Source organism: Paenibacillus rhizoryzae (genome assembly GCF_059686995.1).
On sequence record NZ_JCAALT010000009.1, the window covers coordinates 115,344 to 172,251 of the forward strand.

Below are 56,908 nucleotides of genomic sequence, written 5' to 3' on the forward strand. Positions count from 1 at the left end.
ATTTGGATAGCCGACTGCGCGATGGTATTGCTTACATTGTCGATATCATTGGACATCCGGCTCATCAGTTCCCCGTGCGTCCGCGTATCGAAGAAGCGGATCGGCAGCTTATGCAGCTTGGCGAATAGCGCGGTTCGCATCCGTCCAACGATACGCTGCGATACGCCGGCCATCAGCCACCCTTGGAGGAAGGTCAGACCTCCATCGGCGATGTAAGAAGAGACAAGCGCAATGAGCGCGATCTGCAGCAGTCCGAAGTCGACCGGGCTGCCGTCACTCTCTACGGACATGGCATCGATCGCCACGCCGATGAGGTAAGGGCCGGCCAGCGTGATGAGCGCATCGATCAGGACGATGACGAAAATAATGGCCAGCAGCTTTCTTTCCTTGCCAAAATACGACCACAGCCGGCTTATCGTCGCCTTCAAATTCTTCGGCTTCACAACCGGTCCGCGGCCCATTAAGCCGCCTCGGCCCGGGACGTTCACGGCAGGCATAGGCGGCGGCGTACTTTGCGCCTGCTGTGCCGGAGGATTACCCTCTGGTCGATTATTCCGTTCAGACATTGGCACGCGCCTCCTTGCCGGTCTGCGACCGATAAATTTCCTGATAAGCCGCGCAGGTTAGCATCAGCTCTTCGTGTCGCCCGGAACCCACGATCTCCCCATTATCGAGCACGATAATGCGATCCGCATCCATGACAGAAGACATACGCTGAGCGATAAGAATACAGGTCAAGCCCTGCGCATATTCCCTGAGCGCTTCCTTAATGCGCGATTCCGTCGAAGTATCCACGGCGCTCGTGCAATCGTCCAGAATCAGGATGGACGGCCGGCGAATGAGCGCCCTTGCTATGGAAACCCGCTGCTTCTGACCCCCTGAGAGATTAACCCCGCCTTGACCGAGCAGCGTATCGTAGCCTTCGGGACAATCCAGAATGAAGTCATGCGCCTGCGCCATCCGCGCTGCCAGCTCCACTTCCTCATGGGTTGCATCTTCCTTGCCCCATAGCAGGTTCTCCCGAATGGAGCCGGTAAACAGCACGGCTTTCTGCGGTACGATGGCTATTTTCTCCCGAAGCGACTTCAGCTCGATGTTTCGCACATCCTGTCCATCCACTTCCACCGTGCCTGAGGTTGCATCATAGAACCGGGGAATAAGGTTAACGAGCGTGCTTTTGCCCGATCCCGTTGAACCGATAATACCAATCGTCTCTCCCGGCCGGCAGTCCAGCGTAATATCGCGAAGCACGGTCTCCGACTTGGCATAGGAGAAGGACACGCCTCTGAACGAAATGCTCCCGCTGCCGGGTTGCCCGGAAGCCTGCTGTGATTGTGGTTGCTGTTGCGGATTGAGAATTCCGCCATCCCGCACTGTCATAGAATCCTTCTCCGCGAATACCTCGCCGATCCGCTCGGCCGACGCCTTCGCTCTTACGAACATGGTGAACACACTCGAAATCATCAGCAGCGAGAACAAAATTTGCGTCATATAGTTGATAAATGCAATAATATGGCCAACCTGCATATGGCCGCCGTCAACCCGAACGCCGCCGATCCAAATGACCGCGGTAATCCCCAGGTTCACGGTTAGCATGATGCTTGGGCTGAAGATCGACATCAACCGCATCGCGCGCGATGATGCTTCCCGATAGGTATCGTTGACCAAGCCGAACTTGTCCGTCTCGTAATCGACACGGTTAAAGGCTTTGACAACCCGAACCCCGGATAAATATTCACGCGACACGCCATTCACGCGATCGAGTGCCCGCTGGACACCCGCAAACAGCGGAAAACCAATGCGCATATTGATCACAATGAGCAGTGCCACGAAAGGAATGACAACAGCCAATACAACCGAAAGAGGCGGATTCAATCGAATCGCCATTATGAGACTGCCGATACATATCAGCGGAGCTTTGACAAAGATACGCATGAGTCCGTTCGTGAAGTTCTGAATTTGGGTCACATCGTTCGTCAGCCTCGTAACGAGGGATGCGCGATCGAATTTATCGATGCTGTCAAACGATAACGTCTGAATTTGGCGGAACAGATCCGACCGCAGACGCGTGCCGAAATTGAGAGAGACATGGCTGGAGATAATGTTGCGCATCGTCGCCCCTGCCGCACCGATAGCTGTTATGAGCAGCATATAGCCGCCGAAACGGAAGACATAATCAAGCTGCTTGTTCGCAACCCCAACGTCAATAATGCGCGACATGAGCGTGGGCTGCATGAGATCGCACAGGGCTTCGAGCATCAGGAACAGAATCGCTGCGGCAAACGGTTTTCCGAATTGACGAAAATAAGGCTTTAGAAAGCTCAACGTTCAGGACTCCCTTACAGTTTGTCTTTCCTTATATTGTAACTACTATTGGCATGCAAATGGAACCCGGCTAACGAAAACTGATCAAGGAGGTACCCGCCATGAAGAAAAAATTAATCATCAGCGCAGCTGTCCTCATACTCCTAATTGCGATTGGATTCGGTACGCTCAAATGGATGAACTCCCGTACCTTTCAAGTGTTCGGGGGCATAACCAATCAAGTTGCGACCAATCAGAACGTCATCGCGCTCACCTTTGATGACGGTCCTACCGGCAATGTCGACCAGCTTTTACCGCTTCTGGACACTTACAAAGCAAAGGCTACCTTCTTCCTCATTGGCGGGGAGCTGGAGCAGAATCCGGAGGAAGGACGCCGAATAGCGGAAGCCGGACATGAAATCGGGAATCACACCTTCTCTCACGACCGGACGGTCTTTAAATCGCCTTCCTATATTCGGGATGAAATTGAAAAGACCAATACGCTCATCCGCCAAACCGGCTACAAGGGGGATATTCTTTTTCGCCCGCCTTACGGCAAGAAACTAATTGGATTGCCCTATTACCTACATAAGCATCATATGAAAACCATTACTTGGAGCCTCGAACCGGACACCTACTATTCAGCGACGGCCGATAAGGTACGCTATGTCAAAGAGCAGGCGAAGCCGGGGGACATTCTGCTCCTTCACCCTATGTATGATCCAAACGAGATCACCGCGATCCATGAAATGCTGCAGGCGTTAACGGAACAAGGGTATTCCTTTGTCACCGTTAGTGAGCTGCTAAAGCTGAAACAGTAAGGGCCCTTACCCCTCGTACCCCGGCTAGCCTCTTACCTCGCCTTTAACAAGCCGCGGAGCAAGAAGCACCTACCTGAATGTTGCATTTTGCGCAGCATTTCGCCGCGCTCGACCGCTGGGAGGAGCGAAATGTTGCTATAAAACTCAGAAAAGGACCGAGCAGCTGCCCGGTCCTTTTCTGAATCACACATAACGAATCGCCGTGCCGTAGGCATTCAACGTTCCCGACGCCAAACCGGGCGTGAGCAGGATGCCGATGACCGCATCACACTCTGCAACCGCACCGCCGGCGCGGCCAAGCTGCTGCAGCAAATTGACGGGCGAGCTGTTGCTTAGCCTGCCGGAGTAGACGGTGCACAGCACTTCATACGGCTGGGGCAGCGAGTGTACCGTGTATACCGGGACGACCCGCGCAGCTTCCGCAGTCGGCTCGGGCGATTTCGTATTCTTATTGCCGAACATGGATCAATCACCCCGCTATCGTTTTGCAACTATCATAGCAGATTAGCGTCTATTAGGTTAGCTTATCCACGTCATGTCAGCCTTCTTCACTTGCCATTGTCCGTCCTTTAACTCCACGACAACGCGCATGCCAATGGATCCGTCGCCGGAGCGATACTTGGAACCCTCAACAATAAACTGCTTGGCAGTGAGCTCTGTCTTATCCACCTTGAGCAGCACGCCGTCCAGTGACAGCGTATTCGGATTAAACAATCCGTTGGCTTCCAATTGCTCATAGGTCGCTTCCATCACATCAACCTTGTAGGTTTTGAAATGGTCCAGAATCTGCTGCTTATCTGCCTCATCAAGATCCTTCAAGTTGCTCATATCAACGGCGATGTACTTCATGCCGGTATTCAGACCTTCATCGACCGGCATAAAGGCGTCCAGCGCCAGGCTGTACAGCTCGCCCTTATCTGCAGCGGTAACTTCAGACTTCCCCCCGCATGCACTCAATAGCAGCATAACCGCACATAAGGACACCCACATCATCTTTTTGACAAGCATACGAGCCCCACATCCATTCCAACCTTATTGCTATAGAAGACGGCATGAATAGTAAAATTGTTGCCAGGGTAAGTTAAACAATCCGTCTTGCAGGCGCTTTGGTCCAATATTGAATATTCCTTGACAGGAATATTCCTGGTAGAGTATATTCAAAGCAAGAAATTTAACGCTGGAGGAATCATAATGACCGATAATCAAGCAATAAACGCCAATGTAACAAGTATGGAGGATGGAAAGTTAGTCATTTCTCGCACCTTCGATGCACCGCGTGAATTAGTATTTAAAGTATTCACGGAAGCTGAGCATCTGAAGCACTGGTGGGGACCGAAGGGGCTGAGTCTTGAAGTGGTGAAGCTTGATCTGCGTCCCGGAGGGATCTTCCACTACACCATGAGCACGCCCGATGGACAAACCATGTGGGGTAAATTCGTTTATCAAGAAATCGTGGCACCGGAGAAGCTCGTCTGGATCAACTCGTTCTCAAACCCCGAGGGCGGAACGGAGCGTCCTCCATTCGCACCGCAGTTCCCGCTGGAAATCTTGAATATCGTGACGTTTACGGAGCAAGATGGCAAAACCACCCTCAAGCTTGAGGGAGGCCCTAACAATGCAAGTCCGGAGGAGCACGCATTCTACAGAGGCATGTTCGAATCCATGAACCAAGGGTTCGGGGGCACTTTCGACCAACTCGACGCGTACTTGGCTAGTTTCTAACCAACGGCTAAGGGCCGTGACAGTCACCATAAGGTGGCTTTCGCGGTCTTTTTTGTTTGAACGGGCTTTTGGGGAATAATACATGGATCAACGGATCGAAAGGTGCGTGTACAATGAAGAATAACAAGCACTACGCGGTGTTCATGCTCCTCTTCCCTTGCATTATCCTGTGGGATTTGGTTATGGATCTCCTTCAAGGCCTCCCCCCGGACCGTATGCTTCGAAATTTAATATTCCCGTTCTCCATGTTCGACTTTATCGAGAAGCTCATGCTTGCGACACTCCTCTTCTTCTATCTGCGCAGGCCGATTATTGCCCTTGTACGCAAGTTCTGGCCCGGGCACTGACCGCTCGTCCCCATCAGGAGGAAGCAGCGGATTTCCCTTTGCGCCGAATTAAGCCGATCAGCATGAGTAGGGTTGGGATCGCGTATTGGAGCGGCAGATGGAGGTAATACGGCACGATCTTAAGTCCCTCCTGCAGATGCTCCGTCAAGCTTCCCGCGACCGTAAGCGATGTGAACATGACGATGAGACCGATCGGCATGATTAACGTCTTGTGATTCGGGATTCGGAATAAATCGCCGGCCGCCAAGATCGCGGCATACATGAAAGTGCCTATTTTGACGAAGCTGGTAATGACAAACAAGAAAAGCACAATGGCATCCATGCGCTGAGCGATTTCAGACAACTTTAAACGGCTCAAGGCCGTAAACAGCGGGAATGTCGCACGCGAAGCGATTTCGGTGCCGAGCACGGAAGTATTCACATAGGTGGCAATGATGAGCAGAACCGTGCTGAACACCATGGCGCCGACGCCGATTTTGACAGCCTTATATTTCTTGTTCAAATAAGGAAGAAACATCGTCATTACGATCATTTCGCCGAATGGAAACGTGATGTTCGTGGGAAACAGCGCTTTCCAGACCGGTTTCCATCCTTCGCCAAGCACGGGGAGCAGCCGATTGCCCTCCGACATTTCCGAGAAAATGACCAAGAAGATGATGAACAGAAACATCATGCAGCAGAGTATGAAGAAAACAAAGGTTGTTCTCGCAAACACCTCCACACCCAGACGAATCGTATAACCAACCGTGATCAGCATAAACATCGCCAGGGCGAACAACGGCGTGACATCATAGGCTGCAGCGGATAGCAAATCGATAAAGTCTCTGACGTCGCGGCCCGAGATATATATAAAATACAGCAGATAGGCAAAGCCCAGCACCCATCCCGGAACAGGCCCGATAATTCGGCGCATGTACCCCGTTAGAGGGAGATCCGGGTACAGGTTATACAGCGTACCGAATACTCCGGCAAACAGGGCAACGCCGCATAGACAGCCGAGTAGAATGACAATCCAGGCATCTTGCTTTGCACCCATCCCGAGCTGAATGACGACGGCTGTCCCCAGCTCGAATAACGTAATCCATGCAAACAAATGCAGCGGACCTATATGTACGACTCGGTTATTCATGCTAGCACTCCTCTCTATTTCAAGACTTCTCCATCAGCGATTTTCCTCGCATGCCCGATCTTAGGATCTGCCCTTGGAAGGTGATTGTCACCTCCGCTTCCGAGAAGGCTTCCGCCCAATTATCTTGTACTTGTCGCCATGCCTTCGGATGACTGCGCTGTAACACTTCGCCAAAGCCAAACACATCAGAGCGGACGGCTTGTGCGCTCTGAATCGCCGCCAGCATACTGGATTTCGCAGCTTCCCCCCAGTCCTGCTCCAGCTTGTTCAGCACGGATAGCTCCGTAAGCGCGATGCCGCATTTGACTTCGGCCACATTTCCTTCAGCTTTCACGACGATATGCACGTTCGGATGACCGTCTTTCATCGAAACCTGGGTCTTGGTTTTGCTTTTAATAATTTCAAGGGCAAGGGCGTCTGCTTTCCCTGCGCATGACAAATTCATAATCGTGCTCTTCATTTGATTGATGATGAACATGTATCCACGCGCTTTCTCATTCTCCAGCCATCCCACTAGCTTCCCTTCACGAAACATGGCAATGCCGGATACTTCAAGGTGATAGGGAAGGCGCGTCTGTCCCAGATTCTGCTTCTGCGTCACATTCTCATCATTGCCCATCATCCGAAGTCCGCTGATCGATGGTTCAGCCCCCGGATTGATGAGCTTCCGGATAACCTCGTCGATACCGATATTCGGCGAGCTGGACCAGATTTTCGATGAGAATTCGCTGGCTCCCAGCACAGCCTGTGCTTGTAAAGGTGCAAGCGGTGTGATCGTACTAATTAATTTCCCCGAGGGACTGCCTCTTGCAACGAGCAGCATTGACGTTAACCGAACCTCATGCGAGCGTTCGAAGAAGTCGAAAATCTCTTCGATGCCTTCTTTTGCAAGCCGCTCGCCGAGCACGACCACTTGGATATGAGAGAAGAACAATTGCCTCGGTACCTGCTTGGATGCTTTGCGAATCCCCTCAAACAACGTCTTCGATTGCACGCTGTAAATGGTAAACGGCGCCCCTCCTCCTCCACCGCCGCCATTTCCCGACTTCGATAACTCGCTAGGAACCACGACTTGGAATGTCAGCTGGTATTGATCGGAATGCTCCGCTTTGTCGATCGCCATTGCCGTCACGATCGCCAGCTTGTTAAGCTCTCTGCTGTTCCAGCAGCCGGTAGCAAACAAGACAGACATCAATGAGATTGCAAGTAGAGCCAGCTTAACCAACCGTTTTCCCGTCTTCATCTGATTGCCCCCTAACTCACTCGCTCTGCGGTTTTTGCCCCGGAGGCATCCGAACAACCTCCTCCGCCGTATCGTCCGGCCTGGCCCGAAGGCTCCAATGCGGGAGACGGACAAATACGTCTTTCATCTGCTTATACTTGAAGGGCACGAGCGGCGATAGGAAGGATACGCCAAACGAGCGTAACGAATTCAAGTGGGCGACCATCATGATCATGCCGAGTATGATGCCATAGAAACCAAGCAGTCCGGCCGCCAGCATGAATAGGAATCGCAGCAATCGTGCCGTAATGGCCAGATTGTAGGCCGGAATCGAGAAGTTCGCGATCGCGGTAATGGCTACTACGATTACCATGATCGGGGATACGATACCCGCTTGAACAGCTGCTTCTCCCAGCACCAGCGCGCCTACGATCGACACGGCTTGTCCAACGGCCCGAGGCATCCGAATGCCCGCCTCCCTAAGAATTTCAAAGCTGATCTCCATGATGAACGCCTCGACGAGCGCCGGGAACGGAACGCCTTCTCTGGCCCCCGTCAAATTAATCAGAAGCGTCGTTGGCAGCATCTCCTGATGAAAGGTCGTCAAAGCAATGTAAGCAGCCGGTCCAAACAACGAAATGATGAATGCCATATACCGCAATAACCGAATGAAGGTGCCGATATCGTATCGCTGGTAGTAATCCTCGGCAGCGGCGAAAAATTGCGAAAGCACCGTGGGCACCACTAAGGCGAAAGGCGTTCCATCCACCAAAATGGCAATGCGTCCCTCCAGCAGATTAGCGGCGATTACGTCCGGTCTCTCCGTGTTGAATACGGTAGGGAAAGGAGAGCTCCAATTGTCTTCGATGAACTCTTCGATATACCCGGATTCCAAAATGGCGTCCGTATTGATTTTATCCAGCCGACTTTTTACTTCTTGCTTGATTTCGTCCTTCACGATCCCATCGATATAAAGCATGGCAACGTTGGTTTGCGTAACGCTGCCAATCTTAATGGCTTCAAAGCCGAATTTCGTGCTCCGGATCCGGCGCCGCACAAGGGCGATATTCGTTGCGAGCGACTCCGAGAAGCTGTCCTTCGGCCCCCGTATGACAACCTGGGTGCTCGCCTCCGATACGGCGCGTTTCTCGCCGCCAATCGTATTGCCGCACACACATTGGCTCCAGCCATTCACAATTAGGATTGTCTTGCCGGTCAACAATTCCAGCAGCATGGAGGTCCAGTTATCGATGACCTCGATCTGCCCGACCGTGAGCGCATTATCGCATATGAACCGGAAAGCAGCCTCCGGAGAATCGGTGCCTTCCGGTATTTGCGGCAGAAACGGCGACATGAGCGACTGCATCACAAATTCGTTCACCACTTCTTTATCTGTAATGGTATCCAAATAGATAGCCGCCACATGGAGCGGCTGTTCTGTTCGTAACGTGAATTTACGCACAATCAGATCAGGGCTGGACGTTAGTTCAGTTCTGATTCGGCTTATATTGGCATCCAGATCCGTTTCAAGCTGTCCGGGCTGAACAGCTCGAGTCCCCTTGCCGCCGCCTGTCTTGCCATGGCCGAATACTACTCTTCGTATCCTCATCTGAGTTGAATCTCCTTCAACCTACAATTTTCCTGCGTGCCATACAGGCTAGTATGCCTTGTTTCTCCTTTTTTTACCTATTGGGGCTCATGAGAAAAGCCGGCAGCTCTCCTGAATGGAGAGTTGCCGGCTAGTACTACTCATGATAGCTGGTAATGCTTATTGATCAATGTCTCGTTTTCCTGTCTGCTGCTCATACTCGCCTTTAATAACATCCAGGATACGTTTAGCTTCTACTGCCGCAGTGGCGTTTCGATCATGCCCATTGTAAGTGATGAGCGCCTTCCATAGCGCCCAGCCGCGTGCCCGATGACGTGTTCCTTCGTCGCAGCCGACTTCCCGCAGGAAGATCTCCCTGCTTTGAGCGTCGAAGAATGTCCATGCCATCACATAATCGCAGGCCGGATCGCCGGTACCCATTGTGCCGAAGTCGATAACGCCGCTGAGTCGCCCGTTCTGCGCCAACAGATTGCCGATTGCGACATCGCCGTGCACCCAGACTGGTGCCTCCGTCCATTGCGACTGTAATGCCAAGTCCCACATTTCGTGATAGATCCGGGTTTCAAAGGCCGACTTCAGATCCTCAAGCGTCGTCATCGTTTCCTCGTGATAAACCGTAAGCGAACCTCCACGGTAGAAATTATGCGCTCCCGAAGGAGGTCCTTCCGCAGCCGGAATAGCCCGAAGCTCCTTTAAGAATGCAGCCAAATCGACTGCAAGTTGATTCAGGTCATCTATCGAAGCAAGGCTTACGGTTTCCCCTTCGATCCAACGATTGATGGACCATGGCCACAGATATCCTTCCGCAGGATTCCCTTTCGCTACCGGAGCCTGTATAGGTAAAGTAAGGTGCGGTCTAAGCTTAGGCAGCCACATGAGTTCTTTCTCGACTTGGGCCGCATACGAATCATGGCTTGGCAGCCTGACGCTCATCTCCGCGCCTAAGTGGAAGGTTCGATTATCATGGCCGCTCTTGGCAACCGGATAGATCGGCAAGTCTGCCCATTGCGGGAACTGCCCTTTGATAAGCCTGCTTACGAGCTCTTTGTTGATTTCCGTCATTCGTTACCTCCTATAGATAGACGATTCGCTTCATTTCCCTTACCCAATCAAGGGAGCGGATTGTCCAAGTGTACCTTCAACCTCGTTCCCTTCCTTCCGCCAATACTCGATGCCACCCAGCATCTCTTTTACCTGGAAGCCAAGGCCGGATAACCGCGCCGCGCCTTTGGTGCCGCCATTGCAAGCCGGCCCCCAGCAGTAGACCACGATAACCTGCTCTTTCGAGAAGGCGGCTGTCGTTTCCGGGCTGATTGTGTTGGACGGCAGACTGATCGCACCCGGAACATGGCATTCTTCATAGGCCTTCGCGCTGCGAACATCGATGAGCAGAAAATCATTCAGCCCATGCTGCATGTCATATCGTACATCCGCAACATCTGTTTCCACGGATAGTTTGTTCATGTAGTGGCGATGAGTATGCTCGGGCGATGCAGCAGGTGTCTCAAGAACGAGGGATTGGCGTGTTTGAATGGTCATATTGATTACCTCCAGTAGGGTTGTGGACTTCCTGATTTCAATGTATCACAGCCCCTAACCATGGAGTTATCGATAGAAATCTATACTATACTTCACTCATTTCGATAATTGAGACCGCCGCCGCTAAGCAGCTCCACGAAGCCGTCGAACGCTTTCGACTTCCATTTCTTCTTGGAGTAAATCAATTGCGTATAGAACCTGCAGTCCGGGTGGACAAAAGGAATCGCGATTAGCTGGCCTTTGCGGATTTCCTCGGCCACCGTAATCTGGGGCACTAGGGCAATCCCCAGTCCATAGATCACACACTGCTTGATGGCTTCCAAATTGCCAAACTCGTACGAGAGACTGAAGCTCACTTGATTGCCCTTCAGCACCTTGAGCAGCATGGCTCTGTACGTGCAGCCATCCTCCGTCATAATAAGGGACTCGTTCTCCAAATCCGGGGCATGGACTTCGTTATGTCCATTAAATTTATGATTGGGGCTCGCGATAATGACCAATGTCTCTTCTCGCAGGATGGTGCTGTGAAGCTCGGGGTCCGTGAACGGGGGATCCAGAATGATCCCGACGTCGAGCTCGCCTTCCTTGACCGCTTCGATGATGAACGGCTCATTCGCCGGTTGAATGACAATGTTCATGTCCGGATATTCGCGGCGATAAGCCTGCAGATGCGGCGGGAGGTAAAAGGCAGCCAACGTCTCAATCGTTCCGATTGACAGTGTCCCCTTGGATTGTTTGGCTACGACTTCTTTGGACTCTTCATGCAGTCTGTAGATATCGTTGGCATATTGAAGGAGCGCCTCACCCGCCATCGTCAGCTTCATGCCTCTGCCGAAACGCTCCAAGAGGACCGCCCCGTACGATTCCTCCAGCTTCTGAATCTGCGACGTAATGCTTGACTGGGCGTAGCCCAGCGATTCCGCGGCTCGCGTATAGCTCCCGCACCTGGCCACCTCGCGGAACGTCTTCAAGTACGTCAGTTCCACGGTCACCGCCTCCATTCGAATAAGAAGTTCCAGCTACTTTAACATGAACTCACCGTTACGGCAATCCATATGGGACGGTTCATGTGCCGCTTAAAGACTGGAATGGAGCTCATGCAGCTTAAGTAAGGCATGTCTCTCTAATGACTGAATCTCTCTCAGGAGCTCCGCACACCGATCACTCTGTTCGAACGGTTGCATGCGTGGTTCCGTGTACGGATACATGTCCTTTAGAACCTTACAATTAGTCGCGATTTCGTTATAGGTACATATGAGTTCATCAACGGCGCCGATATTAAGATTCGTCACCTTCTCTCTGATTTCGCATAGAAACTGGCCCGCATGCTGCCTTGCTTCAGTAATAATTTCGATAAATAAGCTGAAGAAGTACTTGTCCAGCTGCCGGTTTGTCAGCGCTGTTAGCCAACGCCCATAGGCCTGCGAACCGACGAGGTAGGTTTTGCCGGACCATTGGTAGACTCCCCTCTCATTTAACCGAATGACGAACCCGAGTGCCTCTTTCAGCGCAGCCCGAATGTCTTGCTTAGCCGGAATCGGCTTCGCCCAGTGCAGAGAAATCAGCCCGCTTGATAGGTCGGTTTGCGTTGCGGATGACTCGCGATCACGAACACAGTTGATGCAAGGGCATTGACTTAAACCTAACGAGTTCCATGGAATAACATCCTCACTATGCTCGAATCCCGTATGCCACGTGTAGGTGTAGTAACCATGATCATCGATCGCGTAGATGACCGACGACTGGTTGTTGATATCGATATTTTTTGCAAATACCGGTTGTCCGGCATGAATGGCTTGTTTGGCTTTCTCCCAAGCTTCTGCTTGTAATCGTGCGAAGGTCTCACCCTCTGCATGAACATGGTAACCTTCAATGTCCAAGCCGAAATTACGAGCAAGCTGAAACACATCCGGTTCGAGCGGCCCACCGTTAGGTTCGCACATGTTCTCATCAAGGATATGCAGGAAGGCGATCCCCGTCATGCCATACATCCATGAAGTCGTTAGCGGAAGCTGATAATAGTCAGCAACCGACTTTATAGCGCCAACCAGTGAAGCATCAAGCCCACTAAACCTATACTTCTCCAGCTTGACCACAGCATCAGGTTGAGCAATCGTATCCTCTTGCATTCGCCACACACCTCCGCAATTTCTTACAGAGAATCTTCACCATTATTATCCAAATTACCTGCCGCATATAAAAAAAATACAGAGCCCTGACGATACGACCACCATGCTCTGTATAGCTGCTTATTGCTTGAAAGATAACCCATTTGCCTCCAGAGCCGCTCTCAGCTTCGGCATTGAGCCTGGCCCCATACCATGATACTTGAGTATCTCCCCTTCGCTATAATTCGATAGCTGCTCTAGCGTGGTTATCCCGTTGTTCTCCAACGCTCGTCTTGCCGGTGCCGACAGCTGAGACAGAAATCCGTTCTCTGGCTTCCGCTCTTGCTCGCAGGTTGGGCAGGTCGGACAGTCCGTGCTTTTATAATACTTATGTCCTTTCTTGCAGGTTCGTAAGGTTTTCTCGGTCGTTGCCATTGGTGAGCACCATCCTCTCCGGGAAATTTACCGTTTTGTTTATTGTACCGCAAAAGGACCAGGCGCTGCCGCCTGGTCAACGATTCATCTATTGCAGCATGGAAGATCACCTAGAGGTCTACATCTGAGAAAATACTGCTAATGTCACGAATGTAGATCACCTAGAGGTCTACATGCCCGCCAATACTGCTAATTTTGAGCATGTAGATCACACAGAGGTCTACATGCGGGCCAATGCGTTCAACGTGAACTATAGTGCGACGAAAAAAGACGTGGCACACCGTCAATACAGTGCACCACGCCAATTTGCTTAGCCGTTTCCAGCGCCCGCCGCGTCGACGACTTGTCGCAGCAGCTGGGATGCCGCGAACGGATCCTCCACGAGCGAAATCGCAGAGATAAGAGATATGCCGTCGGCCCCGGCACGGATGACGTCAGCCGCGTTCATATCGGTGATTCCGCCGATGCCGACGATCGGAATATGCATGCCCAGCTCCCGCATCTGCGTGAGCACGCTTAGGCCTGAAGCATCCTTGGCATCCTCCTTCGTGCGAGTGGAGAACAGCGGCCCGATGCCTAAATAGTCTGCGCCGCAACGAATGGCAGCTTCAGCCTCCTGCACGTCGTAAGCAGAGACGCCAAGCAGCTTATTGTCGCCGATTAACCGGCGAACGGCCGTTGCCGCCTCATCCTCCTGGCCGACATGGACGCCGTCCGCGTCCACTTCTAAGGCCAGCTCGACATCGTCGTTCACGATGAACGGAATACGGTGCTCGCGGCACAGCTCCCGAAGACGCCAAGCAGCTCGATTCGGGCATCACCTACAAGCGCGCCGCTGCCCTTCTCGCGGAACTGAAACATCGTGACGCCGCCTTTGATCGCTTCCGACAATACCCGAACAGGATCGCGCCCCGGCAAACAGTTGTTGCTCCCCATGATGAAATAAAGTCGCAGCGCCTCGCGTATGACCTTATCCGGCCAAGCCCCCGCGCTCATCGTCCACTCTCCTGATCGCGGTACGCCCAGTGATTGGTCGGTCCGTGCCCTTGTCCAAGGCCAAGCGGAAATTCGATCGCCGCCTGGATGAAAGCTTTGGCGACTTCGACAGCTTCAGGTACGTCGCGGCCTTTGGCAAGCTCAGCTGTGATCGCCGAAGCGAACGTGCAGCCGGTACCATGCGTATGGCGTGTTTCTCTCCGCTGGCTGCGAAACTCGTAGAAGTCCCGGCCATCATAGAGAATATCAATCGCCTGCCCGTCATCGGTCAGATCGTGGCCGCCTTTGAGCACGACATGCTTGGCACCGAAGTCGGCCAACCGTTTGGCCGCTTCTTTCCGCGCAGCAATGCCGGCGATTGTCATCCCCGTCAGCGCCTCCGCTTCCGGCACATTAGGTGTGACAACCCATGCTAGCGGAAGCAGCGTTTCTTTCATGGCGCGAACCGCTTGATCGAGCAGCAGCGAAGCTCCGCCCTTGGCGATCATAACCGGATCGACAACGACCTTGCTCCAGCCGTAACGGCGGATTTCTTCGGCAACCGCAACGATAATCTCATCGTTGAACAGCATGCCCGTCTTCACCGCATCCGTGCCGAGATCGTCCCCGATGGCCTCGATCTGCGATCGAACCGCTTCTGCCGTCAGCGGATAGATTCCCCGCACGCCAAGTGTATTCTGCGATGTAACAGCCGTAATGGCCGACATCCCGTATACCCGAAGCTCTTGAAATGTCTTCAAATCCGCTTGAATACCGGCGCCGCCGCCGCTATCCGAGCCTGCAATCGTTAATGCTCTCGCTATACTCATGGTTCAATCCGCTCCACTCGGCCCAGCTTCTCGATATCCTCAGTAGTGACATTCGACAATTGATCGAGGAACGCGATTTGGAAGCTGCCAGGCCCTTGACCGGCCGCTTTGCCTACTGCAAGCTCAGCAGCTACGCCATATGCCGTCAATGCAGCTAAGGATGCAACAAGCAGATCGCTCTCTACCGCCGCGAATGCGCCGATAACGGACGTTAATAGACAGCCCGTTCCGGTAACGCGCGTCAGAATCGCATCCCCATTGCGCACGGCAAACGTCCGCGTACCGTCAGAGACGATATCGGCCTCGCCGGTAATAACGACGACAGTGCCGAGCTGCAGCGCCGCATGCTTAGCCAATTCGACAACATCGCCGCCGCTTGTGCCGGCATCGACGCCTTTAATCGACCATTCGCGTCCGACCACGTTCGCGATTTCGGCTGCATTTCCGCGAAGGATGCTGATCTTAACTTCTGCCAGTAATCCTCTCGCTGTGTCCGTACGGTAAGCCGAAGCTCCCGCTCCGACCGGATCCAGCACGACCGGGACGCCATGCGCGTTCGCTGAGCTTCCCGCCAGCTTCATCGCCTCGATCTCCGTTTCGTTCAGCGTTCCAATGTTCAGTACGAGCGCTCCGGATATTTTGGCAATATCCGCGACTTCTTGCTTGGCATACGCCATAACCGGGGATGCCCCCAATGCCAACAGGCCGTTCGCGGTGAAATTCGTGACGACAACATTCGTAATATTGTGAATTAACGGGTTCGTTTCCCTTACTTGTTTCAGCTTGCTCGCTACAGTTTGAATGTTCATAGCCTCGGGCCACCTCTTCATTCTTATTTTCCAACCTTATCAAAAAAGCGCCTTACCCGCAGAACGAGGGTAAGGCGCCAACATGCGCACGACAGCCGTGAACTTCCTACGATGGCATTACCCAACAGGTTAAACGGTCTACGACGGATTAGTCGTACTCTCAGCCTGTTTCTACAAGCTCCCGCGCTATTATTTGATTGTGATCAGTGTAATCCATGACATCCGAAATTGCAACGGTAATCACGGGCCATTCATTATAGGAGTCCTCGCAATCTCAAAATACTAGAATAGGATAGAGTATCCCGCTTTGAAAGGAGGGTACACCTCATGGCAGGTTTAAAAACATTTGTAAATACCACCGGAGCCGCTTTGGATATTACGCTGTTTATCCGCGCAGGCTTGGAGCCTTATAACCAATATGGCACGGAATCCTTCACCCTTGGACCATTTGGGACGGAAGAGGTTGCTTACGGCGACGACGACAACGCTTTTCTAAATGGCATCCTGCTTTTCACGATCTTCGAAGGCGACCTCTACAGCAAAATGCAATTCGTTGTTACCCGCGGAAGCGAGTTGGATGGGGTACTAAATACGAACAGCATTATTACGTACACGCTTACAGACACGGATTATGTCCTTTCGGGCAGCAACTAATCCGAAGTTGATCAACCGCGCAGAAAGAATGGACCCCGCTTCACGCAAAGTGATGGCGGGGTCTGTTTCTTTCCATAATCAAGATTGTAATGGGCCGATTCCTAGTGGAAAACGTTCAAATAAGCCCGCTTACAACCGTCACGAGCGCTTCAGCCTGCTGCCCCAGCTTCCGATCCCCGATTGTAACATCGACCGCGATTCGGGCTCGCTTCACCGAGATCCCGGCAGGCACCGAAATCGCGAACTGCACCGTCTCCACGTTGTGCGCATCGATTTCCAACTGCTTCTCATCGGCCTCTATATGCCAGCTCGGAGGGGTAATCAGCCGCACGGACGCCTTTTCCCTGCTTGAGAACGGATTTAACACCTCAACCGCAATTTCGGTCGTTTCCCCGCCGTTCACCTCAATTTGGTAAGGTTTAATCCATGCACAATAACCTTCGGCTCCCAGATCGATCTTCTCCAGAGGCAACAGCTCATCATGCAGCTGCTTCAAGCTTTCCCCGTCGCGCTTCAGCTTGTCGAAGTAACCTTCCTCCACCCATAGCGGATCCCAGTGGCCGGAAATAATGAGATCGGGATTCAACCTCTGGTATAACTCAGCGCTTAAAATATAGTCATGCGAACGGAAACGATTCTGATACACGTAATTATTCAAATTCCCGTCATTCCCCTGCTGATCTCCGATAGCCAACACGCATTTACCATCGACTTCGAACGAGATAGCGACCGCATAGAGGGTATGGCCCGGCTGCTCGTAGAGACGGATGTCATACTCCTCCCAGACTACGGACTGCTCAAGCGGTATTCTACGGTCTACCGGAATTGGATCATACCACATGCAGGGTACGTCGTAGTGGGATGGATTTTCGAACAGATCGGCAAAATTATCGGCTACCCAAGTCTCTGTACCTTCAACATCACGCAGAAGGTTAAACCCCGCCACATGATCGTCATGATAATGCGTCGGTATGACCACATCAATCTTGGATACATTGTATTGCTTCTTCAACTGCTCAATGGGGTAGAGAGATGGCCGGCGCGATGCGCGATCCGTTCCAGCAATGAAGATTGCATGTATATTGGCATATCCATAGTCGATAAGAAGTGCTTTGCCGCTTTCGGACAAGAGCACATAGGAGTTGGCAAAGCTGCGGGCATTCCAAAGCAAATGAGGGGTAATTTCCCGAAACTCCGGTTCCTTGAAAGACTCGAAATCCGCGTATTGGCCACGCAGTCGAAGGAGCTGCTCTAATTTCTCAATCAAAGGTTCTATGGCCGCATAAGGCTGTTCCATAATCTCGCCATGTGACGGAAGCAGCATTTGAAGGCTTTTATCCCGCAGAACCGCCAATGAACAAATCGAATGGCTAACCCCTTCACAGCCGTTGTACGACCACTGCGTCGCCGCCATGGACCAAACCTTTCCCGGACCCGCGATCAAATCTCCTGTGAAGGCAACTTGGCTGCCATCCAGTACGGTAGTCAGCGTTATCGATCCTGTCGTATGCCCGGGGGTAGGAACCACGTTAAAGGAATGCCCGCCAAAGGTATAGCTGGCATAATCCTTCAGTGTTCCGGCAATCGGAATCGGTTCGAGCAAGGAGAATTTATCTTGGCGTACATTGTAGTTGACGAGTATTTCACGGCCCTGCCAGTGTTGATCCACATGGGCAAACAAATCCTGCTCGTGATGAGGCACCCAGACCCGCGCACCTGCAGCAATCGCTTTGTCCAGTCCTTGCCCTTGATCCCGATGATGATGCGTCATCAGTACATCCGTGACCTTATCAACGCCGATTGTCGCCAGCTCTTCAAGCACGTTACCTGATCCGAAATCGATCAAGACCGCTTCGCTTCCGTGCTTAATGACATACACCAGACAAGTATCCTCATATTGATATAGACTCGGTGAAATCGACTTTAGCATGCAAGCTGCTCCCCCTATTCATAGCGATGAATTTGTCTTCTCATCCACTGCGTTGCGACCCATTTCTCCCCGACTGCAATGGGATTGCCCCCATGCAAGGTGAGTTCATTTAAGTGATCGTCCGTGTAAAAGTATTCAAAATAGACAGCGCTTCCTTTTTTGGGCGTTACCGCAAAATGCAGGGAAGGAAAATACGTTTCGCCCCCCTCCTCCACATCATTTAAATACATGATCAGGGTGCTGATGCGATTGTTTACTGCGTTTCCGGATTTAAAATAATCAAAATGGGGCTGATACTGCTCACCGGCTTTATAATGTAAAATTTGCAGCGGTTCCGCATGCGCGATAGGTACGCTCATCAGTTCGGCTACTCTGGTTTCGATGACATGAATGGATTCATTTTCGTTTTCTTCGAAGAACATGCTGCTGCTGGTGCGAATATCGCTTACCTCGTGAGCTTTGCCGATCTTGGCCCGCTGCATTCTGCTTGTAGCCAGCTCAATCAACGTATCGCATTCGGCATGGCTCAACACATTTTCCAATATGAGAATAAGCGGTTCTTCGATTCTGCCGACAATCGTAATTTCCTTATCCGCCGTTCTAATTTTGTTTCGGCTCACGTTCATAATCGTCTGTTCTTTAATCGTCATCGTCATGTCCTCCTCTATCTCGAATACTGAGGAAGTAGTCGAATCAAACGGTGTTCCAGTTGCTTACTAATTCTTCAACAGAGTCGGAAATACCTTCCAGAAGGCGGGTTGGTAAATGATGAGCGCGTAAAAAAGGCACAGGGTTCTCACCCTGCACCATCCCTAAAATTATGCCGCACGCCGCCAAATCCAACGAACCGTAGGGGCCTTATTGGGCCGATTTATGCCTGGCGGCGAACGCTTCGTGCAGCCCTGATCGGCGGAAGCTGCGGGATGATCATTCCCACCAGCATAAACAAACAGCCGACCACGCCTCGTGTATCCAGCAATTCGCCTAGTATGAAGTAACCGCCAACAACCGCGAATACCGTTTCCATGCTCATAATAATCGCCGCCTGCGTCGGATGCGCACCTTTCTGACCGACAACCTGCAGCGTATAGGCAATCCCGACTGAGCAAATGCCGCCGTACAGAAGCGGAATAAGCGCCTGCGACAGTCCTGTCCAATCGATCGTTTCAGTTGCAAAAGCAACGATAAAGCTAAGTACGGAACACGTGACCACCTGAATGAACGACAGCTTAATAACGTCCGTTCGCCGAGACAACTTGTCAATCAGCAGAATATGCGCCGACCAGAAGAATGCCCCAACGAGCTCGTATAAGTCGCCCGTCCCTAGCGTCAAATCATTCTTTAAGCACAGTAAATATAAACCGTAAACCGCTATGATAGCACCTATCGCGCTGTTCGCATTAATGCGCTGCTTTAGAAACAAGCCCAGAAACGGCACAATCACAATATATAATCCCGTCACAAAAGCTGCTTTGCCCGCAGTTGTATACATGAGTCCAATTTGCTGCAACGACGCCCCGCAGAAGAGAATCAGACCTGCTATGAAGCCGGAGACCGCCGAGCTTTTTACCGAAGCCTTAATCTCGTTAAATGGTTTCCGGGATCTTCGATCCAGCCAGACGATGAGCGGAATCAAGGATAATGCGCCTAGTGCAAATCTAACGGCATTGAAGGTAAAAGGACCTGTATAATTCATCCCTTCGCGCTGCGCTACAAAAGCAGAGCCCCAGATGCAAGCCGTGATTAGCAGCAATACACTGGATTTCATTTGTTGTTGTTTACTCATAAGATGTCGTCTCTCCCAGCCGATCTTTTTGAAACACCAACTAACCATACCAAAAAAGCCGTAACCTTTGTACAACGATTTCCTCTGAAAGCCGAGCTTGCTCATCATTTCCTATCACTAAAAATGCGGTCTTTTCAAAAAAGAGAGCACGATTACCTGCTCGCCTTTACCAGAGCAGAGAGCCACCGTTTTTTATCCTAGCATCGTCCACAGCTGTTTTCCGATTAGTAAAACCGTGACGAGCACGAACAGCAGCTTTACGTACTTGGTTCCTTTCTTGATCGCCAGACGGGAGCCGGCGAATGAGCCGAGCACCATCGTCGAGCCCATTAGCAGGCCGAGGCGGAAATCAACCCAGCCCAGAGACAGAAACACGATCAAGCTCGCCACGTTGCTCGTGAAATTCAGCAGCTTCGCGTTGCCTGCCGCTTGCACGAAGTCAAAGCCCAGCATGATGAAAATAAAGATTAAGAACGAGCCGGTCCCCGGACCAAAGAAGCCGTCATATGCGCCAAGCACGAAGGCCGCGGCAATCGCGCCGAACTGCGCAGCTGCCGTAAGCTCGCGACGTGTTCCTTCCATCCCCCAATTGCGTTTCAGCAGCGTATACACGGTGACGGCAATAAGCATGACGACAATTGCGGGCCGCAGCCAATCCGATGGGATAAGCTGAAGCAGCATTGCTCCTCCCGCCGCGCCGACCGCCGTGAACGGGACGAGCTTGCCCGTGCTGCGCAGTTTGATTTTGCCGGAACGCCAGAAAGTAAGCGTGCTTGTTACCGAAGAGAACGAGGCCGACAGCTTGTTCGTTCCGAGCGCCAGATGCGGCGGAAGTCCCGCCGCCAGCAGAACCGGCACTGAAATAAGGCCTCCCCCGCCTACCGAAGAGTCAATAAAGGCAGCCAGAAAACCGCCGCCGAGCATTAATGCGATAATTTCCCATGTTAAATCCATAGCTGTAAGACACTTAACCCCTTTCGAACTTACCTATTCCGAGTTCAATTTTCTTCAAGAATTACATCGTACGACAAAATGCTCCTGAGCGCACTACGGAAAAAAGACCATGAGTTCTCTCCCGGCCTTCTTAGCTTACCGCTATTTGCCCTGACCTGTCACAACCCCCAAACCCGCGCCGTTATAGGCTCCTACTCTTCCTCAATAGCACGAGCATAAGCGACAATCGGCGGCTCTCCGAATTCCTGCGCGTAGTCCTCGCCTAACCATACGCCGAAGCTGGTCTGACGGCGGAAACCCAGGCTCCGATAATACTCCGCGTCCTGGCGGATGACCTCTTCGTAGAACGGCAATGGTTTCAATGGCTTTTGCCAGTTCAGGAACCGGGAATTATCCATCCAGTACTCCAGAATTTGAGCGCCATCCTGTCCGAATAGCTGCAGCAGACCAGGCAGATGCTCGAGCTCCTTATAGTTCTCCGGGCAATCCGGATCATGGATCGGACGGGCTGAATTCCGATAGATAGGCGCATACTCCAGAAAGATACCAGGGTCGGGCTGCACGTTCACCGGCGCTTGGATCGTATCTTGGTAAGCCAGATAACAATGCTCAGCCGCCGCATCAAACCGCCGAATCCCCCGGAGGATACGATTGTAGAAAATCATCGCCTGGTCGGATGTAGTCAACGTTCGGCAATCCTCGCAGTGGCAAGCGCTGTTGGTCACGTCGTCGATCCAGAAATAATACCGCCCCGATCGTGTGGGCAACGCCCGAGCCAGCTCTTCGGACCGCACCTCCAAGAAATCAAGCGCCTCCTTGTTGGAAGCACACAAGTTAAAGTCCGGATTGCGATTGCCTGACTCGTCCAGCCGGAACCAGTCGGGATGCTCGGAGAAACGAGCCCGCGGAACGAGCCACGACATGGCATGGGATTCGAACTCGAGATCCACGTCCAGCTCCTTCATCCGTGCTGCGAATTGTTCAAAAGCCGGTGTTTTCACAAACTCCAGCATGTTCTCTAGCTCCTCGAGCGCTCCCGCTCCCCAACCCGGATGGATGCCCACCAGATTAAGGCCCGAGCGAGCAATCAAGTCTGCCCAATAAGGGCCAACCTCCTCGGGGAGAATCAGTATACCTCGTTTATCTTTCATGTTGGTTGTCTCCTCTTAAGCTGTCAGAATTTATCCGCTGTATACCAGAAAATAGGGAGTGGAAACCATCCGGCAGGCGCTTTCGCTCCCGAATAACGGCCATGCGGCGTCACCAGAAGGGTCTGCGCCTGCTGCTTGTTAAGCGCAAGTGCGCCTGGCTTAGCCGACCGTTCAACGGTCACGCCATTCCCATCTACGCGAGCGGTAACCGGCTGGCCGTCCAGCATGGCGGAGAATTCGCCGGGTGTAAGTCCGGTTGTCCTATGCGCAAGCGTTAAGTAAGCCTCAAGCACACGGGCAAAATCTATAATATGGTACATGTCGGACGTACCGGTCGCGTAATTTTCTGCAAAGCTGCTAAGGCTCGCATTCAGCTCCGTCTCATATTCGGGTGCGAATACGGCTATCCACTCCTGACCCGCATGTGCCAAATAACCTTTGATTGCTCGTGGAACGTCATTCACATTTTCCATCGCGAGCTCCGTAATTTCATTGCCTGCTTTGTTGACAACCATATAGCCAATGAGCTTGCCCTCATCCAACACGCCGATTGCCCTTTGCTCGAGTCCGTTCAAGATAGACGACATATGCTTCTCATCACGATGAACGAATGCAGGCCGCGCATCGTTGAGCTTACGCGCAAAGGCTGCTGCGCCTTCGACTTCGAACAACGGAGGGAACGACAGCCCGTTCACGTCCACAACGCGCAAGGCATGGCGGCAATTGACCTCTCCCACCGAATATTTGATTTTCACCCCTCCGAGGGTAAAATCGAAATACTCGTACCGCTGTCGCTGGCCATATAAGACAACCATGTCGTACAATTCAGGCGCCTCTTCCAGCCACTTGTTCATCAGCACCTTCATATGCCCTTCCCCGCGTGCCCTTGGATGCACCGATACAATCCCCAAATATCCGACGCGCAGCGCAACGCCGGCTACATTCATCGGTTCCGGGTAAATCGCTACCTGCGCGCGCAGCCGGCCCTTCTCATCCGCAGCCACCATGTGGATCGACGAGGAATCGATGTCCTTGCAGTACACTTTGGGAAGCACGGTTTCTACATCTATCTTAAAGGCATAGTTGGCTAAATCGATATATTCCTCACGCTCATCCGGTCTTGCCCTTCTATATTCCAGCACGACGTTAACTCCCTCATTTCTGGCATCTGTCTTCAAACTACATCCATTATACCGAAAAAAGAATTGCCCCAGATGAGCAGATCCATAATGCAGTACTTTCGACAAATCCTTCACCGCTCCACTAACAATCAGCAGGCTTCACGCATGGATGCAGCAACAATGAATTGACAAAATCGCCATAACTAAATACACCGCCAAGCTAAATAGAAGCCTGGCGATGTACGCAACACCCATCTTTAGATCAAACTATAGTCCGTCACATGACGTAAATTGTCATTTACAATGTCCGGCAATATGATCCCGTTTGCTTCGAAAGCCAGCCATATCGCACCGATAACAGGCTCCGCACGCAGCTTCGTAATTGTCGCATGAGGTGCGACTGCAGCGACCGCTTCTTCAATAAAAGCGGTTACATAATCGCCTGCGCCGCGAGTCAAGACGCTTCCCGCAAGCACAACATCGAAGTGAACGCCTTCCATGCCGAGCCGGCGGATAACCGCCTGCGCCGATTTGCCAAGCTCAATACCCTGACCCTGCAAAATTGCCATAGCCGTTTCATCACCTTGAGCTGCCGCGTCAAACAACAGCTTGGCCAATCGGTATGGCGGCACTTTGTCATGGTCCAGATAGTCATCGAACATCGCTTGCACGCTATCGTAACCGAGATCATCCAGCACGAGCTGCGTCAACAATGTCGGCTTCTCCCGCCCGGAGCGCAATCATCGTATCGCAGTTAATGTCATAGCGCGGGCTCTTTCATAGCCGACTTGATGATTGCCGTTCCCGCTGTGTCCTTTGCCTACGATCTTGCCTTGCTCGTCGACGATTAATGTATAGGTCTTGCTGCCGCCGCCATCGACTCCCAAATAATAGCCCAAAGCACCCACTCCTGACCTGACAGTCTAAGTACTACGTGCCGTCGATTCCCTTACAATCAGCTCAGGCTCGATCTGTACCGTCACACTGCGCTTGGCCTGCTCGTTAATGACGTTCAGCAGCAGCTCCACAGCCGTGCTTCCGATGCGATCCGCCGGTTGCCGGACCGTTGTCAGCCGCGGATGAAATTCCGACGCCAGAACCTGGTCGTCAAAGCCGACGAGCGACAGATCCTCGGGTACGCGGACGCCCGAAGTCATGCATGCGTTCAGAACGCCGACCGCGATATAATCATCCGATGCGAAGATCGCGGACGGCAATCGTCCCTCATCGATCCACTGTTTTGCAATCCGATAACCGGTAGGGATTTCGAAGCTGCCGCTTTCTATCGCGTAGGGTTGCAGACCTGCTTCTTCGAGCGCGAAGCGGAATCCCCGCTCGCGTTCCCTGCTGCTTAAGAAAGAATCCGGTCCCGAAATATGCGCGATTTCCGTATGGCCAAGATCGATTAAGTGCTTCGTCGCATCATATCCGCCCTTGAAGTTATCTACGATTATCGAAGTCACGGAAGGGTTGCGCTGCGAATTATCGATCATAATAAACGGAATTTTCTTCTTCTTCAGTTCCATGACATACTCGTCTTCATCGACAGGAGACAGCAAGATGACCCCGTCCACGCGATCCTCCTGAAACAAGGAACGATGAAACGTATCTTCGTAGCCGCTGGAGATCGAGAGCGCAAGGAAGTAGCCATGCTCGGCCAGCCGATCATTGATCTCCTTGACTACGGCATCCAAGAAGGAATCATGGAGCGTCGTCAGCATTAAGCCGATGATGCCCGTTTTTCCCCTTGCCAGACTGCGTGCCGACGCGTTCGGGTGGTAATCGAGCTCCTTCATCGCTTGAAGCACTTTCTCCCTATTGTTTTGACGCACGGAGGATGAATTGTTTAGTACTCTCGAAACCGTAACCACGGACAGGCCAGATTTCTTGGCAACATCAAAGATACTGACTTTCATCGTTAGATCGCTCCTATACGAATAAAAAAATGATTGCCCTTACCGTATCATAGTTGGAGCAAAGAGCAAACTAAGACGCGCGGACGGCTGGCGAACTTCCACGTAAGCCAGCCGTGCGCCTCCTAAATTACTTGTTGACGCGATCCAGCAGCTTCGTCAGCTTCTCCTGGATTCTCGGAAGCGCGACCTCCACCTTCTCGTCCCCGTTCTCTACGCCTGCCAGCTCGTTAATGAACAATTCATTGATCTGCGAGTAATTCGAAATCAAGTGATTGTACGATTCAAAGCCGTATTTGTACGCGCCGTCGAACACCTGCTTGATTTGCTCAGGATCGATGCCTTCAAAATTATTATAATACGTTTCCGCTGCCGCCTGGTTGACCGGAGGATTGCCCCCGCTCAGCTCAATCGACTTCTTCTGCACGTCTGTCGTGATCAAGTATTTGATCCATTCCAGCGCTTCTTTCGGATGTTTGGAATCTTTAAGAACAAAGAGAGGATCGACGTACAGAACGCTTCTCACCTTCTCATTGGGACCTTGCGGTACGGCTGCAACGCCGACTTTAAAGTTGAAATCGCTGGACGCTGCCAAGCTCCAAGAGCCTACGACGGACATGGCGATTTTGCCGGAGAGGAACGGATCGCCGAATTGGCCGGATACCGACTTGGAGAAAGCAGGCGTCGGCGAAACCTTCTGATCCCAGATGAGGCCGTAAATTTTCTTATACGCTTCGATAACGTCCGGCTCTGTCAGGTTGATCTTTGAAGGCTTGCCGCCATTGGTCCACGTATCCTCGGAGTATACTTGACCTCCGAAATAAGAAGCCCGCTGGTCGCGCTCGCCGAACCCAAAGTCCAATCCGTATTGCGCTTCGGCCAGGTTCTTCGAATCTACCGTCATTTTCTTCGCGTAGTCCACCATTTTATCGAACGTCCAGCTCTTATCCTCGTAGTCCGTAGGAGGATATGCGAGTCCGGCTTTATCGAACAAGTCCTTATTGTACAGCATGACCGTCACGTAGCTATTCAGCGGGATTCCGTAAGTTTTGCCGTCCACCTTATAGATGTTCATGACATCATCCGGAATGTTATAGTCGGAAGCCTTGAAATCACCGAGGTAAGGCGTCATATCCATCAGCATGCCTTTGTTGTAGTACTCCATGAAGCCGCCATACCCCCAGTGGGAAGTGACGTCCGGAGAGTTCTTGGCCGCAATGGACGATTGAAGCTTGGAGTCGAATTGCTCATAAGGGGCTTTCGTCACCTTAATCTTGATGTTCGGATGTGTTTTCTCGAAATCCGGGATCAATTTCTCCACGAATGTGCGGTCCGGCGAGTCGATTGTATAATGCGTGATCGTCACGACATCCCCATCTTTGCTTCCTCCATCCGAACACCCTGCAGCGACCAATCCGAAAGTCAGCGTTAAGCTAAGCATCGTCTTTCCAACCTTTGCGCTCATGCAAATCCCCCTCGTTAATAGTAGTGACGGACTATGTGAACAACTACTTAATACCGGTAAGAACGATTCCTTGGACAAAGCGTCTCTGCGCAACCGCAAAAATCGCGATAATCGGAACGACCGACAGCAGCGAGGCCGCCATCATGAGATTCCACGGCGCGATGCGGAATTTAGAGGACATCATCGACGCCATCCCGATCGGAAGCGTGAAATTCTCCTGCGAGTCTAAGTACAACACAGGCGTGAGGAGGTCATTCCAGCTCCAGAGAAAGGAGAAGATCGCCACGGTCGCAAGCACCGGACCCGCTAACGGAAGCGTTAAGCTCCAATAGAGCTGAATCTCTTTGCAGCCGTCCATTCTTCCGGCATCGTAAAGCTCATTGGGCAGTGTCGTGAAGAACTGCTTCAGCAGGAAAATCATATAAGCCGATGCGAAGAAGGAAGGCAAAATGAGCGGCAGCAAGGAATCGTGAAGCCCCAGCTTCGTGAAGAGCAGAAACTGCGGGATCATAATCGCCGGATACGGCAGCATCAGCGTGCTGAGTACGAGCATAAACAGGAACTGGCTTCCTTTTGCCCGATAACGCGTGAAACCGAACGCGACGAACGAAGAGGAATAGACCGTTCCGATCACCGTCAGCACAGCAACGATTACGCTGTTTATGTATTGCCGTCCGAACTTGATCTCCGTGTTTACGAACAGCTCCTTGAAGTTCTCCCAAGCGAAGTGCTCCGGAATGAAAGACGGCGGGTACACGAGCATTTCCTTCGTCGTCTTGAGCGATGTCGATAACATGAACCAGAACGGCATAATCATGGCCACCGTAACGAGCAGCAGAACGAGAAATCCGATGACTTGGAGCAAATCGATCTTCTTGGCAATCCCACTCATTGCGGGGTTCCCCCTTCGTAATGCACGTATCGGTTGGACAGCTTCATAATGAAGTATGTAATCACGGTAACTGCAATCAGCAGAATCCAGGACATGGCTGATGCGTAGCCGTAGCGGAAGTTTTTGAAGGCGTTAATGTAGATGTTGTACACGTAAAACCAAGTGGAGTAATTCGGTCCGCCTTGGGTGATCGTGTAAGCTTGCGTAAACACTTGAAAGGAGTCGATCAATCCGATGATAAGCTGGAAGAGGATAACGGGAGAGATAAGCGGCAGTGTGACATTCCAGAACGACCTCAGCCTGCCGGCTCCATCCAGCTTGGCCGCCTCGAGCAGATGCCCCGGTACACCTTGCAGTCCAGCCAAGAAGATGAGCATACCGCCGCCCAGCCCCCAGAAGGACATGATGATGAGCGCCCACATGGCGTATTTCTCATCGAGGAACCAGTTGATCTGATCGACGCCGAACATGGATAGGAAGTAGTTGAAGAGTCCGGCCTGCGGGTTAAATACCCAGAACCAGAGGAGCGCCATCGACACGCCGGAGATCATACTTGGAAAATACATCGCCGTCCGGAACAAGCCCCTGAACGGGATTCTCTGATTGATCAGAATGGCAAAGATCAGGGAGAGGACCAGCGTCAAAGGAACACTGATGAAGGTATAGCGCAGTGTAACTTTGATCGAGTTCCAGAACAGGTCGTCATGGAACAGCTCGTTGTAATTATCGAATCCGATAAATTGCGGTGCATGGATGATGTCGTACTCTGTGAAGCTGTAATACAAGGAAGCGAGTACCGGAAACAAAGCGAATACGATAAACCCAATCAGCCACGGAGACACGAAAAAGTAAAATAGTCTGCCCTCGCGGCGGCTTGCCCTGGTTGACTTCACTCCACCAATCCCCCTTCGATCGCCAAATCGACAAGCGCGAGAATGACGCATTTAAAGTTTAATCGCTTTAACTTTTGGAGTAAAAAAATAAAGTTAACACGGCTTGTCACATGAAAATTAAAGCGGTTAAACTTTACATTATTATTATAAATGGAAATATAAACATTTGACAAGGACAATTATTAAACGACGTTTGGAGCTACATCAAACATTTACAATTCTATAATCTCTCGAAAATATACAACTTGTACAACGTCCGTACCGATGCCGGTAACGCTGGCTCGACTGCTGATATGAACGCAATGATTGCTTCCGGTATGATGAAGGACGCAGCATCCGCGGTTCAAATGTTGGTCGGCTTCAACAAGCAAATGGTTGACGCTCCGAAGTTTTACGTGCAATAGATGGATCTGCTTAACGATCCGAAGAACGTCGCTCTCTTGCAGCACTGCACCGCAGGCAAAGACCGCACAGGTCTAGGCTCTGCAATCATCCTTCTGACTCTAGGCGTTGACGAGAAAACGGTCATGGACGATTACCTGCTCAGTAACTTCTACCGTGCAGACGCTAACAAGAAGATGATCGATGGCGTGAAGCAGCAAGTGAAAGACGAGAACGTTGTTGCTGCCATTACTGCACTGATGGGCGTTCAGAAAGAATTCCTTCAAGCTGCCTTTAATGAAATGAAAGCGAAGTACGGCTCCATCGATGCGTTCCTGGAAACAGGCCTTGGCATCACCAAAGAAGAGCGCGCTAAGCTGAAAGCGATGTACACCGAGTAACTTGAAACCGTAAGGAGTCGCCCCGGATTGCGGGGCGACTCCTTTTTCAACTGCGTTTAAGCGCGACGTGAGTTTGCAGACCGTCCCCTGCATGTCATAATATACAGAGGAGTGCTAGGACAGAGAGGAATGTGCAATCATGGCGAATTCGACATTAATAGATACCGCATACGACTATATTAGTACCCAAATTCGAACCGGTGAATTCATGCCAGGTTCGCTTCTATCGGAGAACGAATTGTCTGAAACACTGAACATGAGCCGGACACCCATACGCGCAGCGATTTCGCGTCTCGAGCACGAGGGGCTGCTTGTTACGCTTAAGAATAGAGGGGTGTCATTGCGAAGGTTGTCGATGCCGGATTCAAGCAATTAATCCTCTTCGCCACCATTAATTTCAAATTAACGCCTCACGAGCCGCACTATTCCGCCAACCGATTGAATCAATCGATTTACGACGCGATTGTGGCAGGCGATTACGATCGATTTCGCGAGATCGCCAACCAGTCCTACACCCATAACCGACAGCGTATGCTGCGAATGTCGCGATTATAGATTATTTCATTTGGAACAAGGGGTTGTTTTTATTGAACATTCGTCATCTGCAGCCGAGCGACAATGCGGCGATCGAACGGATTATCAGGGAATGCCTAATCGAATTCGGCGGCAACAGAGCCGGATTAGCTTGGGAGGATGATAGCTTAAGCCATCTATCTGATTACTATGACGCGGCGGGACGAGCCTATTGGGTCGTTGAGCAGGATGGCAAAGTTGTTGGCGGATGCGGCATTGCGCCTTTTGCGGAATCGAGCGAAGTATGTGAGCTGCAGAAGATGTACTTGCTGCAGGACGCAAGAGGTACAGGTGCGGCGGCGGCACTGTTAGGCGCAGCACTGGCCTTTGCGCGTGCGCATTATCGGCAATGCTACTTGGAAACGCTGACGAATATGGCAGCCGCCAATCGGTTCTATGCCAAGCATGGTTTCGTGCAGCTGGATGCTCCGCTTGCAGGTACGGAGCATTTTGCTTGCGATGCCTGGTATATCAAGCAATTGAACGAATAAAAGGCGCCCCATCCTGGGGCGCCTTTCGCATTTAACCGGTCACAGTAGGCTGCGACTTGCCCGCTTCTTTGCGACGGGACGGCAATAACCCAATGGCGAGCACAATCGCGATGGTTATGGCAAAGATCGCTATGAAAACGACATGCATCCCATGTGCGATTTGTTTCACCTCGAGCCCTGTCGCCGCGTTATTGAACAACGTGCCGAACAGTGCCACGCCAACGGTCTGCCCGAGTGCATTCATGAGCGAGTTCGTCGAGGTCGCTACTCCCCGTTGACTCCAGTCGACAGCATTCTGGATTAGCACGAGAATAGGTGTCGTGAGCAATCCCATGCCGAAACCAATGACGATCAAGATGCCAACTAAATTTGCGTAAGCCGAATTAGGGTCTATTAACATCAGCCATAAGCAGCCTGCCATAACGACCACCGCACCGGAGATAATAAAGAGGCGGGGTCCGTACTTAAACATTAGCCTGCCCGTCAATGTAGCTGCGAATGGCCAGGCTAGGCACATCGGCATTAATGTGAAACCGGAGTTCATCGCGCTGTGCCCGAGTACGACTTGAATCCATTGCGGCGTATAGACCATGACACCGGCCGTAACGGCAAAGCCCAGAAAGCTTAGCAAATAGATAACGCGGATCTCCCTCATCTTAAACAAGGCAAGCGGCAGCATGGGCTCCTTCACCCGCTTCTCCACGAACAGAAACAGAGAGATGAACACCGCCGCAACACATAATAGCCCGATAATTAGGGCGGAATCCCATGCATACTTCTCGCCGCCATTGAGTAACGCGTATAACAGCGCCGTTAGCCCCACCGTGAATACGATTGCGCCCATGAAGTCGATATTTTTCGCCTTCTTCTCGAACTTCTCATGAAGGAACCCAACCACGAAGATAAAGGCTAACACAAATACAGGCACGTTCATGTAGAAAATCCAGCGCCAGGAGACGTAGTCAACGAATGCCCCTCCGACGAGCGGACCAAGCAAGCCTGCTACTGACCAGACAGAGGCGAATATCCCTTGAACCTTCGCCCGTTGCTCCCCCGGATACAAGTCACCGACAATCGTAAACGTCACCGGCGTAAGCGCCCCCGCGCCGAACCCTTGAATGGCGCGGAACCAGATTAGAGCCGTCATGCTCGTCGACGCTCCGCATAGAATCGAACCTATCGCAAAGATAATTAAACCTGCCGTGAACACCGCTCTTCTTCCGAACAAGTCCGCCAGCTTGCCGAAGATAGGCGTTGCCACGCACATCGTCAGCGTATAAATCGAGAATACCCAGCTTATCAGGCCGAACCCGCTTAATTCCTTCGTAATATGAGGCATTGCAGTACTGACGACCGTTGCATCTAATGCACCGATAAACAGTGCGGCCAGTAGGCCGACCGTTACGATCTTTCGATTCGTTGTTTGCTGTGCCAACACGAAATGCGCCTCCTATTTCAGCTAAAATAGATATCCTCAAATCTATTCACCATCCTTGCAATTATTCCTCTTCCGATAGTGCAGGAGACGGGTTGCATCACGCAGAATCAAGTAGATCAACTACATTTCCCACAGGAGGAGCCCCCTTGATTCGAAAATTGCTGCCAGTTGCAATTGCACTCATGAGCTTGACTTATATTTTCATCATTCCTGCGGAACCCGAAGGCCTGAAGCTGGTTTTCAAGCTGATTCCCATGGTGCTTATCCTCGCGTATGCCTTCTTGCTCTGCCCGCCTTCCCGGCAGCCGAAACATTCGCTGCTCTTGCTCGGCCTGCTCTTCTCCATGTGCGGAGACGGTCTGATGAAATGGTTCGTTGCCGGCCTCTCCGCATTTCTGATCGGCCACCTGTTTTACACGGCGTCTTTCATTCGGAGGATTCGGTTCTCTTGGCCGCGCTCTGCTACCCTCATCCCAATCGCCATTTATGCCGGATATATGGGAATAAGTCTTGTGCACGCACTCCAAGACAGCGGGCAAAGTGGACTCATCGCACCCGTACTGCTCTATGTAACTGTAATTTCACTGATGGCCTGGACGGCTATCCTGACGGGTAATCCTTACGCTGTCATTGGGTCACTGCTCTTCTTGGCTTCTGACTCCGTTCTGTCTTGGAACATGTTCGTTTCCGACGTCTCCCACTCCGACATCTGGATCATGGTCACCTACTATGCGGCCCAATTCTTCATTGCCGCTAGTTTGAGAGAATCATCAGCATCAGCGTACAAATTTTAATAGTTTTAAGGGTATGTTCTCGTTCATTAGTAGAAATAATTATAGTAGAATCGAACATATGATCTGCTATTTTGCTGTGAAAGGATGATTTCCCCCAATGGAACTCCCTGTAACAAATAGTCCTTCATCCGAAGCCAAACCCTCTATGGGCTCCATGCTTCAAAACCGGTTTATTCAAGCCATTCTATCAGCAGGCGTGTTTATGCAGATCGGTATTTGGGTGCGCAACTTCGCAGTGCTCTTGTTTGTGGTCGAAATGACTGACGGAGACGCGCTTGCCGTCTCGCTAGTTTCTGTAGCTGAGTTTGCGCCTATTTTCGTCTTCTCCTTCATCGGCGGCGCGTTCGCTGATCGCTGGCGGCCTAAGCGAACCATGGTGCTGTGCGACCTGCTCAGCGCGGTATCCATCTTCGTCATTTTGCTCACATTGATTTATGGCTCATGGCATGCCATATTCTTCGCAACGTTCGTCTCCGCGATTCTGTCGCAGTTTTCTCAGCCTTCCAGCATGAAGCTGTTCAAGCTGCATGTGCCGGGAGAGCAAATACAGGCCGGTATGGCCTTGTTCCAAACGATGATGGCAGTGTTTATGATATTGGGTCCGATCCTAGGCACATTCGTATTCGAACAATTGAACATTTACTGGTCCATGGGCATCGTCTGCGTCACGTTCCTCATCTCGGCGGCTGTTCTTACACTTCTGCCGGCAGATAGGGAGGAAGAAAGAAAAGATAACGGGACTTCAATCTGGACGGAAATGAAGATGGGGATCGATTATGTTCTTCATCGCAAAGCGCTCGTCGCTCTAGGAGGCTCTTTCCTCTCCGCAGGACTTGGCATCGGCGTCATTCATACGCTTGCCGTGTTCCTCATCACCGAGCAGCTTGGCTTGCCGAAGGGGAACTTGCAATGGCTTTTCGCAGCCAATGGCGCGGCAATGCTGGTCGGCGGAGGATTGTCGATGGTGTTCTCGAACAAAGTCGCTCCGCAAACACTTGTCTTATGGGGCATGCTGGCCACGGGCATTGGCGTATCCGTAATGGGCTTCTCTGAGCTGTTCTGGCTCACGCTAGCCATGGAAGCCATGATCGGCTTCTTCATGCCAGCTCTGCAAATCGGTATTAATACGCTTATTCTGAACAGGACCGAGGAAACATTCGTCGGGCGTGTAAACGGCATTCTGACGCCTATGTTTATGGGCGCGATGGTCGTTACCATGAGCTTATCCGGCTTCTTGAAGGACAGCTTATCGCTATCTTGGACCTATCAATTATCGGCTGCCATGTTCCTAATCGGCATCGTGTTTCTGGTTCCTCTATACCGCATCAAGGAATCGACGGTTGCAGTGGAAGCCAATTAACTCAGTAAAGGCCGTGTATCGGCACCACTATGGTGCCGATACACGGTCTTTCTTTAGCTATAATACGGTTTTGGGTTTTACGACGTCGTCCTTATGATGATCGTGGGGAAAATGATACGTACAACATTTACAAGAAGCCCAGAGCTACCTCATACGAGGTGGTTTCGGGCTTCTTGAACGAGCAGCAACCGATCACGATCTATCAAAAGCACACTTCAAATAATGAAAATCTCTTCAGGTTTACTGCAGTCCTTTAGCCATTCACCCACTCGAAGCCTATCACCTCCGAATATGTTGTAGGTGCACATATTCTAGTCGACTCGAGGGAGTGATAATTGTGCCGGGACTTTTACGAACAGTGAACGGAACGACTACCCTTTTCGCAACGGCAAGCATAAAGTCCAAACAAGAAGGCATCTTAAGCGCAAACGTCGAAATGGTCGTAAATCCCCGCAGCGGTGTCACGGACTTCTTCCTAAACATTACGCAGAATGCATGCAACTTGGCAACAATCAAGATTCAATCTCTGACTCGCACGAGCAGCAGACTCACCGCTTCCTTCGGTAAGCAAGTGAAGGGTGTCAGCAGCGCCAACATTATTCTGCGGGATAAGAACGGCAAGCTCACGGCCAGAGGATTTATTAATAAAAAAGCGATCGTTCCCATCAAATTCGGCTGCGGTTGTAAAGATGGCTGCGCTTGCTCGGATACGCAGAAGGTTCGTTTCAAAAACGGCACGATATTAAACGTCAGTATAAGAAAATCGCTTAATCTCGCCTTGAAGCGGCTATTCGCGAAGCTTGCGCGTGAACTAAAGAAGCTAACACCGCGCAGAAGCAGAGCTACAGTTGCAGCCGCAGCTTCCGATAAACCAGCTTGCAGAGCGAATTGTGTTCGAATCGGGAATGCTTGCCGAGCCGCTTGCGGCATTTTTGCTGCCTTATGCGCTCCGATTTGCTTGACCGCTCAGTCGGTTTGCATCATTCAGTGCGGTTTCTAGGGATGAATAACGATAAAGACCGGTTAGTACACGATTATGGTGGGCTGACCGGTCTTTTTGTGCGGTGAAACTATTTCGGATAATAGCCGTTACCGCACAATCAGCCCATTTCCCCAATATCATGTTGACCGACAATAAGCTTCACCGGCTCCAGATAAACGCGAGTGACCACAGGCTGCGTAACCAGATTGATCTCGATATCCGTCACTTTATAACGGGTGATCTTGCCCTCTCTTCTGTCGTAAACCACATCGAACTCCTTCAAACCCAGTTGATAAATCAGGACGGAGGAGCCAATCGACAAGGCGGCTGTCTCGTACTCCCCATGCTCAAACAACACTTCCGAAATAATTTCATCATCCATATCCACGATCTTAACTTGCTGGCAAAAAAGGTATTCCATTCGTTACCCTCTCCCTCTATTCATAGATGCCGATCAGCCTGCGCTAATCGTTCGTGCTACTCTCTTCTATTATCGGATGATTTAAGCTGCCTTTGCAGATTAGTAACTTCAGAAGAATTTATGCGATTTTAAGTTGCTTTTAAGGATACTGGTATATGATTTCTTAATCCTATCCTGATTACAAAGGCAAGTGAAAAATGTGAGTACCAAAGGCTTATTCTCCTCATTCCCTACCCTGTACACGGAACGGTTAGTTCTACGGCAAATGAAATCCACGGATGCCAGGGACATCTACGCTTTTTACTCCGACCCTCTTGTCACGAAACATTTAGATTGGTACGGCCCGTCCTCGATCGAGGATACCCGGGTGCTGATCGACTCATGGAATCAAGCCTATGAGGATAAGAAGCTCATTCCTTGGGGAATATCCCTTAGTAATACGACACAGATTTTAGGAACGCTCATGCTCATGCCTACCAGAGGTAATTTTAAAGAAGCCCCTTTCTTCCCGCTTACCCTAGGATTCGATTTAAAACCGGAGTTCTGGAACAGAGGACTCATGTCCGAAGCGCTGCGATCTGTGCTAGCCTTCAATCAAGAGCATATCGGACACCATAGAATTCAAGCCGAAGTCTTTCCTGAGAATTCCGCCTCGCTAAAGGTCTTAAAGAAACTAGGCTTCCAAGAAGAAGGACTGTTAAGGCAATACTTACTGCACGATGTGACGAAAACGTTCCTTGACGTAGTTATGCTTGCTTTGTTGTTAAGCTGAATTGCGATCACGCCAAAAAAAGCTTCACCGTCCCCAAGGACGATGAAGCTTTTTCATGCAAGATCTCTTAATGCCCCATCATGACGGGAGCATTGACTTGATCCGTTGCTTCGCCTTCCGCGGCTTTCGGCTTCCGAAGCAGAATAGCCAACAAGGCGCCGGCCGTACCGATGCATCCGGCGATGAAGAATGTATCTCCGAAAGCGGAGACGAGTGAGACGGCTGCATCCCCATTGTTCGCAGCCATATGATCCGCTACTCGCGTACTTAAGTAGCTTGCCAATCCCGCTACGGCGAACGAAACCACGACTTGCTGGGCAGCGGACGTAAGCGGCGTTACCCGACCTACGAGGTGGCGCGGAGCGGCTTTCAAGATATGCGTATTCACCGGCATCATGGACAGTCCCATGCCTACGCCCATAATCATCGTTGCCGTGATTACGTATCCCGCGCCGGAATCCGCTTGAATTTGCGACATATAGAACATGCCTGCCGCAACAAAGGCGACCCCGACCACACAAACGGCTCGAGCACCGAATTTGTCGAACAGTTTACCGCCGAAAGGCATGAACAATCCCGTCATCGCAACTTGCGGCAGGATCATAAACCCGGTTTTGAGCGGCGCATAATGAAACACCTGCTGCATGTACATCGGTACGAACAAGAAGGAACCGAATAATGCCATGAACATCAACCAAGACGTGACCATGCCGATTGTGAAATCCGCGGACTTGAACGCGCGAAGCTCCAGTATTGGCTGTTTATGGCGAAGCTCGGCGATGATGAATAACACCAGGGCCACAAAGCCCACTATTAAGCCGACAATCGTTTTTGTCGAACCCCAGTCCTTGCCGCCTTCGCTAACCGCGTAAGATAACGTAGCGAATGCAATCGGTGCAAGGAGCATGCCCCAAATATCGAGCTCCGGCACGGTTTTGCGTTCTACTCTCGGCAAGTACTTCAGGCCGACTAAGATCGCGATAATACCGATCGGCAGATTGATTAGGAAGATCCAGTGCCAAGTCGCGTATTCCAGCAAATAACCGCCCAATACCGGTCCAAGTGCGGGGCCAAGCATCATCGGAATGCCGAGCATGCCCATGACTGCGCCTTGTTTGTTAGGAGGAGCAAGCTTGAAAATAATCGCCATCCCGATCGGCTGCACCATGCCTCCGCCGATTCCTTGAATAATACGATAGAGAATCAGCTGTTCGGGCGTTGCGGCAAAGGAACAAAGCAGAGAGCCTGCCGCGAACAAAAAGATCGTAATCAGAAAAATTTGTTTGGCGCCGAATCGATCGGTCAGCCATCCCGCCAGTGGAATAACCGCGGAAAGCGCCAGCGTATAAGCTGTAATGGACCATTGCATCGTATTGACGGATGCCGCGAAATCCTCCATTAAAGTCGGTAAAGCAATGTTCATTACCGTGCTGTCGAGTATGACCATGATCATCCCGACGACGATCGCCATAAGAGGTCCCATAATCGCTTTCATTGAGAACGGCGCATCCTCAGCGGCAGCAACTGCATTCGAATGGTTAGACAAACTTATCTCCTCATTTCGCTTAATCTTCTACCAATAAAAGGTACTATTATTGCCGAAATAATGCAATCGGTCTATTGTAAATTTTTGTTTGCTTCGAGCAATAAAAAACATCGCCCGGGCAAGCAGCCCCATGGCGATGTCAGATACAACTTATTCCCGGCAAATCATTAATTTGTTGCCGTCCGGGTCTTTCACGACGAACCAGTGGTCATGTTCGATTTCCGTTACAAGATCGACACCGAGCTTCTTCATGTAGTCCAGCGAGCCTTGCAGGTCCTCCGTCATCAGCATAAAAGCAGGCGTTTCGATCGATGGCGCTCCCCCCGGCTCTATGCCTCCCCACATCGGCATCGTGTCCAGAATGACGCCTGTACCTTCCATCGGCAGCGGGCACAAGTGGCCGGACATAATTTCACAATCAGCCTCATTTAGCCCAAGAACCCGGCAATACCAGGTGCGTGACTTCTCGATATCCCGTACCGGGACAAAAATGCTTCCGACTCTGTTCTTGATTGGACTTGCCGATTGAAATCCTTCTTCCGTTTGAAGTTGGTTGCTCATCGCAATGCCTCCATTTATGATTTTTAGTGCTTTCGGCACGATTAACGGCCTGTAGCCCTCCGGATTTGATTCTTTACGTTTGGCGTTCTGCATTCTCTATCAACTCTCCTCAGTAATCGCAGTATCTTCGATCTTGATTCACCCACATGTAATGGCCACCCGGCGTACCGCCGATCGAATAGGAATATACACTTTCACAATGGCATCCCGCTCAATATTCATGCCCGGCAACGTGTGATACTCCGCGAACCATTGTCTCTCTTCGTCGAGCCGGTAATCGTCGTTCGTCGAGATCCATCGGTGCATCTTATCCAGCACGCCGGTCAACTGCCCGTAGGCCTTCGATACACAGCAAGCATATATCCCTGCCTCCATGAACTTCTGCTCAAGCCCTGCCAATGTCATGCCTCCCGCTTCAGAGACAAGGATCCCGTTCTCCCACCAATATTCATCGGAATCTCCAGCACTATAATGGTAGGACATATAATACCTCCCTTCAGAGATCCATTGGTCGCGGTCAGAATTACCCTCATACCAATTGATCAATCGCTGTTCGGCAATTTGCCCAGCTTCGGCCCCGTGCCCCCTGCAAAAGAAGGCTTTTGAATTCGTCAGATCAACGACTTCAATCCGTTCGTCCCGAAGCTTGCGCTGCACGGGAAGATACAAGTTCATTCTTGTGACTTTGCCGTTGTATGCGATAAACTCCTCGATGTACGGATGAGTACCCCTTTCAAATGTGCTCTTCGGGAGCCACTCCGCTAGCAGCCGATCCCATCCGTCCTGAATGATCTTGGGAGATTGCGCAGCGGTCTTTCTTACAGCATACAGGCCTCCGACGAACGGCTCCTCCGTAAAGGCATGATCCATACTACGGTCCCCCTCGCTCACGACAAACACCTTGTACCCATAACGGGGCTCGCCGTCTGATTCAGGAAGATCAACATTGTGACCGAAAATTCGCGGCTTTATGGGCTTATCCACCTCGCCTGCCGCAAGTTTCTCACTCACAACCCGGTAAGCCTCATTTTCGATCCCTTCCTCATGCTTGGAAGTGTGCAAATAGGCGTACACCTTCTCCGGCATAAACCGGATTACCTTCACATCGGGAAACCGGTCGGTCTGCTCCCTGTCTTCCATGTACGCCACTTGCTCGCGCAGACGGATCGACTCGAAGCTAAAGTAAATGTCGGCTTTGCGATAGGCGGCCGGTGTCAATCCGACAATCTTCTTAAACACCTTTGCAAAGGCATGATACGACTCGAACCCGCTTTCCCACGCCAGCTCCTCCACGGTGCGTCTCGAGTTTCTCAGGTGATTGGCAGCGACACTCATTCTTCTTTTGCGTATATAGTCTTTGACTGGATGTCCGCTAAGCGCATAGAACACCCGATATAATTGGGCAACCGATAGGTAAGACTCTTCAGCAAGACTGGTGAGATCCAGCTCCTCGTCCAGATTCGCCTCGATATAATCGATCACCTTTTGCACAGAATCCACATAGGTCAATTTATCACCTGCCAGGTACGACTTCTTGTTTTCTATTATAGCAAAGGGAAATGCTGGCAATGTGTTCGAAATTCTCAGAAATCAAAGCGTTTTGTGATTCGCTCCGTCTCTATGCTACAATACTGAAATCAATGTATTTACGCAGAAGTGAGGTCAATAGACAGACATGCTCATCATCGGAATTGCAGGCGGCACGGGATCGGGCAAAACAACGGTCGCACGCTCAGTCATCGAACATCACGGATCTGACAAAGTGACGTTTATTTCGCAAGATAATTACTACAAAGACCACCCCCATCTTTCAATGGCTGAACGCGAGCTGCTAAACTACGATCATCCGCTCGTGTTCGAGAACGATCTATTGGTCGAACATTTGAAACTGTTGAAAGAAGGACAAACGGTCTACGCACCGATATACGATTTCACGACGCATGCCCGCTTCAAAGATAAAACCGAGAAGCTCATGCCCTACAACATCGTCATTATTGAAGGACTTCACGTGCTGTCTGACGAGAATCTGCGGGCGATGCTCGACATCAAGGTGTTTGTCGACACCGATCCCGACGTGCGCATTCTGCGCCGCGTGCTGCGCGACATCGAAGAGCGAGGCCGGTCGATTCAATCCGTCCATGACCAATACTTGCAGACCGTCAAGCCCATGCACGACGCCTTCATCGAGCCGTCCAAGAAATACGCCGACATCATTATCCCTGAAGGCGGGCAGAACGAAGTGGGTATTCGGCTGCTGTCCATTTTGACGGAGAAATATTTAGGCGCGGAACGCATAGGGGAATAAAAAAAGCCTTGGGGTACTGCCCCAGGGCTTTTTTTATTGCGGTTATTTCGGCAAAACCGCCATCATTGGATAGAATTCCATCGTCATCAATCCCGCAATAACGGCAGGATCTTCAGCAATCAGTTGCGGGACTTGGTCTACACTCTCAACCTCGATGATGGCGATTCCATGAGGATCGTTCGGTTTTAAAACCGGTCCGAACACAAGTGCAATCCCCTGATTCTGTTTATCTGTCCAATAGGCGATATGACGATGCATAACTTCCCGCTCTTCTCCGGTCATATCCTGGTGAAAAGTTGCTCTAGGGGGCGTTGACCATAACATGAAATGCGTTTTCCCCGGTTTTGTGCTTGTGGTATTATCCGCCATTACTAAAGAACCTCCGTTATTCGAGTTTATGTTTGATATCATGACTCTCAATTCCTATCATTCCTCAAATCCCCTTTGAAATGCAAGCCATACGAGCATCCAATTCATCCTTATCAATCATGAGGAATTTATCCATAAAAAAACAGAACAACGGCAATTAGCTCGCCGTGCTCTGTATTGAACCTCTGCTATTAGGGTTGTAAGGACGTATGGATCTCGACGACGCTGCTGTCGTAGCTGTTGCCATTCCATACGGTGTAGGACAGTTGGTTGCCTGATGGGCTCCACGAGGAGCTTACGGCGTTCTCGACATCGGCTGCAATACGAGTCGCTTCATCAGACAGAAGATCGTGGACGTATAAGCCTTTGACCGTCGCGCCGCTTACCTCCGCTTGCATGCTGTATGCGATCAGCCGCTGATCCGCCGACCAGGAAATCCCGCCAAGCTCCGCGCCTTCCGCAATCGTCTTCGCGTTCCCTCCATCCAGATCGCACAGCACTAGCTTTATCCTGGAGCCCTCGTATTGCTTCACCAGCAGCTGCTTACCGTCTGGCGAAGGAATGACGCTGCCCACGGAACCGAGCCCCATATCTTTGATCTCCTTCGTATCCAAATGGAGCACCTTCAGCGCTTCATCCGCATTGGAGTTATAATAGACGCTGCTGCCGAGCTTGGCTACGATTATCAGTGCGCCTTCGTTCAATTCGTCAAGTTCGGCAATATCTCCATTCGTGGTTGCCGTGTAAGCTCCGCCTGCATAAGAAGCACCGATGATGCTGCCATCATCCGCCCATCCAGCGCTCATGGCTCCTCCAATACGCTCATTAGCCAGGCCGAACGACTTCAGCGTTTCCAGGTTCATGACATAATAAGCAGGATCGCCGAGCGTATACGCCGAGTAGATGAGATGTGTTTTGTCCGGAGACAGGCTGCCGCCTCCCAAGAACACGTTATCCTGTTCCTTCAGGGGCACGAGCTCTCCCGTCTTCAGATTGAATCGGTACAAGCTGCGCGGATAGGAATCCGCCAGTTCCTCCAGCTTCATCTTTGCCAATGATTCGTTCTCCTTGGATACAAGGATTGTATCTTCGTTCAGCCAGCCGAATATCTCCATCTTCTCGTACGGCCTGATGCCGCCGACCGTAATGGACGGTACCGCCGCCGGCTTGTTGCTTTCGTTATCAATGACGGTGATGGTTTTCCCCGGCTCTCGAATAACCTGGCGATTTCCTTCGTTATCTCCGCTGCAAGCGGTAATGGCAAGCAGCAGTGCGGGTACGCATGCCATGATGGCTAATTTTGATCTGTTCAATGTGACCGCCTCCTTGATGCTTACAATACCAACCGAATGTTGCGAATGTACGAAGAGATGTTTCCAAGTTGTAAACAATCTTATCGGGATTGTGTCGGAAATGAAATTCGGAACGTCGTGCCGCTGTCATCCGACTTCACGATGGAGATGCTGCCTCCCTGTGTCTCGGCATATCGCTTTGCCAGCGACAGCCCAAGTCCGGCACCGCCATGCTCCCTGGATCTGTTCCGATCCACCGTGTAGAACGCCTCGAAAATTTTATCCGCGACCTCGCCCGGAAAACCGATCCCCGTGTCGGATATTTCGATGACGACCTTCTTGTCCCTGACGAAGTTGCTTACGCGGATGCAGCCGTCCGTCTTGTTATATTTGATCGCGTTGTCCAGCAGGTTCGCAAGCACGATATTCATATAATCTCTATCGGCCTCTATGTAAGCTTTGTGCAAATCCGTTTCCAGAGTGAGTCCGAACTTGTCCATTTTCCCCCTCAGCCTCTGCAGTACCGACTCAATCGTACCCCGAACCTCGAGCCTTTCCTTGTTATACTCAAAATCGTATTTCTCCAACGCGGACAATTGCAGCACCTTCTCCACCATTTCGTAGAGCCTCCGCGTCTCTCCGGCGATATGGGTTTTGGCTGTGGCCAGCAGTTCCTCGTCACCGGGATACATGTCGAGCAGATCAATGTAGGCTTTAATGGAAGTCAGCGGCGTCTTGAACTCATGCGTGACATTGCCGATGAACTCTTTCTGCTGCCGATCCAGCTCCGATAGTTTGCGAACCGCAAGCGCCAGCTTCTCCTGCTCCTCGTCCTTATCTCGCATCGTGACCATGAGACGTTCACTCATGGCGGCAATTCCTGCGCTGAGCTCCCCAATCTCGTCTCTCCGCTTCATGCCCGGCACCGCGAACTGTCCATCCCGGATACGGCCTACCGTATCATTCAGCTTAATGATGCTGCGAGCGAAGGAGTAGAAAAACAAGTAGCCCAAGAGGAAGCTCAGCACGAACACGCCTGCTCCGATATAGATGAACAATTGCTTGATCTCATTGTAGAAAGCTTGATGGTCACGAAGGGAATAATAGAACTGGACAACGCCGACTTGTTCACCCCCCGCGCGCAGTGGAGTCAAATAATACATGGAATCGCCTTCCACCAAATAAGCAGTCTTGTTCTTCAGCGCATACGATAGCGTCTGCTTGATGCTGCCAGACGGAGGAGCCGCGACCCTCCTCCCTATGACGGAGCCGCTCCCATCGTACAAGACGACGGGTTGCCCGCTAATCAGTTGCAGCTGCTCGCCGAACGCAGCGCCATTGGTCTCCAGGAAAGTCTGTGGAACTTTATTGGATTGCTCCATAATGGATTGGATGAAATAAACGTTCGCCGTTTCGGCTTGCTGCGCGAGGAGTCTCTCCGCCTGTACACGCTGATTCCGATCGATACCTTGCAAGACCAGCAAGCTAAGTACAAATACCGTAAGCAGCAGAAGGCCGGCGAGGAACAGACTGAACTTCAGTTTAATGCTAATTTTCACCGTGTCCTCCGGACGCCCTATAGCCGATGCCATGGACGGTTTGAATGGTGTCTCCGTAGTCGGGTCCCAGTTTCTTGCGCAGCCGCTGCACATGAATGTCTACCGTCCGCGTACCTCCGTAATAATCCATTCCCCATACCAGGTCCAGCAATTGTTCTCTCTCGTACACCCTGTCGGGATTGGCTGCCAGCAGCGCCAGCAGATCGAACTCCTTGGGTGTCAGCTCCAGCTTGCTTTCACCCGCCATAACCGTTCTTCTGCCGACGTGCACCTTCACTCCGCCTAGCTGAACCTCATTCTGATCCTTCTTCTCTCCGGCAGCCTGTATTCTTCTAAGCAAGGACTTGAGCCGCGCGAGTAGCTCCCGCATGTCGAAGGGCTTCGTCAAATAGTCATCGGCCCCAAGCTCCAGCCCGAGCACCTTATTCACAATGTCCTCCTTGGCCGTAAGCATAATTACGCCGATTACGCCTTTGTCCTGCAGCTTCTTTAGCACGTCATAGCCGTTCATGCCAGGCAGCATCACATCGAGAATAATGGCGTCGGGACGCGTCTCGCCAATACGCTTTACGGCGGTATCCCCGCGATCAACGACCTCCACTGCGTAACCTTCGCGCTTCAAGGCATAGGAGATCGCGTCCGAGATCGCTTTTTCGTCTTCGATGACCATAATCTTTGCTTGCATGGCTTCACACCTGCCCTCATGTCGTTATCATGCGCTTCAATTATAAGCTCTTTCCGGCTGGAACCAAAAATCCAATTTTACTGCGTCATTACAGCACAAAGAGTACATCGCAGCAAAGTGATGTACACCAAGTTCAATATTATAGTCCCAATTAAAGCACCTTTATCTGAGGAGAGTCAGCGCCAACCTCATTTTTTCTATGTATGCGGCTTCCCCGCCGGTGCACATGAACGTTACATTTCCGCTCCCCACTCCAGTATCGATGCCATAGCGATTTAGCAACGCCGACAACCTTCTAACCGTGCCAGCGTTTCCATTGACGATCTCAATATGGGACGGCAATACGTCGCGGAGAATATCCGTATAAAATGGATAATGCGTGCAGCCCAGTACGATGATACCGTAGTCGTTAAGATTATAGGGTTCAAGCTTAGCAAGGAAGTATTCACGCATGACTTCCTTATCGAATTGAAGCGATTCGCAGTACTGGACAAGCTCAGGCAACGGCAGGGAATCCACGATTCCATCTTGATCCACGCGGGATACAAGCGCATAGTATTTAGGCATCTGCAGCGTAAGAGGCGTAGCGAAAACAAGCACCCTTTTGCCGGTCGCACGGTTCATCTCTACGGCCGGTTTGACGGCAGGCTCCATACCGACAATCGGGAAGGAGTACCGCTCTCTCAGCTCGTTTATCGCAATGCTTGTCGCCGTGTTGCATGCAATCACAAGCGCATCGATGCCTTGCTGAATCATCTTCTCCACAGCTTCAAAGACGAAGGTTTGCACCTCTTCCTTCGATTTGGTCCCGTATGGGACATGCGTGGTATCTGCCATATAGAGATAATCCTCAGCAGGGAGCAGCCTAAGCGCTTCCGCCAAGACCGTAAGCCCGCCAATTCCGGAGTCGAAAAAACCGAGTTTCATAGGGGATCAATTCCTATCGAATGATGTAGTCATAATGATACCTACAGCATATCGCGATTGAAGTCCCTAGGGCAAGAACAGACATGGCGTCATCGATGACTTCGCATTGTCTCCGGCAATAAAAAACCCTTGAGTCGTATAAACTTATACGACCCAAGGGATTCATGTCCCCAATAACTACAGAGGTTTCATTGTATTGAATTAAAATTCTCCTTCTGCTGCCGTTGGATTCTTCTCAACGGAAACGACTTCCCCGGTTTCGGCGTTTACAAATGCAACGTAAATATCATTCCACTTGATATCGATCTCTTTGCCTGCCTTTAAATCCCGCTTTGCTTTGATGAGTTCGGCATCGGTATAGGTGTATTTTTGATTTTCATAGGTTACAAAATAGTACTTTCCTTCCATGTCTACTCGAGTGCCCAAATCGTAGGAAATTTTCAAGCCGCTTAATGAAATCTTGAATTTTTCTTCAATCGCCTTCCCCGCAATCACAACCGCTTCCTTTTCGTTTACCGGCAAATCGTTGTTTATAATTCCCGGCTTTGAGCCTGGACCAGCAATTTCGGTAGCACTATCGGGCTGTTGATGTTTGCCGATAACCTTTACCTTCTGAACATCGGCATTTGTAGAAGCATTTGCCGAAATAACGCCGTTTCCTGCAATCAGAACGGCTGCTACTCCCAGAGTCATTGCTGCAGTGATAAACCTTTTACTCATTTCTTATTCCCTCCAATAGTTTGTGGTGTTTCGTAGCTACAAACCAACTATAATGGAGCCGCGTTATGAACTAATCTTCAAGTTGTAACGGAGTTGTAAAATAAACGGAGACCCTTGTATATTCATTTTCTTTGGATTCGATTTGCATGGTTGCATGATGGAGCTGGGCAATCTCATTGCAGATGGATAAGCCAAGTCCGATCCCGCCCAGTTCTTTGGAACGGGAGCGGTTCACGACATAGAACGCTTCCGTAATTTTCGCAATGTCCTTCTCGGGTATGCCTCTACCATAATCCAAGACTTCAAGCACAACGCCTTCACCGTGAGGGTAACTTCTCAATTGGATCTCTCCCCCGAACGGGGAAGCTTTGATGCTATTTTCGACTAAGTTAATGAACAGGGACTGCAATAGTTCCCGATCCCCATAGACTAGGTTGGCCGAGCACTCACGTGTTACCGTTATCTGCTTTGCCTCGATATGATGCCGTTCCATATGGGTCACGTAGGCGAACAGATTTTCAAGATCGACAGGCTCCATGGCAATCTTTTCACTCTTTAAATACAGCAATTGCATCATTTTTCCCGAGAGCACATCCAGCCGCGCAATATGCTCATAGATATAACGGACTGCCATCTTCCTTTCTTCCTCATTAAAATTGGCATGATTCAAAAACTCGCTGTATCCCTTGATCGCCGTAATCGGTGTTTTTAGTTCATGCGTGAGGTTGTTGATGAATATCTCTTTGTCTTCGCTCGCCTTTTTGATCGTTTCAATATGATTGGAAACCGCATCGGCCATTCTGTTAAAATCTTGTGCTAATTCCCCAAACTCGTCCTTCCCTCCAACTTTCACTCGTTGATCATACGCTCCTGCTGCAATGGCCTTTACGCCTTTGTTCAACCTGCGAATAGGCGCGGTTAATTGAAACAACAGGAAAATAAGCGCTGCCGACAAAATAATTGAAATCACTACGCTCAATTTCGTGAAATACTGCCGTAAAGTAACTTGATATTCCTGTAAATAATCCGATTTTCTCGAAATAACCAATCTCAAATCCTGAAGTTCCATTTTCCCGCCGACAAAAAGCCATAGCTCGCCATCCATTTTTCTGTAGACGAATTGGTATGGATCCCCGTGCAGCTCTTCCCGCTTCCCTTCAAACTGATAGGCATTGGAGAAGATCAATTGATCCGCTCGGTAAACCTCTAATAGGATACCTTCTTTATAATAATTTGCCGCGAAACTAGTAATTAACGATTCATAGTTGGTACTTCCCGAGCTCTCCGTATAAATGCGAAGGATATAGCTTAATGATTTTTGGATGCTCCCGTATTCGCTCACGCCTCTTGAGATATCCAATTGTTCGTTTAGTTCGTAGCTTTTTTTGAGAAGCGCGTAGGCTCCGAGGTCGAAGGCGATCAGAAATACAATCAACACGCTCAGATACGTTTTCTGCCAGAATTTCACCTTTACACCTCTAGCCTGTAACCGTATTTATAAACCGTTTTGATCCGGTTCTCCCAATTTAGCTTCTTTCTCAGCTTCTGAATATGCACGTCAACGGTTCTGGTTTCTCCATAGAAGTCGAAGCCCCAGGTTTGCTCAATAATTTTCTCGCGGGATAGCGCGATATTTTTATTTTGCACAAGCAGATCCAATAACTGAAATTCCTTGTTCGTGATTTCGACCTCTTGCCCATGAACCGTCACAATATGCTTCTCCAAATCGACTATGGTGTCATCCAGCCTAAATTCGTGCGCGGTCTTTTGGTTTCTTCTTAAAATGACATGGATACGAGCAATCAGCTCCACGGCTTCAAAAGGCTTAACGATATAATCTTCTGCTCCGATCTCCAAGCCATACACTTTATCCGAAACCGAATTCCTTGCCGTTAAGAAGATAACCGGTACGCCCCGTTTCGCAATATCCTGCATAATTTCAAAGCCGTCTCTGCCAGGCAGCATCACGTCCAGGATGATTAAATCGATATGCATCTCATTTAATGTTTTCAATACTTGATCTCCGCTATACAATTGGACATACTCATGCCCGACCATCTTTAAATTGACGGCAATCAAATCATTAATGGCCTTCTCATCATCTACGATCAGGATTTTCGCCATAAGCATACACCTCTACGCCATGATAGCAATTCTGAAATCGAAAGTTATCATGGAGTTGTAAATTCTTTATCCCACAGTCTTACCCCAGTAAAGTTTATCCATTCAAAGGAGTGGAAGAACCCCGGCTCGCAGTGCTATCTCCTCCATTAAAAATACGGTATAATTTGGCATTATACGAAAAGGGGTTATCGCAGTGAGGGTCAAGCTGGAGGGCATTACTATTTTGGCCGATGATGTCGCATCGTTGGCAAGCTTCTATAAGAACGTGATCGGATTCCATGCGGCTATCGAAGAGGAACATTACGTGGAGTTGGTGAACGACGGGGTTCGACTTGCATTCTGCTCGAGGTCTTTAATGGCGGATAATACGAACAACCATCCATCTTTCCTCAACAGTCGCCAAGGCCAAGCTTTCGAGCTCAATTTCGAGTGCGATTCTCCCGAGGCCGTGCATGACCTGTTCGAGCAATACGTCGCGAAGGGCGCCGTGGCGATTACCGAGCCGACACTCCAGCCTTGGGGACATACGGCCTGCTTTTTCGCCGATCCCGAGGGCAATATCCATTCGCTTTTCGCGGTTAATCCGGCTTAATGGGTTCAGATACGCACCTCGATGTTGACTTCGGCAAATAAAAAAATGCAGAGCAACGGCATCCTTATCGCCGTGCTCTGCATGAGCCTTCACATTCTACTTTGCTTTTACTTCCCCACGATAGTACGACAGCACCCAGCACACGCCATTCCGATCGGTAACGGTCGCCAGCAGTCCGTTAAATGGAGCTTCATATACTTCTGTATTTATTGTCCCATTGGCTGCAAAATCACTATAAATCTTTCGGAACTCTTCTTCCGTATCGATTTTCAAAAAGATTCTCACGTAGTCGCCTTTCAGTGTCGGCTTCGCCGCTTGAGTATCGGCAAATTTAAGGGTTACCCCCTCCGCATGAAGGTCCGCGTTAAGCACCTCTTCCCCTTGCTTTCGGAGAATCGTTATTTCACCGCCAAAAACGTGTTGATAGTATTTGATTTCCTCTTTGCAGTTCTCTACTACAATAAATGGAAGTACATTCATCTTCAAGTCCTCCTTAGGATCAAATGATTGTCTCCGGCATTTCCACCTGCTCGCTCAAATTGCGAAGTACGATCTTCAACAGATCCAGTAGCAAGTCATACTCCTCGTCACTTATACTCTTGCGGGTCTTGTTCTTGACGCGTCCCAGCGCTTCCTGCACCTTGGGTACCACCTCGCGTCCGGATTGCGTCAGATAGAGCAACTGGTAGCGTTTGTCGGCGGGATCGATCTCCCTCCGCACGTATCCTTCCACCTCCAGCTTGGCAATCGCCTTGGCGGTCGTCGTCTTGTCAATAAGCAGCTTCTCGCTTAACGCCTTCTGCGTGATTGCTTCTTGAGACACAATAGCCATTAGGAAAATATACTGTCCGCTCCCGATCCGATAGGGTGCAAGCTCCGATGAGATCAATATCTGCATATGCCGATAGATGGCTGAGATATAGTGGCCGTGCGATTCCGTAGCACTATTGTTATCCTGGCTCCAATGTTCGTCGCTCAATTTCACTCCTCCTCTCCAAATAGAATGCTATTGCAACTAATTTCATCATATGCGATATAGGATGCTATTGCAACTATTATTTAACAAAACCATCCAGGTTTCGGATCGTTGATTTACGGTCCAACCACTCTTTCATTATTTTCAGTAAGCAAGTGTGACTTCGGCCCATAAAAAAACAGAGCAACGGCATCACTCTCGCCGTGCTCTGCATTAAACTTCACATACTACTATACGCCTTTCGGTTCTTCCCCAGTCGCAATCGGATTCCCCTCATAACTAATCCAATCACTCCAGCTCCCCGCATACAACCTCACATTCGTAAAGCCCGCTTCCTGCAACGCAAGCACATTCGGACAAGCCGTCACACCGGAGCCGCAGTACACAATCGTCTCCCCGTCCTTCGCCAGTCCTTCGAATCTAGCCGCTTGCTCCTCGGCGCTCTTCCACTGACCGTCCGCGCCGCGGCCTTCCGCCCAGAAGCGGTTAATCGCGCCTGGAATATGACCGGCCACGCGGTCAATCGGCTCCACCTCGCCGCGATAACGCGCGCCTTCACGCGAATCAATAAGCGTCACGCCGGCTTTGCCCAGCTTCTCTTGCACTTCGTCAACCTCAACCAGCATGTTATGCTGCACCGTCGCGAAGAATGGACTCGGAATGAGTATCTTTTGGTCCGCCGACACAGGGAAACCAGCCTTTTGCCAAGCTGTGAACCCTTCATCCAGCACAAAAACCTGCTCATGACCCAGGTACTTTAGCAGCCACCATAGACGCGATGCCATGGCTCCGCCTTGATCGTCATAGGCAATAACGCGCGAAGCATTTCCAATGCCTGCTCGGCTAAGCGTGCCTGTCAGCTCCGCAATGTCCGGCAGCGGATGGCGACCGCCATGCTCCGTAATCGCCGAAGACAGATCCTTCTCCAGATCCAAATAAACCGCACCCGGGATATGCGACTCGTTATAAGCCTCACGGCCGGACTCCGGCTTGCCCAGTTGGAAGCGGCAGTCGACGATCACGATATCCGATTCATACATGCGAGCGAGCAACCATTTGAGCGATACAATATTTTTCATCCTATTAGCCGCCTTCCTTATTCTCATCAATTAGTTAGATTCCAGTACCTTAAATTATACATGATTCCACTCCCGCTTCCACCGCTTCGTCAATTCTGCTACGATATAGGGGTTCACCATCTGTGATTATTCCGCCGCGAGGAGTCTCTATCTATGACCGCTTCCACTGACCAAGCCCTGCCTGCCGAATCCCGCTTCAACGTTGTGCCGCTATCCGACGCATTAGCCGAAGAGCTCAGCACCTGGCGCTACGAACCGCCCTACGATTTCTACAATTGGTCCACCTGGGAAATCATGCAGCAGCTCGGCATCGAGTTTGGCGACGCCTATATCCGGAAGCAGCAGTATGCCGCGGTGACGAACGAAGGCGGCCGCTTAGTCGGCTTCGCGCAGTTCTTTCCCCTGCTGGGTGTAACGCGCATCGGGCTCGGATTACGGCCGGATCTATGCGGCCGGGGACTCGGTATTCCACTCGTACAAGCCATCGTAGCCGAAGCCATCCACCGTGCGCCAACCGACGAAATCGACCTTGAAGTCCATGTCTGGAATACACGCGCCATACGCACTTACGAGCGCACAGGATTCATCATTACCGACACGTATGCCAAGCAAACGGCCACTGGATCGGTCGACGTTCACTGCATGTGCTACATGCCCTAACAACATCCCACTATTACCGCAGCGCGGCCCCAGACGGTCAGCGCTTTCTTTTTTATCGTGCTAAAAGCTTCCGTTACCGCATATCCGTAGTAGTGTCACGAGTCATTACTTTTAAAGGAGGCGGGTCCAATGAAAGTTTTGAACATCGTCAGCTTATTAGTCCTAATTCTCGGCGGCCTGAACTGGTTGGCGATAGGGCTATTTGAGTATGATGTCGTTTCAGAAGTTTTTGACGGGTCAGATTCCGTAGGGGCCAAGATCGTGTACATTATTGTTGGGGTAGCTGCTCTCTATAGCCTATCCTTCTTCTCCAAAGTGTCGGCAGAAGACTAACGTCCCCCTTTCCGCACCCACGCGGATATTCAATCGTCTGGACAAAATAAGAGCCCGTCCCAAGCGCCTCATGCGCGGGGTGGGCTCTTTTCTATTTAGCGTTCGCCTTCAAGCTCGGCCGCATCCAGAAACAGAATACAGCTGCCGCCCACCGGTACGGATATGGTCCGAATGCGATCGAAGGAATCAAGATCCGTATACGTCTGCGAAACCATCGCTTGAGGCCGATCTGCGAACTGAGCGGATAACGGGATAAAATAAGGCCGCCAGCTCCAATTATGCCCGCGATAATGCGGCTCTTTGCTCCACCCGCCATCGCAGACCCGTTGATAGTTAGCGCTCACCTGAATGCCGTCTTTGCTGCACAGATAGAGGCGAATGCAAGGCGAATCCGCCAAACCGTCCAGCAGCTCTTCAATTAAGTCATCACCTGCATCGTCCCCATGGCTGGCGACTCTCCTCTCCCATACCTGATCAACCGCCAGCTGCAGCCGCTCCGCTTCCGCACTCCAATGCCGCTCCGCATGAAGCAATCGTGCCCTGCTCCGATCCAGCCCCGCTTCAAGAAGCCCTGCGAATGACAGTGCCGGCCGGAAAGCAGCCGCCGCAGGCGAGAACAGATACCCCTGCACATAACGCGCACCGATCTCAATCGCCCGCTGCAGGTCTTGCTCTGTTTCCACACCCTCCACCAACAAGGAAGCGCCGATTTGATCCGCTAGCGTGGAGAACGAACGCATGACGCCGTAGTAACCGCTGTGGCACTCGCTCTTCTGGAGCATATGGATATCGATCTTCAGGATATGCGGCTGAATTTGGGCGATCCGGTCAATGCTGCTAAACCCGCTGCCCACATCATCAATCGCAATTAGGCAGCCATAATCCCTATACAAATCAACGACTGCACGCAGCTGCTCCATAGGCCCAAGAAAGGACTCTTCCGTAATCTCAATGACGACTCGCCGCGGGTCGATCTTATATTTATCAAGCAGCTGCAGTGTCGGAAGCTCCCCGGTTGCCACATAGGTCTGATAGATCCACGAAGGCTTCAAGTTAATGAACAGCTTCCCGTGCTCCGGATCACCTGCCGCAAACTTCATCAACGCCTGCTCCCGCAAAATTCGATCCACCCGAATCTGCTCCGCCATCGGCACCGTCTTATCCGCGAAGAATGGCCCGACACTCCGTACACCCTCACCCACTCGAATACGACCAAGCGCCTCATAGCCCATAATACGCCTCGTATCAAGCGCGAGAATCGGCTGATAATAAGGAACAAGTCGACTGATCATATCCTTGTATATATCCTCATGCAAGCCAAATTGCATGCGCTGCGCTTCCGCCATCACCGTAGCTCCCCGAATCTTGGAATATGATGTCACATTTTCTCACATAACTAGTTGCACCTATTGTAAGGTAGCCGCAATAGCTTGTAAAGTCTCCATCCACATCACTTACAGATCACCCAGTAAAAGGATACTTGCAACGCAAAAAAACGCCGATTACCCGTTCCCGGGAATCGACGTCCGATAAACTTCATTATAACGTGCTGCCGACTGCATATCGAGCTCCGTCAAGCCCCCCGCATGCCAAGTCGTCAAACGCAGCGTTACTTTCTTGTAATCGATGCCAATGAACGGATGATGATTCATCGCCTCCGCAATTTCAGCAACTTTCCCCACGAAAGCAATCGCCTCTACGAAAGTGCCAAACCGGTAGCTCCCATGCATCCATTTCTCATCTTGGCGCGACCAGCCGGGAAGTGCTGCAATGGCTTCGTCTGCCGCTTCGGATTGCATTTTCTCCATTTTACCCAATAGCGCGCCTCCCCATCACTCAGAATCAACCTCAGATTAATCGGATGATTCGAATTTCCTTCTGATCCACCGACACTTCAATAATGTGATGCTTTGGCCGGTAGGCCACTACACCTCCGCCTACATGTAGGACAGGCTCCTCACCTAGCGCATAGAACACGTCATCTGCGAGCGCCTCCATTAACTCTTTACGCTGCGCTTCCTCAAGCTCCTCCCAATCGGCTGTCTCCATTTCGAAGAACAAATAGCCGTCCCCGATCGAATGCATCGCCTCCGCCAACTCGCCCAGAATATCGCTGTATTCCCTTGCATGTTTTACTCCCATTTCCAAATGCCCCACTTTCATCTCTTATTCTCGCCTCTTATGTCTTCATTTTACACGAAATCGGATGAAAACTGCTAAAACATCCATTTTGCTCTAATCTGAGCGCTCATTCTGACGATAATAAATAGAGATAGAGTTGCCCTAATTTCTTTTCATTTTGTCAGTCTGACACATCAGATTGTCTGAAGCTGTCTCCCGTTCTCTGGGGCATAACCGATTAGGTCGGTCTACAATGTCCTTATTATCTTATTAGACGAGGTGTGTCATGGAAAAATCTACTGTAATTGGTATCGCACTCGGCCTCATCGCCGTTCTTGTCGGTATGACGCTGAAAGGCGCCCCGATCCACAATCTAGTGAACCCCGCTGCATTTTTGATTATCATTGTCGGAACCGCAGCGTCACTCTTCATCGGTTTCCCACTGAACGAACTGAAGAAATTCCCGAAATTGATCAAAATGATCTTCACTGTGCAGAACCTGCTGCCGCGCGAAGAAGTAATCGCCCTCTTCATGGAATGGGCAACAATTACACGCCGCGAGGGTCTTCTTGCACTGGAGTCCAAAGTAGACGACATCCAAGATATGTTCCTGCGTAACGGCATGAGAATGATCATAGACGGTAACGACCAAGACCTCGTACGCGATGTGCTGCTCGAGGATATTGCCGCTACCGAAGAACGCCACCGTGCGGGAGCTCTTATTTTCTCACAAGCCGGCATGTATGCACCTACGCTCGGGGTTCTCGGCGCCGTAATCGGCCTCATCGCGGCACTTGCCGATATGAGCGACATGGAGAAGCTCGCCCATGCGATCGCAGCCGCGTTTGTTGCTACACTTCTAGGTATATTCACCGGTTATGTATTATGGCACCCCATTGCCAATAAGCTCAAGCGTCTTTCCAAACGTGAGGTTGAACTGCGCCTCATGATGGTGGAAGGCTTGCTCTCCATTCAATCCGGTGTTTCTACCATCGCGATTAACCAGAAGCTCTCGGTCTTCTTGACACCGACCGAACGTATTAAACTGAGTCAGAAGGGAGCAGAGGCCGTTGAGCAAAAAGCATAAAAGTGAACATCACGAGGAACATGCCGATGAAACCTGGCTAATTCCGTATGCCGATCTCCTTACCCTATTACTCGCCTTATTTATCGTATTGTATGCGATGAGTTCAACCGATTCGAAGAAATTTCAAGATATGAGCAAAGCCTTCAACATCGCGTTTAGCAGCGGTATTGGCGTACTGGAGCAATCAGCGGTCATCAGCAACGCCAATCAGTTTGAAGATGCAAATGAAACCAGACGCCGCGAGGCCAATCAAGATATGCAGAAGAAAGACATTGAGGCTCTGAAGCAGAAAGAGCAAGAAGACCTCGAGAAGCTCAAGAAACAAGTAGACCAGTACATTAAGACGAATGGCCTGACTACGCAGCTCGACACGAAGCTCAACCAATCCCAGCTGACCATTACGATCTCCGACAGCTCCCTGTTCTCACCGGGCAGTGCGAAGGTCAAGCCGGAATCGCGCAAGCTGGCCGTTGAAATTTCCAACATGCTGCAGAAGTATCCGGATTATGAAGTGAAAGTATCCGGCCATACCGATAATGTACCGATCAACAATAAAGAATTCGAATCGAACTGGGAGCTAAGCTCCATGCGGGCGATCCGCTTCATGGACATCCTGCTTCTGAATAAAAAGCTGGATCCGCATCTCTTCAGCACCATCGGCTTCGGCGAGTACCGTCCGATTGCGCAGAACACATCCAACGTAGGACGCGCCAAGAACCGCCGCGTTGAAGTTTCGATTATTAGGAAGTATACGGATGCCAGCAAAGACGCAACCGTATCCGTGCCCGCGAGCAAATAACACAACAAAAAAACCGTCAGGACCCCTAAGTCCTGACGGTTTTTCTATGCCCTGCGAGGCGTTATAGTGACAGCTCGATGGAGCGCTTCACCAGCACGTCCATCGCGTCGACGCAATGCTGCTTCGTTCCTTCACTAAGCGGAACAATCGACAGCTCCGTGCAAGCGATAATAATGCACTGACACCCATCTTCCGTAATCAACTGATGAATGATATCCTCAAGCTCCTGCGGGTCGATTTGAACGCCGCGTTTGATATCCTTGTAGATCATATTCATAATTTGCTGCTGCATCGTATCCGACGGCAGATGCGGCACCAGCTTGTGCTTACGTGCGGATTCACTGTAGATACCGCTGTGCAGCGTCCCGTTCGTTGCGAGAATGCCGACCTTACAGCCGTCGCCGTAAGCCTCGTGGATGACCTTGATCGACTCCTCAACCATGTTGATGATTGGAATCTGCGTCATCTGCTGCATCTCGGTTACGTAATAATGCGCAGTGTTGCACGGAATTGCGATATTGGATACCTCTGCGTATTCCAGCAGCCGGATATCCTTCTCAATCTCACGCAGAAACTGTTCGGGACTATTCTCAAGAATGACATGAGTTCGATCCGGAAGCGAAGCATGATTGAGTATGACCATATCGATATGATCCTGATCTCTGTCTGCAACCGTACTTTCGATAATTTGATCGATAAATACGCTCGTCGCCTTCGGCCCCATTCCGCCTAGTACACCTAACCGACTTCTCTGTTCCATCATTCAACCTACTTTATATGAGTTAATCTATAGCGTTCGTTATTCGTTACCCTTCTTGGCCTTGCTCCGAAACCGCCTACTTCGAATCCTTCAGCAGCTTTAATGCGATTTCTGCTCCGGGGTCCATCCCCTGGCAGCCCGCCAGCAGAATCAAATCACCACGTTCTGCCTTGGACAGCGCGTAGGAAATG

General features: G+C 50.9%; 65 protein-coding genes and 1 pseudogene (2 of these 66 only partly in view). 18 read left to right on the top strand and 48 right to left on the bottom strand.

All coding sequences use genetic code 11. The features are described from left to right. Positions 1–566: the 5' end (the start) of an ABC transporter ATP-binding protein gene (locus tag AC6ESO_RS24495; protein ID WP_497093686.1), read on the bottom strand. 1,327 nt of this gene lie to the left of the window's left edge; the window shows 566 of its 1,893 coding nt (coding positions 1–566); it begins with the start codon at positions 564–566; its stop codon lies beyond the left edge, outside the window. Continuing rightward, positions 559–2,325, bottom strand: coding sequence for an ABC transporter ATP-binding protein (locus AC6ESO_RS24500; protein WP_497093687.1), 1,767 nt, complete (start codon positions 2,323–2,325; stop codon positions 559–561). Before AC6ESO_RS24500 ends, AC6ESO_RS24495 begins: the two co-directional genes overlap by 8 nt. Before the next feature lie 101 nt (positions 2,326–2,426). Here AC6ESO_RS24500 and AC6ESO_RS24505 point away from each other — a divergent pair, with 101 nt between their 5' ends. Continuing rightward, positions 2,427–3,125 (top strand): polysaccharide deacetylase family protein, encoded by a 699-nt coding sequence (locus tag AC6ESO_RS24505; RefSeq protein ID WP_497093688.1) that lies wholly within the window; start codon positions 2,427–2,429, stop codon positions 3,123–3,125. Between the two features lie 183 nt (positions 3,126–3,308). Here the strand turns inward: AC6ESO_RS24505 and AC6ESO_RS24510 are convergent, their stop codons facing one another. Further along, positions 3,309–3,587 carry a hypothetical protein gene (locus tag AC6ESO_RS24510; protein ID WP_494821785.1) on the bottom strand — a complete coding sequence of 93 codons (279 nt, stop codon included), beginning with the start codon at positions 3,585–3,587 and terminating at the stop codon, positions 3,309–3,311. Between the two features lie 57 nt (positions 3,588–3,644). After that, positions 3,645–4,133: a peptide ABC transporter substrate-binding protein gene (locus AC6ESO_RS24515; RefSeq protein ID WP_497093689.1), complete on the bottom strand. Its 489-nt coding sequence runs from the start codon at positions 4,131–4,133 to the stop codon at positions 3,645–3,647. A gap of 183 nt (positions 4,134–4,316) precedes the next feature. On the opposite strand from AC6ESO_RS24515, the gene AC6ESO_RS24520 reads away from it, so the two are divergent. Both AC6ESO_RS24520 and AC6ESO_RS24525 read left to right on the top strand, forming a co-directional pair. After that, the gene (locus tag AC6ESO_RS24520) at positions 4,317–4,847 is read left to right on the top strand and encodes an SRPBCC domain-containing protein (RefSeq protein WP_497093690.1); all 531 of its coding nucleotides are present in this window, start codon (positions 4,317–4,319) and stop codon (positions 4,845–4,847) included. Between the two features lie 113 nt (positions 4,848–4,960). Then, positions 4,961–5,194 carry a YczF family membrane protein gene (locus AC6ESO_RS24525; protein WP_497093691.1) on the top strand — a complete coding sequence of 78 codons (234 nt, stop codon included), beginning with the start codon at positions 4,961–4,963 and terminating at the stop codon, positions 5,192–5,194. A 13-nt stretch (positions 5,195–5,207) separates the two neighbouring features. Here AC6ESO_RS24525 and AC6ESO_RS24530 read toward each other — a convergent pair whose 3' ends face one another. From AC6ESO_RS24530 to thiM, 11 genes and pseudogenes are all read right to left on the bottom strand, one after another. Next, on the bottom strand, positions 5,208–6,323 hold the full coding sequence (locus AC6ESO_RS24530; protein ID WP_497093692.1) for a GerAB/ArcD/ProY family transporter: 1,116 nt from the start codon (positions 6,321–6,323) through the stop codon (positions 5,208–5,210). Positions 6,324–6,342: 19 nt separating this feature from the next. Further along, entirely contained in the window at positions 6,343–7,566 is a 1,224-nt protein-coding gene (locus AC6ESO_RS24535; protein ID WP_497093693.1) for a Ger(x)C family spore germination protein, read from the bottom strand. 16 nt (positions 7,567–7,582) lie between these two features. Further along, on the bottom strand, positions 7,583–9,154 hold the full coding sequence (locus AC6ESO_RS24540; protein WP_497093694.1) for a spore germination protein: 1,572 nt from the start codon (positions 9,152–9,154) through the stop codon (positions 7,583–7,585). A gap of 159 nt (positions 9,155–9,313) precedes the next feature. Then, positions 9,314–10,216, bottom strand: a complete 903-nt coding sequence (locus tag AC6ESO_RS24545) for an aminoglycoside phosphotransferase family protein (RefSeq protein ID WP_497093695.1) — start codon at positions 10,214–10,216, stop codon at positions 9,314–9,316. Between the two features lie 39 nt (positions 10,217–10,255). Further along, positions 10,256–10,693, bottom strand: coding sequence for a rhodanese-like domain-containing protein (locus tag AC6ESO_RS24550; RefSeq protein ID WP_497093696.1), 438 nt, complete (start codon positions 10,691–10,693; stop codon positions 10,256–10,258). Between the two features lie 92 nt (positions 10,694–10,785). Next, positions 10,786–11,679, bottom strand: coding sequence for a LysR family transcriptional regulator (locus AC6ESO_RS24555; RefSeq protein ID WP_497093697.1), 894 nt, complete (start codon positions 11,677–11,679; stop codon positions 10,786–10,788). 90 nt (positions 11,680–11,769) lie between these two features. Further along, entirely contained in the window at positions 11,770–12,822 is a 1,053-nt protein-coding gene (locus tag AC6ESO_RS24560) for a hypothetical protein (RefSeq protein WP_497093698.1), read from the bottom strand. Positions 12,823–12,942: 120 nt separating this feature from the next. Continuing rightward, a complete protein-coding gene (locus AC6ESO_RS24565) occupies positions 12,943–13,236 on the bottom strand; it encodes an RNA polymerase alpha subunit C-terminal domain-containing protein (RefSeq protein ID WP_497093699.1) in 294 nt (97 codons plus the stop codon). Positions 13,237–13,546: 310 nt separating this feature from the next. Beyond that, positions 13,547–14,232, bottom strand: a pseudogene (gene thiE / locus AC6ESO_RS24570) (thiamine phosphate synthase). Further along, on the bottom strand, positions 14,229–15,041 hold the full coding sequence (gene thiD / locus AC6ESO_RS24575; RefSeq protein WP_494821805.1) for a bifunctional hydroxymethylpyrimidine kinase/phosphomethylpyrimidine kinase: 813 nt from the start codon (positions 15,039–15,041) through the stop codon (positions 14,229–14,231). Before thiD ends, thiE begins: the two are co-directional and overlap by 4 nt. Continuing rightward, positions 15,038–15,850, bottom strand: coding sequence for a hydroxyethylthiazole kinase (gene thiM / locus AC6ESO_RS24580; protein WP_497093700.1), 813 nt, complete (start codon positions 15,848–15,850; stop codon positions 15,038–15,040). Before thiM ends, thiD begins: the two co-directional genes overlap by 4 nt. 327 nt (positions 15,851–16,177) lie before the next feature. Here thiM and AC6ESO_RS24585 point away from each other — a divergent pair, with 327 nt between their 5' ends. Beyond that, complete coding sequence (locus AC6ESO_RS24585; RefSeq protein ID WP_497093701.1) at positions 16,178–16,504, top strand: hypothetical protein; 327 nt, start codon at positions 16,178–16,180, stop codon at positions 16,502–16,504. A 115-nt stretch (positions 16,505–16,619) separates the two neighbouring features. Here AC6ESO_RS24585 and AC6ESO_RS24590 read toward each other — a convergent pair whose 3' ends face one another. From AC6ESO_RS24590 to AC6ESO_RS24645, 12 genes are all read right to left on the bottom strand, one after another. Next, positions 16,620–18,434: an MBL fold metallo-hydrolase gene (locus tag AC6ESO_RS24590; RefSeq protein WP_497093702.1), complete on the bottom strand. Its 1,815-nt coding sequence runs from the start codon at positions 18,432–18,434 to the stop codon at positions 16,620–16,622. Between the two features lie 14 nt (positions 18,435–18,448). After that, positions 18,449–19,084 (bottom strand): 2OG-Fe(II) oxygenase, encoded by a 636-nt coding sequence (locus tag AC6ESO_RS24595; protein ID WP_497093703.1) that lies wholly within the window; start codon positions 19,082–19,084, stop codon positions 18,449–18,451. 221 nt (positions 19,085–19,305) lie between these two features. Continuing rightward, a complete protein-coding gene (locus AC6ESO_RS24600) occupies positions 19,306–20,220 on the bottom strand; it encodes a DMT family transporter (protein ID WP_497093704.1) in 915 nt (304 codons plus the stop codon). A gap of 192 nt (positions 20,221–20,412) precedes the next feature. Next, complete coding sequence (locus AC6ESO_RS24605) at positions 20,413–21,174, bottom strand: TSUP family transporter (RefSeq protein ID WP_497093705.1); 762 nt, start codon at positions 21,172–21,174, stop codon at positions 20,413–20,415. Positions 21,175–21,365: 191 nt separating this feature from the next. Next, positions 21,366–22,325, bottom strand: a complete 960-nt coding sequence (locus AC6ESO_RS24610) for a DUF4838 domain-containing protein (protein WP_497093706.1) — start codon at positions 22,323–22,325, stop codon at positions 21,366–21,368. A gap of 23 nt (positions 22,326–22,348) precedes the next feature. After that, a complete protein-coding gene (locus AC6ESO_RS24615; RefSeq protein ID WP_497093707.1) occupies positions 22,349–23,467 on the bottom strand; it encodes a GNAT family N-acetyltransferase in 1,119 nt (372 codons plus the stop codon). 236 nt (positions 23,468–23,703) lie between these two features. After that, positions 23,704–24,159, bottom strand: coding sequence for a hypothetical protein (locus AC6ESO_RS24620; RefSeq protein WP_497093708.1), 456 nt, complete (start codon positions 24,157–24,159; stop codon positions 23,704–23,706). A 27-nt stretch (positions 24,160–24,186) separates the two neighbouring features. Next, positions 24,187–24,345: a hypothetical protein gene (locus AC6ESO_RS24625; protein WP_497093709.1), complete on the bottom strand. Its 159-nt coding sequence runs from the start codon at positions 24,343–24,345 to the stop codon at positions 24,187–24,189. A 24-nt stretch (positions 24,346–24,369) separates the two neighbouring features. Then, positions 24,370–25,362, bottom strand: coding sequence for a LacI family DNA-binding transcriptional regulator (locus tag AC6ESO_RS24630; protein WP_497093710.1), 993 nt, complete (start codon positions 25,360–25,362; stop codon positions 24,370–24,372). A gap of 127 nt (positions 25,363–25,489) precedes the next feature. Beyond that, the gene (locus AC6ESO_RS24635) at positions 25,490–26,824 is read right to left on the bottom strand and encodes an ABC transporter substrate-binding protein (RefSeq protein ID WP_497093711.1); all 1,335 of its coding nucleotides are present in this window, start codon (positions 26,822–26,824) and stop codon (positions 25,490–25,492) included. Between the two features lie 43 nt (positions 26,825–26,867). Beyond that, on the bottom strand, positions 26,868–27,716 hold the full coding sequence (locus AC6ESO_RS24640; protein WP_497093712.1) for a carbohydrate ABC transporter permease: 849 nt from the start codon (positions 27,714–27,716) through the stop codon (positions 26,868–26,870). After that, entirely contained in the window at positions 27,713–28,609 is an 897-nt protein-coding gene (locus tag AC6ESO_RS24645; RefSeq protein ID WP_497093713.1) for a carbohydrate ABC transporter permease, read from the bottom strand. The genes AC6ESO_RS24640 and AC6ESO_RS24645 overlap by 4 nt, the downstream gene beginning before the upstream one ends. A 245-nt stretch (positions 28,610–28,854) precedes the next feature. Between AC6ESO_RS24645 and AC6ESO_RS24650 the strand changes: the two genes are divergently transcribed. From AC6ESO_RS24650 to AC6ESO_RS24665, 4 genes are all read left to right on the top strand, one after another. Continuing rightward, positions 28,855–29,013, top strand: a complete 159-nt coding sequence (locus AC6ESO_RS24650; protein ID WP_497093714.1) for a hypothetical protein — start codon at positions 28,855–28,857, stop codon at positions 29,011–29,013. After that, positions 29,014–29,391, top strand: coding sequence for a tyrosine-protein phosphatase (locus AC6ESO_RS24655; protein ID WP_497093715.1), 378 nt, complete (start codon positions 29,014–29,016; stop codon positions 29,389–29,391). 139 nt (positions 29,392–29,530) lie between these two features. Beyond that, on the top strand, positions 29,531–29,767 hold the full coding sequence (locus tag AC6ESO_RS24660; protein WP_497093716.1) for a GntR family transcriptional regulator: 237 nt from the start codon (positions 29,531–29,533) through the stop codon (positions 29,765–29,767). 211 nt (positions 29,768–29,978) lie between these two features. Continuing rightward, entirely contained in the window at positions 29,979–30,455 is a 477-nt protein-coding gene (locus AC6ESO_RS24665; RefSeq protein ID WP_497093717.1) for a GNAT family N-acetyltransferase, read from the top strand. Between the two features lie 31 nt (positions 30,456–30,486). Here AC6ESO_RS24665 and AC6ESO_RS24670 read toward each other — a convergent pair whose 3' ends face one another. Continuing rightward, the gene (locus AC6ESO_RS24670; RefSeq protein ID WP_497093718.1) at positions 30,487–31,893 is read right to left on the bottom strand and encodes an MDR family MFS transporter; all 1,407 of its coding nucleotides are present in this window, start codon (positions 31,891–31,893) and stop codon (positions 30,487–30,489) included. Between the two features lie 146 nt (positions 31,894–32,039). Between AC6ESO_RS24670 and AC6ESO_RS24675 the strand changes: the two genes are divergently transcribed. From AC6ESO_RS24675 to AC6ESO_RS24685, 3 genes are all read left to right on the top strand, one after another. Continuing rightward, positions 32,040–32,687 carry a lysoplasmalogenase gene (locus AC6ESO_RS24675; RefSeq protein ID WP_497093719.1) on the top strand — a complete coding sequence of 216 codons (648 nt, stop codon included), beginning with the start codon at positions 32,040–32,042 and terminating at the stop codon, positions 32,685–32,687. Positions 32,688–32,784: 97 nt separating this feature from the next. Next, entirely contained in the window at positions 32,785–34,047 is a 1,263-nt protein-coding gene (locus tag AC6ESO_RS24680; protein WP_497093720.1) for an MFS transporter, read from the top strand. Between the two features lie 337 nt (positions 34,048–34,384). Beyond that, complete coding sequence (locus AC6ESO_RS24685) at positions 34,385–35,047, top strand: hypothetical protein (RefSeq protein WP_497093721.1); 663 nt, start codon at positions 34,385–34,387, stop codon at positions 35,045–35,047. 100 nt (positions 35,048–35,147) lie between these two features. Here AC6ESO_RS24685 and AC6ESO_RS24690 read toward each other — a convergent pair whose 3' ends face one another. Next, positions 35,148–35,450 carry a hypothetical protein gene (locus tag AC6ESO_RS24690; protein WP_497093722.1) on the bottom strand — a complete coding sequence of 101 codons (303 nt, stop codon included), beginning with the start codon at positions 35,448–35,450 and terminating at the stop codon, positions 35,148–35,150. Positions 35,451–35,649: 199 nt separating this feature from the next. On the opposite strand from AC6ESO_RS24690, the gene AC6ESO_RS24695 reads away from it, so the two are divergent. After that, positions 35,650–36,222 carry a GNAT family N-acetyltransferase gene (locus tag AC6ESO_RS24695; RefSeq protein WP_497093723.1) on the top strand — a complete coding sequence of 191 codons (573 nt, stop codon included), beginning with the start codon at positions 35,650–35,652 and terminating at the stop codon, positions 36,220–36,222. A gap of 67 nt (positions 36,223–36,289) precedes the next feature. On the opposite strand, the gene AC6ESO_RS24700 is transcribed toward AC6ESO_RS24695, so the two are convergent. The 3 genes from AC6ESO_RS24700 to AC6ESO_RS24710 form a co-directional block, all read right to left on the bottom strand. Beyond that, on the bottom strand, positions 36,290–37,768 hold the full coding sequence (locus AC6ESO_RS24700) for a DHA2 family efflux MFS transporter permease subunit (protein WP_497093724.1): 1,479 nt from the start codon (positions 37,766–37,768) through the stop codon (positions 36,290–36,292). A 150-nt stretch (positions 37,769–37,918) separates the two neighbouring features. Beyond that, positions 37,919–38,422 carry a VOC family protein gene (locus tag AC6ESO_RS24705; RefSeq protein WP_497093725.1) on the bottom strand — a complete coding sequence of 168 codons (504 nt, stop codon included), beginning with the start codon at positions 38,420–38,422 and terminating at the stop codon, positions 37,919–37,921. A gap of 45 nt (positions 38,423–38,467) precedes the next feature. Further along, entirely contained in the window at positions 38,468–39,829 is a 1,362-nt protein-coding gene (locus AC6ESO_RS24710; protein WP_497093726.1) for a helix-turn-helix domain-containing protein, read from the bottom strand. 175 nt (positions 39,830–40,004) lie between these two features. On the opposite strand from AC6ESO_RS24710, the gene udk reads away from it, so the two are divergent. Further along, positions 40,005–40,634, top strand: coding sequence for a uridine kinase (gene udk, locus AC6ESO_RS24715; protein ID WP_497093727.1), 630 nt, complete (start codon positions 40,005–40,007; stop codon positions 40,632–40,634). Positions 40,635–40,676: 42 nt separating this feature from the next. Here udk and AC6ESO_RS24720 read toward each other — a convergent pair whose 3' ends face one another. The 8 genes from AC6ESO_RS24720 to AC6ESO_RS24755 all read right to left on the bottom strand — a co-directional run bounded on the left by AC6ESO_RS24720 (position 40,677) and on the right by AC6ESO_RS24755 (position 48,310). Next, complete coding sequence (locus AC6ESO_RS24720; RefSeq protein WP_497093728.1) at positions 40,677–41,003, bottom strand: YciI family protein; 327 nt, start codon at positions 41,001–41,003, stop codon at positions 40,677–40,679. 191 nt (positions 41,004–41,194) lie between these two features. Beyond that, on the bottom strand, positions 41,195–42,316 hold the full coding sequence (locus tag AC6ESO_RS24725) for a TolB family protein (protein WP_497093729.1): 1,122 nt from the start codon (positions 42,314–42,316) through the stop codon (positions 41,195–41,197). A gap of 80 nt (positions 42,317–42,396) precedes the next feature. After that, entirely contained in the window at positions 42,397–43,854 is a 1,458-nt protein-coding gene (locus tag AC6ESO_RS24730; protein ID WP_497093730.1) for a sensor histidine kinase, read from the bottom strand. Then, on the bottom strand, positions 43,844–44,539 hold the full coding sequence (locus AC6ESO_RS24735) for a response regulator transcription factor (protein ID WP_497093731.1): 696 nt from the start codon (positions 44,537–44,539) through the stop codon (positions 43,844–43,846). The genes AC6ESO_RS24730 and AC6ESO_RS24735 overlap by 11 nt, the downstream gene beginning before the upstream one ends. A gap of 162 nt (positions 44,540–44,701) precedes the next feature. Next, positions 44,702–45,466, bottom strand: coding sequence for a glutamate racemase (murI, locus tag AC6ESO_RS24740; protein WP_497093732.1), 765 nt, complete (start codon positions 45,464–45,466; stop codon positions 44,702–44,704). 201 nt (positions 45,467–45,667) lie between these two features. Next, positions 45,668–46,186 (bottom strand): hypothetical protein, encoded by a 519-nt coding sequence (locus AC6ESO_RS24745; protein WP_497093733.1) that lies wholly within the window; start codon positions 46,184–46,186, stop codon positions 45,668–45,670. A 70-nt stretch (positions 46,187–46,256) separates the two neighbouring features. After that, positions 46,257–47,654 (bottom strand): sensor histidine kinase, encoded by a 1,398-nt coding sequence (locus AC6ESO_RS24750; protein ID WP_497093734.1) that lies wholly within the window; start codon positions 47,652–47,654, stop codon positions 46,257–46,259. 2 nt (positions 47,655–47,656) lie between these two features. Next, positions 47,657–48,310, bottom strand: a complete 654-nt coding sequence (locus tag AC6ESO_RS24755) for a response regulator transcription factor (RefSeq protein ID WP_497093735.1) — start codon at positions 48,308–48,310, stop codon at positions 47,657–47,659. A 193-nt stretch (positions 48,311–48,503) separates the two neighbouring features. On the opposite strand from AC6ESO_RS24755, the gene AC6ESO_RS24760 reads away from it, so the two are divergent. Continuing rightward, positions 48,504–48,902 (top strand): VOC family protein, encoded by a 399-nt coding sequence (locus AC6ESO_RS24760; protein WP_497093736.1) that lies wholly within the window; start codon positions 48,504–48,506, stop codon positions 48,900–48,902. 96 nt (positions 48,903–48,998) lie between these two features. Here AC6ESO_RS24760 and AC6ESO_RS24765 read toward each other — a convergent pair whose 3' ends face one another. From AC6ESO_RS24765 to AC6ESO_RS24775, 3 genes are all read right to left on the bottom strand, one after another. Beyond that, positions 48,999–49,382 (bottom strand): VOC family protein, encoded by a 384-nt coding sequence (locus tag AC6ESO_RS24765; protein WP_497093737.1) that lies wholly within the window; start codon positions 49,380–49,382, stop codon positions 48,999–49,001. Between the two features lie 19 nt (positions 49,383–49,401). Then, entirely contained in the window at positions 49,402–49,881 is a 480-nt protein-coding gene (locus AC6ESO_RS24770) for a MarR family winged helix-turn-helix transcriptional regulator (protein ID WP_497093738.1), read from the bottom strand. Between the two features lie 227 nt (positions 49,882–50,108). Beyond that, positions 50,109–50,957: a sulfurtransferase gene (locus AC6ESO_RS24775; RefSeq protein WP_497093739.1), complete on the bottom strand. Its 849-nt coding sequence runs from the start codon at positions 50,955–50,957 to the stop codon at positions 50,109–50,111. Positions 50,958–51,110: 153 nt separating this feature from the next. Here AC6ESO_RS24775 and AC6ESO_RS24780 point away from each other — a divergent pair, with 153 nt between their 5' ends. Next, entirely contained in the window at positions 51,111–51,617 is a 507-nt protein-coding gene (locus tag AC6ESO_RS24780) for a GNAT family N-acetyltransferase (RefSeq protein WP_497093740.1), read from the top strand. Between the two features lie 129 nt (positions 51,618–51,746). After that, a complete protein-coding gene (locus tag AC6ESO_RS24785) occupies positions 51,747–51,950 on the top strand; it encodes a DUF378 domain-containing protein (RefSeq protein WP_494821845.1) in 204 nt (67 codons plus the stop codon). A gap of 95 nt (positions 51,951–52,045) precedes the next feature. Here AC6ESO_RS24785 and AC6ESO_RS24790 read toward each other — a convergent pair whose 3' ends face one another. The 3 genes from AC6ESO_RS24790 to AC6ESO_RS24800 all read right to left on the bottom strand — a co-directional run bounded on the left by AC6ESO_RS24790 (position 52,046) and on the right by AC6ESO_RS24800 (position 54,092). Further along, on the bottom strand, positions 52,046–53,296 hold the full coding sequence (locus tag AC6ESO_RS24790; RefSeq protein ID WP_497093741.1) for an EAL domain-containing protein: 1,251 nt from the start codon (positions 53,294–53,296) through the stop codon (positions 52,046–52,048). A gap of 156 nt (positions 53,297–53,452) precedes the next feature. After that, positions 53,453–53,758, bottom strand: a complete 306-nt coding sequence (locus AC6ESO_RS24795) for a 4a-hydroxytetrahydrobiopterin dehydratase (protein WP_497093758.1) — start codon at positions 53,756–53,758, stop codon at positions 53,453–53,455. A gap of 40 nt (positions 53,759–53,798) precedes the next feature. Then, entirely contained in the window at positions 53,799–54,092 is a 294-nt protein-coding gene (locus AC6ESO_RS24800) for a hypothetical protein (protein WP_494821847.1), read from the bottom strand. Positions 54,093–54,357: 265 nt separating this feature from the next. Here AC6ESO_RS24800 and motA point away from each other — a divergent pair, with 265 nt between their 5' ends. Together motA and motB are read left to right on the top strand one after the other, a co-directional pair. After that, complete coding sequence (gene motA, locus AC6ESO_RS24805; protein ID WP_494821848.1) at positions 54,358–55,158, top strand: flagellar motor stator protein MotA; 801 nt, start codon at positions 54,358–54,360, stop codon at positions 55,156–55,158. Continuing rightward, entirely contained in the window at positions 55,142–55,957 is an 816-nt protein-coding gene (gene motB / locus AC6ESO_RS24810; RefSeq protein ID WP_497093742.1) for a flagellar motor protein MotB, read from the top strand. The genes motA and motB overlap by 17 nt, the downstream gene beginning before the upstream one ends. Positions 55,958–56,018: 61 nt before the next feature. Here motB and cuyB read toward each other — a convergent pair whose 3' ends face one another. Beyond that, positions 56,019–56,720, bottom strand: a complete 702-nt coding sequence (gene cuyB, locus AC6ESO_RS24815) for a cysteate racemase (RefSeq protein ID WP_494822306.1) — start codon at positions 56,718–56,720, stop codon at positions 56,019–56,021. Positions 56,721–56,793: 73 nt separating this feature from the next. After that, positions 56,794–56,908 carry the 3' end of a Mur ligase family protein gene (locus AC6ESO_RS24820; protein ID WP_497093743.1) on the bottom strand. It continues 1,370 nt past the right edge of the window, so 115 of the gene's 1,485 nt are visible here — the last part of the coding sequence; its start codon lies beyond the right edge, outside the window; the stop codon is at positions 56,794–56,796.

Excerpts from the sequence above, each read along its gene's own strand:
- AC6ESO_RS24755 (WP_497093735.1), bottom strand. The coding sequence starts at position 48,310 with ATGGCGAAAATCCTGATCGTAGATGATGAGAAGGCCATTAATGATTTG.
- AC6ESO_RS24540 (WP_497093694.1), bottom strand. The coding sequence starts at position 9,154 with ATGAGGATACGAAGAGTAGTATTCGGCCATGGCAAGACAGGCGGCGGC.
- cuyB (WP_494822306.1), bottom strand. The coding sequence starts at position 56,720 with ATGATGGAACAGAGAAGTCGGTTAGGTGTACTAGGCGGAATGGGGCCG.
- AC6ESO_RS24705 (WP_497093725.1), bottom strand. The coding sequence starts at position 38,422 with ATGCAGAACGCCAAACGTAAAGAATCAAATCCGGAGGGCTACAGGCCG.
- AC6ESO_RS24775 (WP_497093739.1), bottom strand. The coding sequence starts at position 50,957 with ATGAAAAATATTGTATCGCTCAAATGGTTGCTCGCTCGCATGTATGAA.
- AC6ESO_RS24660 (WP_497093716.1), top strand. The coding sequence starts at position 29,531 with ATGGCGAATTCGACATTAATAGATACCGCATACGACTATATTAGTACC.
- thiD (WP_494821805.1), bottom strand. The coding sequence starts at position 15,041 with ATGAGTATAGCGAGAGCATTAACGATTGCAGGCTCGGATAGCGGCGGC.
- AC6ESO_RS24545 (WP_497093695.1), bottom strand. The coding sequence starts at position 10,216 with ATGACGGAAATCAACAAAGAGCTCGTAAGCAGGCTTATCAAAGGGCAG.
- AC6ESO_RS24520 (WP_497093690.1), top strand. The coding sequence starts at position 4,317 with ATGACCGATAATCAAGCAATAAACGCCAATGTAACAAGTATGGAGGAT.
- AC6ESO_RS24590 (WP_497093702.1), bottom strand. The coding sequence starts at position 18,434 with ATGCTAAAGTCGATTTCACCGAGTCTATATCAATATGAGGATACTTGT.
- AC6ESO_RS24745 (WP_497093733.1), bottom strand. The coding sequence starts at position 46,186 with ATGAGTAAAAGGTTTATCACTGCAGCAATGACTCTGGGAGTAGCAGCC.
- AC6ESO_RS24690 (WP_497093722.1), bottom strand. The coding sequence starts at position 35,450 with ATGGAATACCTTTTTTGCCAGCAAGTTAAGATCGTGGATATGGATGAT.
- AC6ESO_RS24595 (WP_497093703.1), bottom strand. The coding sequence starts at position 19,084 with ATGACGATTAAAGAACAGACGATTATGAACGTGAGCCGAAACAAAATT.
- AC6ESO_RS24600 (WP_497093704.1), bottom strand. The coding sequence starts at position 20,220 with ATGAGTAAACAACAACAAATGAAATCCAGTGTATTGCTGCTAATCACG.
- udk (WP_497093727.1), top strand. The coding sequence starts at position 40,005 with ATGCTCATCATCGGAATTGCAGGCGGCACGGGATCGGGCAAAACAACG.
- motA (WP_494821848.1), top strand. The coding sequence starts at position 54,358 with ATGGAAAAATCTACTGTAATTGGTATCGCACTCGGCCTCATCGCCGTT.
- AC6ESO_RS24585 (WP_497093701.1), top strand. The coding sequence starts at position 16,178 with ATGGCAGGTTTAAAAACATTTGTAAATACCACCGGAGCCGCTTTGGAT.
- AC6ESO_RS24790 (WP_497093741.1), bottom strand. The coding sequence starts at position 53,296 with ATGGCGGAAGCGCAGCGCATGCAATTTGGCTTGCATGAGGATATATAC.
- AC6ESO_RS24795 (WP_497093758.1), bottom strand. The coding sequence starts at position 53,758 with ATGGAGAAAATGCAATCCGAAGCGGCAGACGAAGCCATTGCAGCACTT.
- AC6ESO_RS24610 (WP_497093706.1), bottom strand. The coding sequence starts at position 22,325 with ATGAAAGATAAACGAGGTATACTGATTCTCCCCGAGGAGGTTGGCCCT.
- AC6ESO_RS24735 (WP_497093731.1), bottom strand. The coding sequence starts at position 44,539 with ATGCAAGCAAAGATTATGGTCATCGAAGACGAAAAAGCGATCTCGGAC.
- AC6ESO_RS24535 (WP_497093693.1), bottom strand. The coding sequence starts at position 7,566 with ATGAAGACGGGAAAACGGTTGGTTAAGCTGGCTCTACTTGCAATCTCA.
- AC6ESO_RS24635 (WP_497093711.1), bottom strand. The coding sequence starts at position 26,824 with ATGAGCGCAAAGGTTGGAAAGACGATGCTTAGCTTAACGCTGACTTTC.
- AC6ESO_RS24550 (WP_497093696.1), bottom strand. The coding sequence starts at position 10,693 with ATGACCATTCAAACACGCCAATCCCTCGTTCTTGAGACACCTGCTGCA.
- AC6ESO_RS24510 (WP_494821785.1), bottom strand. The coding sequence starts at position 3,587 with ATGTTCGGCAATAAGAATACGAAATCGCCCGAGCCGACTGCGGAAGCT.
- AC6ESO_RS24680 (WP_497093720.1), top strand. The coding sequence starts at position 32,785 with ATGGAACTCCCTGTAACAAATAGTCCTTCATCCGAAGCCAAACCCTCT.
- AC6ESO_RS24565 (WP_497093699.1), bottom strand. The coding sequence starts at position 13,236 with ATGGCAACGACCGAGAAAACCTTACGAACCTGCAAGAAAGGACATAAG.
- AC6ESO_RS24515 (WP_497093689.1), bottom strand. The coding sequence starts at position 4,133 with ATGCTTGTCAAAAAGATGATGTGGGTGTCCTTATGTGCGGTTATGCTG.
- AC6ESO_RS24560 (WP_497093698.1), bottom strand. The coding sequence starts at position 12,822 with ATGCAAGAGGATACGATTGCTCAACCTGATGCTGTGGTCAAGCTGGAG.
- AC6ESO_RS24720 (WP_497093728.1), bottom strand. The coding sequence starts at position 41,003 with ATGGCGGATAATACCACAAGCACAAAACCGGGGAAAACGCATTTCATG.
- AC6ESO_RS24765 (WP_497093737.1), bottom strand. The coding sequence starts at position 49,382 with ATGAATGTACTTCCATTTATTGTAGTAGAGAACTGCAAAGAGGAAATC.
- AC6ESO_RS24780 (WP_497093740.1), top strand. The coding sequence starts at position 51,111 with ATGACCGCTTCCACTGACCAAGCCCTGCCTGCCGAATCCCGCTTCAAC.
- AC6ESO_RS24630 (WP_497093710.1), bottom strand. The coding sequence starts at position 25,362 with ATGAAAGTCAGTATCTTTGATGTTGCCAAGAAATCTGGCCTGTCCGTG.
- AC6ESO_RS24640 (WP_497093712.1), bottom strand. The coding sequence starts at position 27,716 with ATGAGTGGGATTGCCAAGAAGATCGATTTGCTCCAAGTCATCGGATTT.
- AC6ESO_RS24525 (WP_497093691.1), top strand. The coding sequence starts at position 4,961 with ATGAAGAATAACAAGCACTACGCGGTGTTCATGCTCCTCTTCCCTTGC.
- AC6ESO_RS24530 (WP_497093692.1), bottom strand. The coding sequence starts at position 6,323 with ATGAATAACCGAGTCGTACATATAGGTCCGCTGCATTTGTTTGCATGG.
- AC6ESO_RS24505 (WP_497093688.1), top strand. The coding sequence starts at position 2,427 with ATGAAGAAAAAATTAATCATCAGCGCAGCTGTCCTCATACTCCTAATT.
- thiM (WP_497093700.1), bottom strand. The coding sequence starts at position 15,850 with ATGAACATTCAAACTGTAGCGAGCAAGCTGAAACAAGTAAGGGAAACG.
- AC6ESO_RS24655 (WP_497093715.1), top strand. The coding sequence starts at position 29,014 with ATGGATCTGCTTAACGATCCGAAGAACGTCGCTCTCTTGCAGCACTGC.
- AC6ESO_RS24800 (WP_494821847.1), bottom strand. The coding sequence starts at position 54,092 with ATGGGAGTAAAACATGCAAGGGAATACAGCGATATTCTGGGCGAGTTG.
- AC6ESO_RS24785 (WP_494821845.1), top strand. The coding sequence starts at position 51,747 with ATGAAAGTTTTGAACATCGTCAGCTTATTAGTCCTAATTCTCGGCGGC.
- murI (WP_497093732.1), bottom strand. The coding sequence starts at position 45,466 with ATGAAACTCGGTTTTTTCGACTCCGGAATTGGCGGGCTTACGGTCTTG.
- AC6ESO_RS24605 (WP_497093705.1), bottom strand. The coding sequence starts at position 21,174 with ATGGATTTAACATGGGAAATTATCGCATTAATGCTCGGCGGCGGTTTT.